At 66.9% G+C, this 57,117-nt stretch carries 54 protein-coding genes, 2 pseudogenes and 5 riboswitches (2 of these 61 cut by a window edge); of the genes and pseudogenes, 25 read left to right on the top strand and 31 right to left on the bottom strand.

Annotated features, from left to right (window positions below):
- The 4 genes from ABZ789_RS18320 to ABZ789_RS18305 form a co-directional block, all read right to left on the bottom strand.
- A protein-coding gene (locus tag ABZ789_RS18320; protein ID WP_358426544.1) for an ABC transporter substrate-binding protein crosses the window boundary here: on the bottom strand, positions 1 to 867 show its 5' portion. 33 nt of this gene lie to the left of the window's left edge; the window shows 867 of its 900 coding nt (coding positions 1-867); it begins with the start codon at positions 865 to 867; its stop codon lies beyond the left edge, outside the window.
- Positions 868 to 956: 89 nt separating this feature from the next.
- Positions 957 to 1,084: riboswitch (cobalamin riboswitch) on the bottom strand.
- Positions 1,085 to 1,108: 24 nt separating this feature from the next.
- Positions 1,109 to 2,332: an O-succinylhomoserine sulfhydrylase gene (locus ABZ789_RS18315; RefSeq protein WP_358426508.1), complete on the bottom strand. Its 1,224-nt coding sequence runs from the start codon at positions 2,330 to 2,332 to the stop codon at positions 1,109 to 1,111.
- Positions 2,329 to 2,739 carry a rhodanese-like domain-containing protein gene (locus ABZ789_RS18310; protein WP_358426505.1) on the bottom strand — a complete coding sequence of 137 codons (411 nt, stop codon included), beginning with the start codon at positions 2,737 to 2,739 and terminating at the stop codon, positions 2,329 to 2,331. Before ABZ789_RS18310 ends, ABZ789_RS18315 begins: the two co-directional genes overlap by 4 nt.
- Positions 2,740 to 2,786: 47 nt before the next feature.
- On the bottom strand, positions 2,787 to 3,233 hold the full coding sequence (locus ABZ789_RS18305; RefSeq protein WP_358426502.1) for a hypothetical protein: 447 nt from the start codon (positions 3,231 to 3,233) through the stop codon (positions 2,787 to 2,789).
- Positions 3,234 to 3,522: 289 nt separating this feature from the next.
- Between ABZ789_RS18305 and ABZ789_RS18300 the strand changes: the two genes are divergently transcribed.
- Positions 3,523 to 4,920: an FAD-dependent oxidoreductase gene (locus ABZ789_RS18300; RefSeq protein ID WP_358426499.1), complete on the top strand. Its 1,398-nt coding sequence runs from the start codon at positions 3,523 to 3,525 to the stop codon at positions 4,918 to 4,920.
- A 246-nt stretch (positions 4,921 to 5,166) separates the two neighbouring features.
- On the opposite strand, the gene ABZ789_RS18295 is transcribed toward ABZ789_RS18300, so the two are convergent.
- The 7 genes and pseudogenes from ABZ789_RS18295 to ABZ789_RS18265 all read right to left on the bottom strand — a co-directional run bounded on the left by ABZ789_RS18295 (position 5,167) and on the right by ABZ789_RS18265 (position 10,649).
- Positions 5,167 to 6,222 carry an ABC transporter substrate-binding protein gene (locus ABZ789_RS18295; protein WP_358426496.1) on the bottom strand — a complete coding sequence of 352 codons (1,056 nt, stop codon included), beginning with the start codon at positions 6,220 to 6,222 and terminating at the stop codon, positions 5,167 to 5,169.
- Between the two features lie 39 nt (positions 6,223 to 6,261).
- Positions 6,262 to 7,008, bottom strand: a complete 747-nt coding sequence (locus ABZ789_RS18290; protein ID WP_358426493.1) for an ABC transporter permease subunit — start codon at positions 7,006 to 7,008, stop codon at positions 6,262 to 6,264.
- Positions 7,005 to 7,775: an ABC transporter permease subunit gene (locus ABZ789_RS18285; RefSeq protein ID WP_358426490.1), complete on the bottom strand. Its 771-nt coding sequence runs from the start codon at positions 7,773 to 7,775 to the stop codon at positions 7,005 to 7,007. Before ABZ789_RS18285 ends, ABZ789_RS18290 begins: the two co-directional genes overlap by 4 nt.
- A complete protein-coding gene (locus ABZ789_RS18280) occupies positions 7,772 to 8,608 on the bottom strand; it encodes an ABC transporter ATP-binding protein (protein WP_358426487.1) in 837 nt (278 codons plus the stop codon). The genes ABZ789_RS18285 and ABZ789_RS18280 overlap by 4 nt, the downstream gene beginning before the upstream one ends.
- A gap of 8 nt (positions 8,609 to 8,616) precedes the next feature.
- Positions 8,617 to 9,429, bottom strand: a complete 813-nt coding sequence (locus ABZ789_RS18275; RefSeq protein WP_358426484.1) for a TauD/TfdA family dioxygenase — start codon at positions 9,427 to 9,429, stop codon at positions 8,617 to 8,619.
- A 185-nt stretch (positions 9,430 to 9,614) separates the two neighbouring features.
- Positions 9,615 to 9,875, bottom strand: a pseudogene (locus ABZ789_RS18270) (DUF456 domain-containing protein); the annotation flags it as partial.
- A gap of 12 nt (positions 9,876 to 9,887) precedes the next feature.
- Positions 9,888 to 10,649 carry an SDR family oxidoreductase gene (locus tag ABZ789_RS18265; RefSeq protein ID WP_358426482.1) on the bottom strand — a complete coding sequence of 254 codons (762 nt, stop codon included), beginning with the start codon at positions 10,647 to 10,649 and terminating at the stop codon, positions 9,888 to 9,890.
- 100 nt (positions 10,650 to 10,749) lie between these two features.
- Here ABZ789_RS18265 and ABZ789_RS18260 point away from each other — a divergent pair, with 100 nt between their 5' ends.
- Entirely contained in the window at positions 10,750 to 11,583 is an 834-nt protein-coding gene (locus ABZ789_RS18260) for a helix-turn-helix transcriptional regulator (RefSeq protein ID WP_358426480.1), read from the top strand.
- Between the two features lie 166 nt (positions 11,584 to 11,749).
- Here ABZ789_RS18260 and ABZ789_RS18255 read toward each other — a convergent pair whose 3' ends face one another.
- Positions 11,750 to 12,232 carry a DUF456 domain-containing protein gene (locus ABZ789_RS18255; protein WP_358426477.1) on the bottom strand — a complete coding sequence of 161 codons (483 nt, stop codon included), beginning with the start codon at positions 12,230 to 12,232 and terminating at the stop codon, positions 11,750 to 11,752.
- Complete coding sequence (gene purT, locus ABZ789_RS18250) at positions 12,229 to 13,434, bottom strand: formate-dependent phosphoribosylglycinamide formyltransferase (protein ID WP_358426474.1); 1,206 nt, start codon at positions 13,432 to 13,434, stop codon at positions 12,229 to 12,231. The genes ABZ789_RS18255 and purT overlap by 4 nt, the downstream gene beginning before the upstream one ends.
- A 45-nt stretch (positions 13,435 to 13,479) precedes the next feature.
- Here purT and ABZ789_RS18245 point away from each other — a divergent pair, with 45 nt between their 5' ends.
- Positions 13,480 to 16,248: a vitamin B12-dependent ribonucleotide reductase gene (locus ABZ789_RS18245; RefSeq protein ID WP_358426471.1), complete on the top strand. Its 2,769-nt coding sequence runs from the start codon at positions 13,480 to 13,482 to the stop codon at positions 16,246 to 16,248.
- A 13-nt stretch (positions 16,249 to 16,261) separates the two neighbouring features.
- On the opposite strand, the gene ABZ789_RS18240 is transcribed toward ABZ789_RS18245, so the two are convergent.
- Complete coding sequence (locus tag ABZ789_RS18240) at positions 16,262 to 16,642, bottom strand: VOC family protein (RefSeq protein ID WP_358426468.1); 381 nt, start codon at positions 16,640 to 16,642, stop codon at positions 16,262 to 16,264.
- 92 nt (positions 16,643 to 16,734) lie between these two features.
- Here ABZ789_RS18240 and ABZ789_RS18235 point away from each other — a divergent pair, with 92 nt between their 5' ends.
- From ABZ789_RS18235 to ABZ789_RS18225, 3 genes are all read left to right on the top strand, one after another.
- Positions 16,735 to 17,112, top strand: coding sequence for a nuclear transport factor 2 family protein (locus ABZ789_RS18235; RefSeq protein ID WP_358426465.1), 378 nt, complete (start codon positions 16,735 to 16,737; stop codon positions 17,110 to 17,112).
- Positions 17,113 to 17,202: 90 nt separating this feature from the next.
- Complete coding sequence (locus ABZ789_RS18230; protein WP_358426462.1) at positions 17,203 to 18,300, top strand: CaiB/BaiF CoA-transferase family protein; 1,098 nt, start codon at positions 17,203 to 17,205, stop codon at positions 18,298 to 18,300.
- A gap of 186 nt (positions 18,301 to 18,486) precedes the next feature.
- Positions 18,487 to 19,353: an alpha/beta hydrolase gene (locus tag ABZ789_RS18225; protein ID WP_358426459.1), complete on the top strand. Its 867-nt coding sequence runs from the start codon at positions 18,487 to 18,489 to the stop codon at positions 19,351 to 19,353.
- A gap of 10 nt (positions 19,354 to 19,363) precedes the next feature.
- Here ABZ789_RS18225 and ABZ789_RS18220 read toward each other — a convergent pair whose 3' ends face one another.
- Both ABZ789_RS18220 and ABZ789_RS18215 read right to left on the bottom strand, forming a co-directional pair.
- The gene (locus ABZ789_RS18220; RefSeq protein WP_358426456.1) at positions 19,364 to 20,845 is read right to left on the bottom strand and encodes a PLP-dependent aminotransferase family protein; all 1,482 of its coding nucleotides are present in this window, start codon (positions 20,843 to 20,845) and stop codon (positions 19,364 to 19,366) included.
- 41 nt (positions 20,846 to 20,886) lie between these two features.
- Positions 20,887 to 22,176, bottom strand: a complete 1,290-nt coding sequence (locus ABZ789_RS18215) for an adenylosuccinate synthase (RefSeq protein WP_358426453.1) — start codon at positions 22,174 to 22,176, stop codon at positions 20,887 to 20,889.
- 253 nt (positions 22,177 to 22,429) lie between these two features.
- On the opposite strand from ABZ789_RS18215, the gene ABZ789_RS18210 reads away from it, so the two are divergent.
- The gene (locus ABZ789_RS18210; RefSeq protein ID WP_358426541.1) at positions 22,430 to 23,086 is read left to right on the top strand and encodes a hypothetical protein; all 657 of its coding nucleotides are present in this window, start codon (positions 22,430 to 22,432) and stop codon (positions 23,084 to 23,086) included.
- 85 nt (positions 23,087 to 23,171) lie between these two features.
- Here ABZ789_RS18210 and ABZ789_RS18205 read toward each other — a convergent pair whose 3' ends face one another.
- On the bottom strand, positions 23,172 to 23,750 hold the full coding sequence (locus tag ABZ789_RS18205; protein WP_241384687.1) for a TerD family protein: 579 nt from the start codon (positions 23,748 to 23,750) through the stop codon (positions 23,172 to 23,174).
- Positions 23,751 to 23,936: 186 nt separating this feature from the next.
- On the opposite strand from ABZ789_RS18205, the gene ABZ789_RS18200 reads away from it, so the two are divergent.
- The 12 genes and pseudogenes from ABZ789_RS18200 to ABZ789_RS18145 all read left to right on the top strand — a co-directional run bounded on the left by ABZ789_RS18200 (position 23,937) and on the right by ABZ789_RS18145 (position 36,763).
- On the top strand, positions 23,937 to 25,007 hold the full coding sequence (locus ABZ789_RS18200; RefSeq protein WP_358426538.1) for a glycosyltransferase: 1,071 nt from the start codon (positions 23,937 to 23,939) through the stop codon (positions 25,005 to 25,007).
- Complete coding sequence (locus ABZ789_RS18195; protein WP_358426448.1) at positions 25,004 to 26,089, top strand: glycosyltransferase; 1,086 nt, start codon at positions 25,004 to 25,006, stop codon at positions 26,087 to 26,089. Before ABZ789_RS18200 ends, ABZ789_RS18195 begins: the two co-directional genes overlap by 4 nt.
- On the top strand, positions 26,086 to 27,084 hold the full coding sequence (locus tag ABZ789_RS18190; RefSeq protein WP_358426445.1) for a glycosyltransferase: 999 nt from the start codon (positions 26,086 to 26,088) through the stop codon (positions 27,082 to 27,084). The genes ABZ789_RS18195 and ABZ789_RS18190 overlap by 4 nt, the downstream gene beginning before the upstream one ends.
- Positions 27,081 to 27,908, top strand: a complete 828-nt coding sequence (locus ABZ789_RS18185) for a glycosyltransferase (protein ID WP_241384690.1) — start codon at positions 27,081 to 27,083, stop codon at positions 27,906 to 27,908. Before ABZ789_RS18190 ends, ABZ789_RS18185 begins: the two co-directional genes overlap by 4 nt.
- Before the next feature lie 16 nt (positions 27,909 to 27,924).
- Positions 27,925 to 28,052: riboswitch (cobalamin riboswitch) on the top strand.
- 35 nt (positions 28,053 to 28,087) lie between these two features.
- Positions 28,088 to 29,284, top strand: a complete 1,197-nt coding sequence (locus ABZ789_RS18180; protein WP_358426441.1) for an ABC transporter substrate-binding protein — start codon at positions 28,088 to 28,090, stop codon at positions 29,282 to 29,284.
- Positions 29,281 to 30,384 (top strand): iron ABC transporter permease, encoded by a 1,104-nt coding sequence (locus ABZ789_RS18175; RefSeq protein WP_358426438.1) that lies wholly within the window; start codon positions 29,281 to 29,283, stop codon positions 30,382 to 30,384. Before ABZ789_RS18180 ends, ABZ789_RS18175 begins: the two co-directional genes overlap by 4 nt.
- Positions 30,381 to 31,196, top strand: coding sequence for an ABC transporter ATP-binding protein (locus ABZ789_RS18170; RefSeq protein ID WP_358426435.1), 816 nt, complete (start codon positions 30,381 to 30,383; stop codon positions 31,194 to 31,196). Before ABZ789_RS18175 ends, ABZ789_RS18170 begins: the two co-directional genes overlap by 4 nt.
- Positions 31,189 to 31,836 carry a (2Fe-2S)-binding protein gene (locus ABZ789_RS18165; RefSeq protein ID WP_358426432.1) on the top strand — a complete coding sequence of 216 codons (648 nt, stop codon included), beginning with the start codon at positions 31,189 to 31,191 and terminating at the stop codon, positions 31,834 to 31,836. Before ABZ789_RS18170 ends, ABZ789_RS18165 begins: the two co-directional genes overlap by 8 nt.
- A complete protein-coding gene (locus tag ABZ789_RS18160) occupies positions 31,833 to 32,393 on the top strand; it encodes a hypothetical protein (protein ID WP_358426429.1) in 561 nt (186 codons plus the stop codon). Before ABZ789_RS18165 ends, ABZ789_RS18160 begins: the two co-directional genes overlap by 4 nt.
- Positions 32,394 to 32,442: 49 nt before the next feature.
- Positions 32,443 to 32,609, top strand: a pseudogene (locus tag ABZ789_RS18155) (iron transporter); the annotation flags it as partial.
- 279 nt (positions 32,610 to 32,888) lie between these two features.
- A riboswitch (cobalamin riboswitch) is annotated at positions 32,889 to 33,089 on the top strand.
- 144 nt (positions 33,090 to 33,233) lie between these two features.
- Complete coding sequence (gene metE, locus ABZ789_RS18150; protein WP_358426427.1) at positions 33,234 to 35,516, top strand: 5-methyltetrahydropteroyltriglutamate--homocysteine S-methyltransferase; 2,283 nt, start codon at positions 33,234 to 33,236, stop codon at positions 35,514 to 35,516.
- Between the two features lie 29 nt (positions 35,517 to 35,545).
- Entirely contained in the window at positions 35,546 to 36,763 is a 1,218-nt protein-coding gene (locus tag ABZ789_RS18145) for a cobalamin-independent methionine synthase II family protein (RefSeq protein ID WP_358426424.1), read from the top strand.
- Positions 36,764 to 36,875: 112 nt separating this feature from the next.
- Here ABZ789_RS18145 and ABZ789_RS18140 read toward each other — a convergent pair whose 3' ends face one another.
- From ABZ789_RS18140 to prpD, 3 genes are read right to left on the bottom strand one after another with little or no spacing between them, the layout of a single operon-like run.
- The gene (locus ABZ789_RS18140; protein WP_358426535.1) at positions 36,876 to 37,997 is read right to left on the bottom strand and encodes a bifunctional 2-methylcitrate synthase/citrate synthase; all 1,122 of its coding nucleotides are present in this window, start codon (positions 37,995 to 37,997) and stop codon (positions 36,876 to 36,878) included.
- 29 nt (positions 37,998 to 38,026) lie between these two features.
- Positions 38,027 to 38,941 carry a methylisocitrate lyase gene (gene prpB, locus ABZ789_RS18135; RefSeq protein ID WP_358426421.1) on the bottom strand — a complete coding sequence of 305 codons (915 nt, stop codon included), beginning with the start codon at positions 38,939 to 38,941 and terminating at the stop codon, positions 38,027 to 38,029.
- Position 38,942: 1 nt separating this feature from the next.
- The gene (gene prpD / locus ABZ789_RS18130) at positions 38,943 to 40,445 is read right to left on the bottom strand and encodes a 2-methylcitrate dehydratase PrpD (RefSeq protein WP_358426418.1); all 1,503 of its coding nucleotides are present in this window, start codon (positions 40,443 to 40,445) and stop codon (positions 38,943 to 38,945) included.
- Between the two features lie 149 nt (positions 40,446 to 40,594).
- Here prpD and ABZ789_RS18125 point away from each other — a divergent pair, with 149 nt between their 5' ends.
- The 3 genes from ABZ789_RS18125 to ABZ789_RS18115 are packed head-to-tail and all read left to right on the top strand — an operon-like array spanning position 40,595 to position 43,274.
- Entirely contained in the window at positions 40,595 to 42,025 is a 1,431-nt protein-coding gene (locus ABZ789_RS18125; RefSeq protein ID WP_358426415.1) for a short-chain fatty acyl-CoA regulator family protein, read from the top strand.
- Complete coding sequence (locus ABZ789_RS18120) at positions 42,022 to 42,474, top strand: WhiB family transcriptional regulator (RefSeq protein ID WP_358426412.1); 453 nt, start codon at positions 42,022 to 42,024, stop codon at positions 42,472 to 42,474. Before ABZ789_RS18125 ends, ABZ789_RS18120 begins: the two co-directional genes overlap by 4 nt.
- 53 nt (positions 42,475 to 42,527) lie before the next feature.
- Positions 42,528 to 43,274 (top strand): hypothetical protein, encoded by a 747-nt coding sequence (locus tag ABZ789_RS18115; protein ID WP_358426409.1) that lies wholly within the window; start codon positions 42,528 to 42,530, stop codon positions 43,272 to 43,274.
- Positions 43,275 to 43,428: 154 nt separating this feature from the next.
- Here ABZ789_RS18115 and ABZ789_RS18110 read toward each other — a convergent pair whose 3' ends face one another.
- The 8 genes from ABZ789_RS18110 to ABZ789_RS18075 form a co-directional block, all read right to left on the bottom strand.
- Positions 43,429 to 44,364: an LLM class flavin-dependent oxidoreductase gene (locus tag ABZ789_RS18110; RefSeq protein WP_358426406.1), complete on the bottom strand. Its 936-nt coding sequence runs from the start codon at positions 44,362 to 44,364 to the stop codon at positions 43,429 to 43,431.
- Positions 44,361 to 45,098, bottom strand: coding sequence for an ABC transporter ATP-binding protein (locus ABZ789_RS18105; protein WP_358426403.1), 738 nt, complete (start codon positions 45,096 to 45,098; stop codon positions 44,361 to 44,363). The genes ABZ789_RS18110 and ABZ789_RS18105 overlap by 4 nt, the downstream gene beginning before the upstream one ends.
- A gap of 25 nt (positions 45,099 to 45,123) precedes the next feature.
- Complete coding sequence (locus ABZ789_RS18100; RefSeq protein WP_358426400.1) at positions 45,124 to 46,161, bottom strand: iron ABC transporter permease; 1,038 nt, start codon at positions 46,159 to 46,161, stop codon at positions 45,124 to 45,126.
- Positions 46,158 to 47,183, bottom strand: coding sequence for an ABC transporter substrate-binding protein (locus ABZ789_RS18095; RefSeq protein ID WP_358426397.1), 1,026 nt, complete (start codon positions 47,181 to 47,183; stop codon positions 46,158 to 46,160). The genes ABZ789_RS18100 and ABZ789_RS18095 overlap by 4 nt, the downstream gene beginning before the upstream one ends.
- A 32-nt stretch (positions 47,184 to 47,215) precedes the next feature.
- Positions 47,216 to 47,361: riboswitch (cobalamin riboswitch) on the bottom strand.
- Positions 47,362 to 47,367: 6 nt separating this feature from the next.
- Positions 47,368 to 48,141: an ABC transporter ATP-binding protein gene (locus ABZ789_RS18090; RefSeq protein ID WP_358426394.1), complete on the bottom strand. Its 774-nt coding sequence runs from the start codon at positions 48,139 to 48,141 to the stop codon at positions 47,368 to 47,370.
- On the bottom strand, positions 48,138 to 49,190 hold the full coding sequence (locus ABZ789_RS18085) for an iron chelate uptake ABC transporter family permease subunit (protein ID WP_241384696.1): 1,053 nt from the start codon (positions 49,188 to 49,190) through the stop codon (positions 48,138 to 48,140). The genes ABZ789_RS18090 and ABZ789_RS18085 overlap by 4 nt, the downstream gene beginning before the upstream one ends.
- Entirely contained in the window at positions 49,190 to 50,263 is a 1,074-nt protein-coding gene (locus tag ABZ789_RS18080; protein WP_358426390.1) for an ABC transporter substrate-binding protein, read from the bottom strand. Before ABZ789_RS18080 ends, ABZ789_RS18085 begins: the two co-directional genes overlap by 1 nt.
- Before the next feature lie 11 nt (positions 50,264 to 50,274).
- Positions 50,275 to 50,462: riboswitch (cobalamin riboswitch) on the bottom strand.
- A gap of 10 nt (positions 50,463 to 50,472) precedes the next feature.
- Complete coding sequence (locus tag ABZ789_RS18075; RefSeq protein ID WP_241385108.1) at positions 50,473 to 51,348, bottom strand: SDR family oxidoreductase; 876 nt, start codon at positions 51,346 to 51,348, stop codon at positions 50,473 to 50,475.
- 213 nt (positions 51,349 to 51,561) lie between these two features.
- Here ABZ789_RS18075 and ABZ789_RS18070 point away from each other — a divergent pair, with 213 nt between their 5' ends.
- Positions 51,562 to 52,074 carry a hypothetical protein gene (locus tag ABZ789_RS18070; RefSeq protein WP_358426387.1) on the top strand — a complete coding sequence of 171 codons (513 nt, stop codon included), beginning with the start codon at positions 51,562 to 51,564 and terminating at the stop codon, positions 52,072 to 52,074.
- 18 nt (positions 52,075 to 52,092) lie between these two features.
- Here ABZ789_RS18070 and ABZ789_RS18065 read toward each other — a convergent pair whose 3' ends face one another.
- Positions 52,093 to 52,893 carry an SDR family NAD(P)-dependent oxidoreductase gene (locus ABZ789_RS18065; protein WP_241384699.1) on the bottom strand — a complete coding sequence of 267 codons (801 nt, stop codon included), beginning with the start codon at positions 52,891 to 52,893 and terminating at the stop codon, positions 52,093 to 52,095.
- 175 nt (positions 52,894 to 53,068) lie between these two features.
- Between ABZ789_RS18065 and ABZ789_RS18060 the strand changes: the two genes are divergently transcribed.
- The gene (locus ABZ789_RS18060) at positions 53,069 to 53,200 is read left to right on the top strand and encodes a hypothetical protein (protein ID WP_277609372.1); all 132 of its coding nucleotides are present in this window, start codon (positions 53,069 to 53,071) and stop codon (positions 53,198 to 53,200) included.
- A 38-nt stretch (positions 53,201 to 53,238) separates the two neighbouring features.
- Positions 53,239 to 54,126: a class II glutamine amidotransferase gene (locus tag ABZ789_RS18055; protein ID WP_358426382.1), complete on the top strand. Its 888-nt coding sequence runs from the start codon at positions 53,239 to 53,241 to the stop codon at positions 54,124 to 54,126.
- Positions 54,127 to 54,150: 24 nt separating this feature from the next.
- On the opposite strand, the gene cobF is transcribed toward ABZ789_RS18055, so the two are convergent.
- Positions 54,151 to 54,897: a precorrin-6A synthase (deacetylating) gene (cobF, locus tag ABZ789_RS18050; RefSeq protein ID WP_358426379.1), complete on the bottom strand. Its 747-nt coding sequence runs from the start codon at positions 54,895 to 54,897 to the stop codon at positions 54,151 to 54,153.
- Positions 54,894 to 57,117: the 3' portion of a cobaltochelatase subunit CobN gene (gene cobN, locus ABZ789_RS18045; protein ID WP_358426376.1), read on the bottom strand. It continues 1,388 nt past the right edge of the window; 2,224 of the gene's 3,612 nt are visible here — the last part of the coding sequence; the start codon falls outside the window, past its right edge; its stop codon occupies positions 54,894 to 54,896. The genes cobF and cobN overlap by 4 nt, the downstream gene beginning before the upstream one ends.

Below are 57,117 nucleotides of genomic sequence, written 5' to 3'. Positions count from 1 at the left end.
CACGATCCGGGCGGTCTCACGCATCAGATCCACCACTCGCGGGCCCCAGCGACTCGCGATGTCCTCGTCGACGACGTACACATGACCGTCGCGGACCGCGGTGAGCTCGTTCCATCCCGCACGCTCTGCGACGACCTCGGGCGTGACGCCGCAGCACTGTCCGTCGGCCAGGAAGATCACGTCGGGGTTCTTCTCGAGGATGTACTCGGCCGACAGCTGCGGGTAACCGTTGCCGCCGGTCGCGATCGAGGTCAGCCCCAGCATCGAGTAGATCTCGCCGATGTAGGTGTCGTCGGTGACGGTGTAGAAGCTGTCGTCGAGCTCGTGGTAGTAGGTCAGCGGGGTCTCCCGCTCGGGCAGACCGGCGAGAATCTCGTCGATGTCCGTCTTCATCTGCGCTACGAGCTCGGCCGCCTCGCCGACGTGTCCGGTGGCGGCTCCCAGTTGCTCGAGTTGCGCGTAGGTGTCGTCCAGGTTCTCGGCGGCCGGAAGGATCAATGTCTCGACTCCGGCCTGTTCGAGCCCGGCGACAAGGTCTGCGGTATCTGCGTTGACGACGACCAGGTCGGGTTCGTAGCCGAGAATCGCTTCGACGTTCGGGTTGTAGCCCGACAGCTCCGTGACCGGCACGCCCGCCGGATAGTCGGACTGGTCGTCGACTGCGATGACCTGGTCACCGGCACCGACGGCGAAGAGCATCTCGGTGTTGGTCGGGCTCAGCGAGATGATCGCCCGTGGGACGTCGGCGGACGTCTCGGAGGTCCCATCGCCGGTCGGCGTCGGGTTGTCGCTGCCACATGCTGCGGTCAGCAGCGCGAATATCGTGATGCCGGCGGCGAGCAGCCGACGGTTGTTGTCGAGGGGCACAGCCATCCTCCGTTACTCGGAGGACGAAAACAGTACGGCTGCAACGACGCGTTGCGGCACGTCACCGTCCTTCGTCCGAGGACCAGTACGTACGGACCCCCTGCGCCGGCTGACCTGGCTCACCCGATGACGGGCTCACAGTTGCGGGACAGCGCCGGATTCTCACCGGCTTCACCGAAAACGCAGCGGGTGTCCTACCGACTCGGCAGGACACCCGCAGCGTAGCTCACGGCTTCCCAGGTCAGGACAGCGCCTGCTGGAGATCTTCGAGCAGGTCCTCGGGATCCTCGAGACCGACGGACAACCGCACGACACCGTCGGACAGTCCGATCGCGGCCCGTCCCTCCGGTCCCATCGCGCGGTGCGTGGTGGTCGCAGGATGCGTGATCAACGACTTGGAGTCGCCGAGATTGTTCGAGATGTCGACGATGCGCAGCTTGTTCAGCAACTCGAAGGCACGCTTCTTGCCGACGCCCTCGGGGGCGTCGAGTTCGAAGGTGATGATCGTGCCACCGCCGCTCATCTGCGACTTCGCGAGTTCGTACTGCGGGTGCGATTCGAGATAGGGGTACTTGACCCAGCGCACGGCATCCTGCGATTCGAGGAACTGCGCGATTCGCAGCGCCGAATCGACCGAGGCACGCAACCGGACGGGCATGGTCTCGAGACCCTTGAGCAGCGTCCACGCGTTGAACGGGCTCAGCGACGGTCCGGTGTGGCGGATCAGTTGCTGCACGGGTCCGTCGATGTAGTCCTTGGGCCCGAGGATCGCGCCGCCGAGCACGCGGCCCTGGCCGTCGATGTGCTTGGTGCCCGAGTACACGACGATGTCGGCGCCGAGATCGAGGCTGCGCTGCAGCAGCGGAGTGGCGAAGACGTTGTCCAGCACCACCTTTGCACCGGCAGCATGCGCCATCTCGGAGACACGGCGGACGTCGACGAGGGTCTGCATGGGGTTCGACGGGGTCTCGAAGAAGACCGCGGTGGTAGGCACCGACAGCGCCTTCTCCCACTGGTCGAGGTCTTCACCGTCGACGAACACCGTCTCGACACCCCAGCGGGGCAGGATCTCGTTGCAGACGACGAAGCACGAACCGAACAGACTGCGCGCCGCGACCAGGCGGTCGCCCTTGCCGAGCAGCGCCGCGAGCGCGGTGAACACCGCGGACATGCCGGACGCGGTGGCGAACGCCCCCTCGGCGCCGTCGAGCAGGCGCAGACGTTCCTCGAACATCTTCACCGTCGGGTTGCCGTAGCGGGAGTAGACGAAATGGTCGACATCGCCGGTGAAGGCGGCCTCGGCGGCTTCGGCGGACTCGTAGACGAATCCGGAATTGAGGTAGAGGGCCTCGGAGGTCTCCTCGAAACCGGACCGGAGGGTACCGCCGCGCACGCCGAGCGTCGCGGGACGGACGGTGTCGGGAAGCGCACGCTGGAAGGCGCCTCCCTGGGGGATGGAACTCACGACTGCCTCCACGGCAGGCCTGCGGCCCGCCAACCGTCGGCGCCGCGATGGCCTTCGCCGTCGAGAGCGCCTTCGAATCCTTCGAGAACGTTGTAAGCGGGGCTCAGGCCCGCGGCGGTGGCGGCTACTGCCGCACCGATCGAGCGCTGACCCGAGCGACACAGGAAGATCACCGGCCCGTTGCCGATACCCGCAGCCCTCAGATCCTCGACGAAGGTCGGGTTCGGGGCGCCGTCGGGGTAGCGAACCCACTCGACGAACACGGTCCGGCGACCGAGTGACGAGGTCTCCGGGACCCCGACGTACTTCCACTCGGCTTCGGTACGCACATCGACGAGCACGGCATCCGGATCGCTGTGCAGCAGGTCCCATGCCTGCTGCGGCGTTATATCACCTGCGTAGCTCACCGGGACATGTTTTCACAGTTCGAGTCGGGACGTGCACGCGGCACCGCTCAGAACCGGCAGATCCGCCAGACGTCGTCGACGCGCACGACCTGCCACGTCGCGGTCTGCGTCTCCCCGTCGACGCCCGTCCTGACGTCCACGGTGGCCCTGTCCGCGTCGACGGAGACGTTCTGGGCGGCCTGCAACTCCACGGGCCCGTCGACGTCCGCGAGCGGCGCTTCGTCGGCCGGCAGATCGCCGCAGCGCAGACGGTCGAGGATCGGTTCGTCGTTCTCGTTGTGGGCGGCGACGTAGTCGTTGACGGCACGGCGCACCATCTCCTCCTCGGAGACACCGTCACCCGCGGGAGAGAAGATCTGTGCACCGAAGACGATGAGCAGGAGCGCCACGAGGACCGCGAGTGCCCCGAGGAACGGGCCGGCACTGCTCCTGGTGGGGCCGTCCGGGTCCGGACCGGGATCGGGTTCGGGTTCGGGTGCTCCGCGCTTGGCCATGTGGCCGATCCTAGTGCGAGCAGAATCGGGGCCTGTCACGAGCATTTGCCCTAAAAACCCTCTCGAGGTAGGAATTGTGCATGGCCACCACGCAGCTCGTTCGACGCCTCGCCGTCGACCTGTGTCGTTTGGGTGCCCACATGTGTTGTCGCTGAAGCGATTCGCTCGACGGCTCGATGATTCCTAATTCGCCGTCATCCCCGCGCGACCTGCGCCGAGCCCGCTGAGGGCAGCCTTAATTTAAGCTGGATATGTCCGTCCGCACACCGAAGAGGTAGTTGATCCCCTGATGACCGATCAGACTCGTCCCCTTCGCGTCGCGATCGTCGGTGCCGGTCCCGCCGGTATCTACGCCGCAGACGCACTCATGAAGTCCGACACTGCGCAGGATCCCGGGGTCAGCATCGACCTGTTCGAGCGCATGCCGGCCCCGTTCGGGCTGATCCGCTACGGTGTCGCGCCCGACCATCCGCGCATCAAGGGCATCATCACCGCCCTGCACAAGGTGCTCGACAAGCCACAGATCCGCCTGCTGGGCAATCTCGACTACGGCACCGACTTCAACCTCGACGACCTGCAGCGTTTCTACGATGCGGTGATCTTCTCCACCGGCGCGAACGCGGACCGCGCGCTGAACATCCCCGGCATCGACCTCGACGGCAGCTTCGGCGCCGCCGACTTCGTGTCGTGGTATGACGGACATCCCGATGTTCCCCGCACCTGGCCGCTCGACGCCGAAAAGGTTGCCGTCCTCGGTGTCGGCAACGTCGCCCTCGACGTGGCCCGTGTGCTCGCCAAGACCGGCGACGAACTGCTGCCCACGGAGATCCCGCCAAACGTCTACGAGGGCCTGAAGAACAACAAGGCCGTCGAGGTGCACGTCTTCGGTCGCCGCGGCCCCGCGCAGGCCAAGTTCACGCCGCTCGAACTTCGCGAACTCGACCATTCCCCCACGATCGAGGTCATCGTCGATCCCGAGGACATCGACTACGACGAGGCCTCCGAGCAGGCACGTCGTAACTCCAAGCAGGTCGACATGGTCGCCAACACCCTGCAGGACTGGGCCATCCGCGACGTGGGAGACCGCCCGCACAAGCTGTTCCTGCACTTCTTCGAGTCGCCGCACGAGATCCTCGGCGAGAACGGCAAGGTCGTCGGGCTGCGCACCGAGCGCACCGAACTCGACGGCACCGGCAACGTCCGCGGTACCGGAAAGTTCAAGGACTGGGATGTCCAGGCCGTTTACCGCGCAGTCGGCTACCTGTCGCAGAACATCGCCAAGCTGCCCTTCGACGAGCAGGCCGGCACCGTCCCCAACGAGGCCGGACGTGTTCTCGCCGACGAGAGCGCCGAGGGTCAGGGCCGGTTCATGCCGTACACCTACGTCACCGGCTGGATCAAGCGTGGCCCCGTGGGCTTGATCGGCCACACCAAGGGCGACGCGAACGAGACCGTGGCGAACCTGCTCGAGGATCGTGCCGCCGGTCGCCTGAACACCCCCGAGGATCCCTCCGAGGACGCGATCGTGAAGTTCCTCGAGGACAAGCAGCTGCCGTACACGACCTGGCAGGGCTGGTACCGCCTCGACGCCCACGAGCGCAGCCTCGGCGAAGCCGAAGGCCGTGAGCGGGTCAAGGTCGTCGAACGTGAGGACATGTTCCGCGCCTCGGAGCCGCACAAGTCCTGATCTTCCCGGCCCGAGCCACCGGGCCCGACCGACCTCCGCCCGGCGACGCCATATGCGTCGCCGGGCGGAGCTGTATGTGGCGGTGACCCTTCTCATAGCCGGCTCGGCATCGGCCGACGCGTCGTCGCACCGAGCGCGATCGCCATCGCCGGTGAGGTCCACACCACTCCGTTCCGTGGACGCCAGGTCGGCGGTGTCCTGACGATCCGACACGCGAGAAGCTCGTTTGCCGGCTGCGTTCGTTCCTCACTGGGGCGAACGTGCCTCTGCCACCACCGCGAGGTCGACGAAAGATGACGGCTCGGGCAGGTTCTCGTAACCGCCGAGCGTGAGCGCATTCCACATGGGCCCCTCCATCTGGGCCACATCCATCGAGAAGAGTCCGCTCGGGCTCTCGATGAGCGGCACCTGAAGCTCTGCCTGGCGAACCTGCTGCGCTTCCTCCAGCCCCAGGTCGACACCGTACTTCCCGACCGCGAGTTGTGCCGCGGACACAGGATCGGCGAGGTAGTCCTGCCAGCCACGCATGGTCGCGCGCATGAATCGCACGATCTTGTCGCGGTTCCCGTCGAGGGCGGCGCGCTCGACGAACACGACGTCGGCGTATTGCGTCGAACCGAGTTCGGCGAAGGTAACCACCTCGTACCCATCACCCTTCCGCAGGCCGTACTGCTGCTCGAGGGTGATCGGCTGGTTGGTGACGAAACACGTGTAGCAGTCGCCCTGGCCCTCGATCAGCGGACTCGGGTCGAATCCGACCGGAGTGAAGTCGTACACCGGGTCGAGTCCGGCTCCGATAAGCACCGCGTCGAGGGTGGTCTGAATGCCTTCCTGACCGAGGATGCGGGCAGTCGCGAGGTCTTGCGGAGTCCGAATCGGTTTGCCGGACAACGACAACAGTCCTGCGGGTGACACCTGGAACTGGGCGCCGAGCGCCACGAAGTCGTTGCCCTGACCGATCGCGGTGTACAGGTCGGGCGCACCGGCTGCGACACCGATGTCCGCGGACCCCGCAGCGACGGCCTGCATGGGAGTGGGCGAGTTCGGTCCGCCCCCTTGGAATTCGACGGTGAGCCCTTCTTCGGCGTAGTAGCCCTTGTCGTCCGCGATGTAATATCCGCCGAATTCGGTGTTGAGAATCCAGCCGAATGCGACTCGCACAGTGTCGGAATCGCTTGCGGCGTCACCCGATCCACATGCGGCGAGGGTGCCTGCGGTAGCGAATCCGAGAGCACCGACAGCGGTCCCGCGCAGGAAGGTGCGACGGCTCAGGCCTGCGCGGGTGAAAGGATGAGCGGACATGAAGGCTCCTGATGAGGGTCGAAGTGAGGAGGCGATCGGTCAGGTCAACCGGGCAACGGCCCGGTCGGCCACGGCACGTGCCGCGAAGAACAGAGTTGTGGAGACCACCGTGGCTACCACGGCGACGCCCCACGCCTGCTGGTTCTGGCTGTAGGTGATGGAACTGGAGAACATCTTCCCGAGACCGACTGCGCCCATGAGGTATTGGCCCAGCAGCACGGCCAGTACCGCGGTCGGTGCGCTCACCCGCAGGGCGACGAGGAGTCCCGGCAGTGCGTGTGGAAGCAGCAACCGCGTCAACCGCACCGCTTTGTTCGCCCCGAGGACCGTGTACACATCGCCGAGCGATGCCGGTGGAGTGGCCAGTCTGGCGCCGACGAACACGAAGGCGGGCAGAAAGCAGATGATGGCGGTGACGACGAAGACCGTGAGCTGTCCGTACCCGAGCACACGGGCGAGCACGGGGATCATCGCCACGACGGGCACCGAGTTGAGAAGCAATGCCATCGGCGTGAGCACTCCCGCGACGAGGCGGGACGACCACACCAGCACAGCGCAGGTTCCCCCTGCCAGAAGACCTGCGGCGAGCCCGCCCAGGGACAGGCCGAGCGTCGGTAGCAGCGCGGTGACATACGCGTCCCGATCCCGGACGATCGCGGCGAACACGTCCTGTGGGTAGGGCATCACGATCTGGTTGAAGTCGTTGACGGCGACCACGGCCCACCATACGAACAGCAGGACGGGCAGAATCCAGTACCGCACCACGGCGGCACGCACGGCGCTCACGAAAACCTCCGGTGCACCGGAATCGCCACTATCCGGACGGCGGTGTACGCCGCCAGTGACAACATCACACATCCGATGGCCGCCGCCCACAGCAGCGGAATCTGATAGTTGTTCATCGCGCTGACCAGCAGCACTCCGAGTCCTTTGGGCGCACCGAACCATTCACCGAGCACCGCCCCGAGGACGGCGGCCGTCACGGCCAGCCCGGCTCCGTCCGTCACCAGCGGCGCGGTGTGCGGGAGTTGCAGGAACCGCAGCCGCGACCACCGGGACGACCCCAGCGCGGCGTGTACATCGGATTGCGCTGCCGGTACCGACGCCAACCCCGCGGAGGTCGCGACGAAGATCGCGAATCCGGCACCCATGGCGGCGACGACCGTCGCGGTGTGGACGCGCCCGACCGTACTGACCAGAAGCGGCGCGATCGCGATGAGCGGTACCGCATGCACAATCGTGGCGAGTCGGTCGAGGCCCGGCGCGGTCCACCGCGCCACCACGGTGACGCATGCGAGCGCCCCGCCCACGATCGTCCCCAGTACGAAACCCGTCAGTGCCGACATGGCGGTGGCACCGAACGCCCGCAGGAGCGTCGCTTGCACGCTGTCGCTGCCTGCCACGTATGCGACGACCTCGGTGAGCGGTGGCCAGTTCTTCCCGAACAACTGCAGGCGGCCGATCATCTCGAACAGCACGAGCAGTGCAGCGCCGCCGGCGATGTTCGAGGCCACAGCCGGAAGACGGACTGCGCGGACGGAAACCGGGATCACGTCGCGGGTCCGTCGAGCAACGCGGTGAGCCGGTCGACGATCTCGTGGAACGTGGCGTCGCGAGTCACTTCCGCCGGGCGGGGCCGGGCAAGCTCGACGTGCTCGAGGTGCCGTACCCGCCCCGGCCGGCCGGTGAGCACCACGATCCGGTCGGCGAGCAGAACGGCTTCCGCGACGTCGTGGGTCACCAGTACCGTCGTGGAGCCCGCATCCGCCCAGATGCGCGCGAGTTCGAAGTTCATCCGCCGGCGCGTGACCGCATCGAGCGCCCCGAACGGTTCGTCCAGGAGCAGCACGTCGGGATCGAGGGCGAGCGCCCGGGCGATGGCCACACGCTGGCGCATCCCCCCGGACAACTGCTTCGGCAGCGCCTTCTCGAAACCGCTGAGCCCCACGAGTTCGATGAGTTCGGCAACGCGATCGGAGTCGACGGCGCGTCCGGCGATGCGGAACGGCAACGCGATGTTGTGCCACACATCCGACCACGGCATCAGCGCGTGTTCCTGGAATGCGACACCGAGCCTGCGCGAGGCCACGAGATCGGCGGGTCCCTTACCCTCGATCAGAACGGTTCCCCCAGTGGGTTCTTCGAGACCGGCGAGCAGGCGCAGCACTGTGGATTTGCCGCATCCGGACGGGCCGAGCAGCGCGACGAATTCACCTCGCTCAACGGTGAGATCGAACGCTTCGACGGCGGTGAGGTCGCCGCGACGCCGGCCGAGCGGGTACGCCTTGGAGACAGCCTTCAGCTCGATGGCGGCCGTGGGTTGCCTGTCGGCGACTTTCGTTGCGGCCTCCGCGTATGCCGTTCCGCGGTGCAGGGCGGCACCCATGGCGGGGCTCAGCCGGCCAGCGCCGCGAGATCGGGTACGACGATGTCGAGTTGTTTCGCCGGCACAGCCACCGCGTCGGTCGTCCAGCCCCAGATCGAGTAGAGCTCCCTCGCCGGATCGGTGTATCCGTCGCGTCCGTGCAGCAGCCGGTAGTTGTCGAGGCAGATCATGTCGCCGGCAGCCGCGCGGAACATCGGCCCGTTGTCGCGGACGTGCAGCACAGTGTCGCTCCAGCGTTCGATCATCGCCGCGTCCTCGGGCCGCGTCGAACCCGGCACGGGAACGAGATACGGGTGGTACCGGGCTTGCACACGGCCACTGGCCACGGTGCGCACGATGGGTGAGTACGTGCCCTGAGGAAAGTTCGGTTCCGAATGGTCGATGTCGACGCTCCGGCAGAATTCGGCGAGGTCGGCCGTCGCGGGGTCGGCCGCGAGCAGTTCGGACAGCTTCCACGCATCGATGAGGAAGGAGTCACCGCCCGACACTGCGGGGCGTTTGCACCACAGGAACAGATAATCGGGAGCGTAGTCGCCGAAAGCGAAACCGTCGTTGTGCGCGGTCATTCGTTCGCCCGGTTTTCCGAACGAGCGCTTCCGTCCGCGCCCGTCGACGGGCTGCGCATCGACGACAGCGGCTTCACGCTCGTGATTACGCATACTCGCCTCGAACTGCCGACCGAGACGTACCAGCTTGTCACCCAATACTTTCGACGCGAAATCGAGCGCTTGCTCCTCGGTGTGAATCCCTCCGACTACGGCAGCTCCGTCCGCCTCGATCACGGCGCGTGCCTGTATCGGCGTGTCGATCCGTTCGGGCACTACAGCGGCTTCTGTCGATCGTGACGAGAACATCCCACCTCCGATGGAAGCGACGTGACTGTCGGTGGGTTCGACATTGAACCGCTGATGGCAACGACGTTAGGCCCCGGCACATTTCAACGGCGTAACACCTCGGATCGGGCGCGTAAACATCGACGCTTCCGATCGGAGGACGAGGTGGTCTGCTACCAGAACAGCACCGCGGCGAGCCACGCTCCCGCCGCGATCAGCGCCCCGAACAGTTCCACGAGGATCGACAATCCCGCAGCCTTGGTCGCCGCCACGGTGGAACGCCACGCGCCGGCGTGGGTGAGGTGCCGCTGCACCTCCGAGACGTACACGCCCAGCAGGAAGCCGAGTACGAGGCCGATCACCGGGATCACGAAGAACCCCACGATGCCGACCAGGCCGCCGATCATCAGTGCCGCGAAGAGAACGCCGCTCCGCTCAGCCCGCCGTCACAGGCGCTGGCCGCCGGAGGCCTCGATCCGCTGACCGGTGACCCACGCCATCCGGGGATCGAGGATCGCGGCGACGGCCGCCCCGATGTCGTCGGGCTCGCCGATGCGGCCCATCGCGACCGTCGGCAGCAGCACGGCGCGATATCGCTCGTCGTCGCGCACTGCGCCCCCGCCGAAGTCAGTGGCGGTCGCTCCCGGCGCGATAACGTTCACGGCGATGCCGCGGGCGCCCAGATCTTGCGCGAGGTACACCGTGAAGGTCTCCACCGCGCTCTTGACCGCCGCGTACATCGCCATGCCGGGCGCGGCGAAGCGGGTCAGCCCCGTGGACACGTTGAGAATGCGGCCGCCGTCCGCCAGCGCGGGCAACAGCTGCTGGGTCAGCAGCACGACACCCGTGAAGTGCACGGAGACGAGGCGGTCGATGCCGTCTCGGTCGAAGGCCCCCACGGGTGCGGCACCGCCGTAACCGGCGTTGTTCACCAGAACGTCGAAGGTGCCGCGGGCCCACTGGGTGTCGAGGGTCTCGCGCAGCAGCTCCGCGAACTCGGCGAAGGTGTCGGGGGCGGTGGTGTCCAGCGCGAGAGCCACAGCCCGCCGTCCTCGCGCGCGGACTTCGGCGACCACGGCGGCTGCTGCATCCGCATCGCTGCGGTAGGTGAGCACGATGTCGTCGCCGCCGTCGGCGAGGGCGAGGGCGGCGGCGCGGCCCAGCCCACGCGAGCCGCCGGTGATGAGGATGATGCGTTCGTCGGTCATGCCCTCAGGCTCCGCCGCATCCGTCCTCACATCCAGGCCGCAGCGATCGAGGGATCGCGGATACCTGGCTCGGCGCCGCGCACACGAGGAGGATGAGAGCATGCATCAGCTGGCCGAGTTCCTGCGCAAGCGCCGCGAAGCGCTGCAGCCCGAAGACGTCGGACTGCCGCGCGGTCCCCGACGGCGCACGCCCGGGCTGCGGCGGGAAGAGGTCGCCGTGCTGGCGGGCATGTCGACGGACTACCTCAACCGGCTCGAGCAGTCGCGGGGACCGCAGCCGTCCGTGCAGATCCTCGCTGCCCTGGCCCGCGCTCTGCACCTCGACCGCGCCGAGCGCGACCATCTGTTCCGGTTGGGCGGGCACGCCGCTCCCGAGCGGGTCACGGCAGATCTGCACGTCTCACCCGGGATGCAGCGGATCCTCGAGCGTCTCACCGACACCCCCGCGCAGGTCGTGACCGAGCTGGGGGAAACCCTCGCCCAGACCGACCCCGCCCGTGCGCTCCTCGGCGACGCGGGGGAGCTGAGCGGACTGCGCCGCGCCACCGTGTACCGGTGGTTCACCGAGCCGGAATCGCGCGACGTGTACGCGCGCGCCGACCACGACCTGCGGGGGCGCACGTTCGTCGCCGAGCTGCGTGCCGTGTACGCGCGGACCGGCGACCGCTCGCGCGCGGGCGCGATCGTCGCCGAACTCCAGCGGGTGAGCCCGGAGTTCGCGGCCGTGTGGGCCGACCACGAGGTCGCCGAGAAGCATCCGATGACCAAGCGCTTCGCGCATCCCGACGTGGGCGAGCTGACGCTGCACTGCCAGACGTTGCTCGACACCGAGACCGGCCATCGCCTCCTCGTCTTCACCGCCACCCCGGGCACCGACGACGCCGCCAAACTCGACCTGCTGCGCGTCATCGGCACGCAGCTGTCCGCCCGCTGACGCGGTCGACGACGGCGCAGCGCAACCCTGCCTCCTCCCGGGCCGGCGGGTTCGACGCTGAACCGCTGATGGCAACGACGTTAGGTCGCGGCACATTTCAACGGCGAAACACCTCGGATCGAGCGCGCAAACATCACCGATCCCGGCCTGAGCAGGAGGTTGGGCTCTACCAGAACAACACCGCGGCGAGCCACGCTCCCGCCGCGATCAGCGCCCCGAACAGTTCCACGAGAATCGACAATCCCGCAGCCTTCGTCGCCGCCAGGGTGGACCGCCAGGCGTCGGCGTGGGTGCGGTGCCGCTGCACCTCCGAGACGTACACGCCCAGCAGGAAGCCGAGTACGAGGCCGATCACCGGGATCACGAAGAACCCCACGATGCCGACCAGTCCGCCGATCATCAGCGACCTGTTCGGCACACCGGCCTGCTGGAGGCGCCGTCCGGGCCAGGTGTACTTGACGACGGCGGTGACAACGAGCGCGAGCGCAGCGATCGTGAAGACCGTCCAGGCGACGGCACCAGCGGTGACGAACGACCACACCGCGATCGCCGCGAAGATGAGCAGCGTGCCCGGCAGAATCGGCAGGACGATACCGAGGAGCCCGACGAGGATGGCGAGGCCGACGAGGACCTCCGCGCCTGCGCTCATGAAGCAGTGGGCCGTACGCGTGACGCGGCGTCGGTCGCGCGTGCACGTGCGGTCTCGATGTCCGCCGCGGTCGACACCGCGACCCCCATCCGACGCCGGCGGAACGATTCGGGCTTGCCGAACAGTCGCAGGTCCGTCTCGGGCACCCGCAGCGCGTCGGCGACACCCTCGAACACGATGCCGGTGGCGTCGACTCCGCCGTAGATCACCGCGGACGCACCAGGCGTGAGCATCGTGGTGTCGACCGGCAACCCGAGGATCGCGCGCGCGTGGAGTTCGAATTCGGAGTAGCGCTGGGTGCGCAACGTGACCAGGCCGGTGTCGTGCGGCCGAGGGCTCACCTCGGAGAAGTAGACGTCGTCGCCCTTGACGAACAGCTCGACGCCGAACACACCGCGGCCACCGAGCGCGCCGGTCACCGTCTCGGCGACCTCCCGGGCGCGGGTGAGAGCGGCCGCGCTCATCGGTTGCGGCTGCCACGATTCGACGTAGTCGCCGTCGCGCTGCAGATGTCCGATGGGATCGCAGAAATATGTCTCGACCTCGCCCGATTCGCCGATCGCCCGCACGGTGAGCTGCGTGATCTCGTAGTCGAAATCGACGAATCCCTCGACGATCACGGTGCCGTGGTTGATGCGGCCCCCGGCGAGCGCGTACTCCCACGCACCGGCGAGGTCGTCGGCCGAGCGCACCGTCGACTGGCCCTTGCCCGACGAGGACATCACGGGCTTGATCACGCAGGGGAAGCCGACCTGCTCGGCGGCGGCCCGGACCTCGTCGAGGGACTGCGCGAACCGGTACGGCGACGTGGGCAGGCCGAGTTCTTCGGCTGCGAGCCGGCGGATGCCCTCTCGGTTCATGGTCAGCTGGGTCGCGCGGGCGGTCGGGATGACCTCGGCCAGGCCGCGTTCTTCCACCACGGCCAGCGCGTCGGTGGCGATGGCCTCGATCTCCGGCACGACCAGGTGCGGACGCTCGGCCTCGATGATGGCCAGGAGAGCCTCGGGATCACCCATGTCCACCGTGTGAGCGCGGTGTGCGACCTGCTGGCCGGGCGCGTTCGTGTAACGGTCGACGGCGATGACTTCGACGCCGAGTCGTTGCAGCGCGATTATCACCTCCTTGCCGAGTTCACCGGAACCGAGGAGCAGCACACGGGTGGCAGACGGAGAGAGCGGAGTGCCGAGACACGGTGGGACCATAGTGGGACTATATGTGGCATCGATCGCGGCCCTTGGAGGAAAGCGATGTGCAGTGCAGCCCCTCACAGCAGCACCCGGCAGTCCGGCGCCGTCTCGTCCGGCGATGCCCGCGCGGATGTCCGATTCTTCACGCGGGCGGGCGTCGATCCGGCCGACGAGGTGGACTGGCAGCGACGCGACGCCCGCATCGTCCACCACGGCACCGGTGAGGTGGTCTTCGAGCAGACGGGTGTCGAGTTCCCCGCATTCTGGTCCCAGAACGCCACCGACATCGTCACTCAGAAGTATTTCCGGGGCCAGCTGGGCAGCGACCAGCGCGAACAGTCGTTGCGCGAGGTCGTGGCACGGATCGTCGACACGATCACCACGTGGGGCCACACGGACGGGCACCTCGACGATCCGGAAGCGTTCGCCGCCGAATTGACCTTCCTGCTGCTCCACCAGCGTGCCTCGTTCAACAGCCCGGTCTGGTTCAACATCGGCGTGCCGAACACCCCACAGCAGGCCAGTGCCTGTTTCATACTCTCGGTCGACGACAGTATCGACTCGATTCTCGAGTGGTACCGACAGGAAGCGGTCATCTTCAAGGGCGGCTCCGGGGCCGGGGTGAACCTCTCGCGAATCCGCTCGTCGGCCGAACCACTGACCGGAGGTGGTAAGGCATCCGGACCGGTCAGTTTCATGCGTGGCGCCGACGCCTCCGCCGGCACGATCAAGTCCGGCGGCAAGACCCGGCGGGCCGCGAAGATGGTGATCCTCGATGCCGATCATCCCGATATCGAGGAGTTCGTCGACTGCAAGGCGATCGAGGAGCGCAAGGCACGGGCGCTCGCGGAGGCCGGCTTCGACATGGGCCTCGACGGCACCGACATCCATTCGGTGCAGTACCAGAACGCAAACAACTCGGTTCGCGTGACCGACGAGTTCATGCACGCCGTGGTGGCGGACGCACAGTGGCCACTGCGCGCCGTGACGACCGGCGAGACGATCCGGACGGTGCGGGCACGAGAGTTATTGCAGCGCATATCGTCTGCCACCTGGGAATGCGCCGATCCGGGGATGCAGTACGACACGACGATCAACAGTTGGCACACCGCATCTTCGACAGGCCGGATCAACGCGTCGAATCCGTGCTCGGAGTACATGCACCTCGACGACTCGGCCTGCAACCTCGCGAGCCTGAACCTGCTCACCTTCCTCCGCGAGGACGGCGCCTTCGACGTCGGCGGCTTCCGGCACGCCGTGGCGGTGATGCTCACTGCCCAGGAGATTCTCGTGGGGCGTGCCGACTATCCCACCGAAAGGATCGGGCAGACATCGCGGCGATTCCGGCAGCTCGGACTCGGGTACGCCAACCTCGGTGCACTGCTCATGGCTTCGGGCCTGCCCTACGACAGCGAGGCGGGTCGCGCGACCGCCGCGGCGATCACCGCACTGATGACCGGACACGCCTACGCCGTCTCCGCCGACCTGGCGAGGCGTCTCGGCCCGTTCGACGGGTTCGACGCGAACCGCGCACCGATGCTGGACGTGCTGGGCAAACATCGCGGTGCGCTCGACGATATCGACGCCGATCTCGCCCCCGCCGACGTGCTCACGGCGGCGAGGCGGGCGTGGGATCGCGCGGTGGCCGACGGCACCGAGCACGGTGTGCGCAACAGTCAGGTCAGCGTGCTGGCCCCCACCGGCACGATCGGGCTCGCGATGGACTGCGACACCACCGGTATCGAACCTGATCTCGGCCTGGTGAAGACCAAGAAGCTCGTCGGGGGCGGAACTCTGACCATCGTCAATCGCAGTGTGCCACGGGCGCTGTCGCGTCTCGGCTACAGCCCGTCGGAGGTCGCCGACGTCGTGGCCCATCTCGATCTGCACCACGGTCTCTCCGGTGCGCCGCACGTGCGCGTCGAGCACACGTCGGTGTTCGCGACTTCGATGGGAGAGAACGTCATTTCGCCGCGGGGCCACGTCACGATGATGGCCGCGGTGCAACCGTTCCTGTCGGGTGCGATCTCGAAGACCGTGAATCTTCCGGAGTCCGCGACGGTCGACGACATCGCCGATCTGTACGTCGACGCATGGCGTCTGGGCGTGAAAGCCCTTGCGATCTACCGCGACAACTGCAAACTCGGGCAGCCGCTGTCGACTTCGTCTCGTCCGGCCGCCACCGAGTCGGTGGCACCGCCGGCAGCGCCTCGCCGCGAGCGACTCCCGCGCAAGCGGCACTCTCGAACCTTCGAGTTCCGCGTGGCGGATTGCAAGGGATTCGTGACGATCGGCGAGTACGACGACGGGCGTCCCGGCGAAATGTTCCTGAGGGTCTCCAAACAGGGCTCGACTCTCGCCGGCATCATGGACGCCTTCTCGATGTCGGTCAGTTACGGGCTGCAGTACGGTGTTCCGCTGCGGACCTTCGTCCGCGCCTTCACGAGTACACGTTTCGAGCCGGCGGGTATCACCGACGATCCGGATCTGCGGATCGCCACGTCGATCCTCGACTACATCTTCCGTCGGCTGGCGGTCGATTATCTCGAGCCCGACGAACGCGCCGAACTCGGCATCCTCACCGTTGCCGAGCGTTCGACGCCCGATACTCCTCCGCTCACGCCGTATACGAGCACGCCGCCGGTGCTCGAACCCGACCCCTCACCGGACGCTTCACGCGACGCGAGCGCGTCGTCACCGGGTAGGCTCGCCGCGCCGTCGCCGTCCAATCCGGACGCGCCCTACTGCATGCAGTGCGGGGTGAAGATGCAGCGCGCAGGGTCGTGCCATGCGTGTCCGTCGTGTGGGAACACCAGTGGTTGCAGCTGAGGTCGCCGCCTGATCAGGTGGGTCCCGCGAACAGCGAGAGGACGTTGCCGTGGGGGTCGCGGAACCACACCACCCGCATGCCGTCCGGTGCCGTCCACGCGTCGTGGTCGTCCTGATCCATACCGCTGTAACGCACGAACTCCACACCGTGCTCGCGCAGCCGGTCGACGGTGTCGTTCAGATCCGCCACCCGCCAGCCCAGCACCGTGTATCCGGTCTCCTCGCGAGACTGCACGAGCGTCACCCGCACCGGTACGCCGTCGCCGCCGTCGAGAACGAGCGCGAACGGATCCCGGGAGATCTTCCGGAAGCGGAGAGTGTCGACGTAGAACATCTCCGAGACGTCGAGGTCGGTGCTCGGAACGAAACTCACGAGTTGCCCGCCGATCGTCATTGGTCCACTGTGCGCCGGAGCTCCGCGAGGCGGCAGTGGATTCGGCAGATTCACGCCGCCGTTCCCATAACCGGGCGACTAGGCTCTCGAGCATGAGCACCTCCGAGATCGCCACGGTTCTGGCCTGGCACGACGCTGTGAACAGCAACGACATCGACACGCTCCTGCAGTTGTCGAGCGACGACATCGTGCTCCCCACGCCCGACGACGATCCCGATCAGGGACTCGACGAACTGCGCGAGTGGGCCACGACCACCGGCGTCACCCTCGCGCCGGGCCGCATGTTCGTCCACCACGGCATCGTGGTGGTCGAGGAGACCGCCACCTGGGCATCGGGTCCCGGTCCTCGCGAAGAGGCGATCGCCTTCCGCGTGGTCGACGACCAGGTGGTCACAGTGGTCCGCCACGCCGACCTCGCGGAGGCGTTCGAGGCGACCGGCCTGAGCGAATCGGATCTGTACGAGCAGTAGTCCACGAGAGTGACCGGCACCATATTCTGAACGCTCGCTAAGGTACTCTCCGTTGCGACAGTCCCTACGTATCGGAGTGAGGTTGGTCGAGTGTCCGCTGAAGCTGTTGAGAAGAAGGGTCCGCTCGCGGGGGTCCGCGTCGTCGAGTTCAAGGGGCTCGGTCCTGGCCCGCACGCCGCGACCCTGCTCGCCGATCTCGGCGCCGACGTCGTCATCGTGCAGCGCCCCGGGGAGATCCCGCCTGCCGGACAGCGCGATCCCATTCAGCGCAATCGCCGCATCGTCGAGGCCAATCTCAAGGATCCCGCCGACATCGAGAAGGTCCTCGGCCTGCTCGAGCGCGCCGACGTTCTCATCGAAGGCTTCCGTCCCGGCGTCACCGAACGTCTCGGCCTCGGGCCGGATGTGGTGCTCGCGCGCAACCCGCGGCTCGTCTACGGCCGCATGACCGGCTGGGGCCAGGAGGGTCCGCTCGCGAGCGCCGCCGGTCACGACATCAACTACATCTCGCTCACGGGTGTCCTTCACGCGATCGGCCGCAAGGGTGAGCGGCCCGTGCCGCCGCTGAACATGGTCGGCGACTTCGGTGGCGGATCGATGTTCCTCGTGTTCGGCATTCTGTCCGCCCTCATCGAGCGGCAGACGTCCGGCAAGGGCCAGGTGGTCGACGCGGCGATGGTCGACGGCGCCCTCGCGCTCTCCCACATGATGTGGGCATTCCGCGGGCGCGGCGCATGGTCGGACGAGCGTGGCGTGAACATGCTCGACACCGGTGCCCCGTTCTACGAGGTGTACGAGACCGCGGACGGCAAGTACATGGCCGTCGGCGCCATCGAGCCGCAGTTCTACGCCCTGCTGCTGCAGGGACTCGAGCTCGACGGGGCAGATCTGCCGCACCAGCTCGACACCGCTCGCTGGCCGGAGATGAAGGAGATCTTCGCCGAGAAGTTCCGGTCGAAGAGCCGCGACGAGTGGACCGAGATCTTCCTCGGAACCGACGCCTGTGTATCCCCGGTCCTCACCTTCGCGGAAGCCGAGAAGAACGAGCATCTCGTCGCCCGTGGTTCGCTCATGGAGATCGACGGGATCGTTCAGCACGCTCCGGCGCCGCGCTTCTCCCGCACGCCTGCCGGCGAACCGGCGGCACCGGCAGCCGAAGCCACCGACATCGACAGTCTCTGGGCCTGATCCGTCCTGCGAGCCCGGAACCGTGCCGGCACGGTTCCGGGCCGATCCCACCGTCGGCCGAGACGCCGATATCCCCGAGACCGTTGTGTTATCAGTAGTCTCATGAGCGATGGGGTGGGGGCCGCGATCCACCGATCGGCGGCGGCACGAGCACGAACACGAACACGCACTGCGGTTCCGGGCTGCATGCCCGAGGTGCTCGACGTCCGCAGCAAGGACGGCACCCGCATCCACACCGAGGCATACGGCCCCGCCGGCGCGCCGACGATCATCCTGGCGCACGGCATCCTGTGCGAACTGGGATTCTGGCGCAATCAGATTCGAGATCTGAGCGAGGACTTCCGGGTTGTCGCCTTCGATCACCGAGGGCACGGACGTAGCCAGGCGGCGCCCGCCCGGGCCTACACGATGGAACACCTGGCGGACGACCTCCACGCCGTTCTGCGCGCGGCCGCACCGGACGGGCGCCCCGCCGTCGTCGCCGGGCACTCCATGGGCGGTATCGCCGTGATGGCCTGGGCCGAGCGCTATCCCCGCGACGTCGCAGCCCGGGTGTCGGCCGTGGGCCTCGTCAACACCACACCGGGCGAGATTCTCGACAATGTGCAGTTCCTCCGCGGGCCCCGGAGCCTGACCGCCGTACGGCGGCGCGTGGCGCAGACCGTGGTTCCCCTGGCGCGGATGCCGCTTCCGCAGCGGATGCCGCTGCGAAAGCAACTCCTCGCTCGCGTCGCTGTCGGCGCAGGCGCAGCAGCGACGATCACCGCCGACGTCGACCGCATGCTCGGGGGCACCTCGGCGCGTGGGCGCGGCGGTTACGGTGGGCTGCTGGTCAACATGGTCACGACCGTCGATCCCGCAGCGATCACCGCACCCACCCTGGTGATCGCGGGTCGGCACGACCGGATCTCACCGCCGGCCCGTTCGGAATGGATAGCCCACCGGCTGCCGAACCTGCTCGATCTGCGCACCTTCGACACCGGGCACTGCGGGCCGCTCGAACGGCCCGACGAGGTGTCGGCGGCATTGCGCGAGCTGGCCGAGATGTCGTGACGGTCGCGGATCAGACGACGAGTCTCGTCCCCTCCGCATTCCGTCCCGAAGCGACCTGGGCGTAGGCGGCGGCCATGGCCTCGACAGCGCCGTCGAGGACGTCGGCGTCCTGCGTGTACGGCAACCGCACGAAATGTTCGAAGGCGCCCTGCACCCCGAAACGCGGACCGGCGGCGAGAAGGACACCGTGAGACGGTGCGGCGGCAGCCAGCGCCGTCGACACCGGCTCGGGCATCCGCGCCCACAACGACATGCCGCCCCCACCCGGCGTGTATTCCCAGTCGGGCAGGTGCCGGTCGAGGGCATCGCACAACGCGCGACGGCGCTCCCTCAACTCTGCGCGCCGACGTTCGAGCAGCTCGTCGACGTCCGAGAGCAGGTGCGCGGCCGCGAGCTGCTCCATCACCGGTGTCCCCAGGTCCACCGCCGTGCGCGCTCCGGCCAACCGGACGATCGTGTCGCGGTCGGCGCGGATCCAGCCCACGCGAAGCCCGCCCCACAGCGACTTGGCCGTCGATCCCACCGTCACCACCGATGCACCGGCGGGCATCGAAGCGACCGGAGGCGGTGGCGGGGCATCGAGCCACAGATCGACCATCGACTCGTCGACGACGAGGGTCGTCCTCGTGTCGCGCATGATGCGGGCGAGTTCGGCGCGACCGGTCTCGTCGAGGCACAGTCCGGTGGGGTTGTGGAAGTCTGGTACGAGAAAGGCGGTGCGGGCTGCTGTCTGCCGGACGGCACTGTCGAGGCCCTCGAGATCCCATCCTCCGTGGGAGCCGTTCTCCGGGCGCACCGGAACCGGCACGGGCCGGGCACCGTACCGGCGGATTGCTTCGAGCGCATTGGGATAGGTGGGATGGTCGACGACGACCCGGTCGCCGGGATCGTCGAACACGCCGAGCAGCAGGCGCATCGCGTGCTGCGCGCCGGAGGTGACCATGATCTGGTCGGGCGTGGTGGGTAACCCACGTTCGCGATAGCGGCGAGCGATGACCTCACGCAGCACCGCCACCCCGATCGGCTCCATGCCGTGCGAGTCGAGATAGGTCGACATCGACCGCAGGGCCGCCGCATAGGCCGCTTCGATCTCCGCGGCCGGGGCGGGCAGCGAGGCGTTGCTCAGATCGATCGCCGGACCGCCGGGCATCCGGGAATGCCCGTCCCCCGTGCCCCGCCGTGCCGGCACGGCCACGGTGCTCCGCGCCCCCTGCCTGCTGCGCAGATAACCCTCGTCCCGCAGAGCCGCATACGCGGAGGCAACGGTGGTGCGGCTCAGCGACAAGGCCGCAGCGAGTTCTCGCTCGCTGGGCAGCGCGACACCGAGCGGCACGCGACCGTCGTGCACGAGCAGGCGGATACTGTCCGCGAGCGCCCGGTAGGCCGGCCGAGGGTCGGGCCGAGCGGAGCGACGGGATTGCGACTGCCCGGCGTCCTGCCAGTTCCCGAGGTCCCGGACGAGCGATGCCGCCCCTATCGAACGTGTGATCACAGGTCCAGTATCGACGGGCTTCGGCCCGGCGGCCGGTGGGGTCAGCGAATGACGTCGCGCCGGACGATCGTCTCGTCGCGGCCCGGCCCCACGCCGATGCACGAGATGAACGCGCCGGACAGCTCCTCGAGACGCAGCACGTAGTCCTGCGCGTTCTTCGGCAGCTCCTCGAAGGTGCGGGCGTGGGAGATGTCCTCCCACCAGCCGGGCATCTCTTCGTAGATCGGCTTGGCGTGGTGCACGTCGGTCTGTGTCATCGGCATCTCGTCGACACGCACGCCGTCCACCTCGTAACCGACGCAGATCGGCACGGTCTCGAGGCCCGACAGCACGTCGAGCTTGGTGAGGAAGTAGTCGGTGATGCCGTTCACGCGGGTCGCGTAACGCGCGATCACGGCGTCGAACCAACCCGTGCGGCGCGCACGACCGGTGGTGACACCGACCTCCCCGCCCTTCTTGGCGAGGTACGCGCCGTGGTCGTCGAACAGTTCGGTCGGGAACGGACCCGAGCCGACGCGGGTGGTGTAGGCCTTGAGGATGCCCAGCACCGTGGAGATCTTGGCCGGTCCGATGCCCGATCCGACCGCTGCACCGCCCGCGGTGGGATTGGACGACGTCACGTACGGGTAGGTGCCGTGGTCGACATCGAGCAGCGTGCCCTGCGAACCTTCGAGGAGGATCGTCTCGCCGCGCTCGAGCGCCCGGTTCAGTTCGAGGCGGGTGTCGGTGATGCGATGCTTGAAACCCTCGGCCTGGGTGAGCACCTCGTCGACGACCTGCTGCGGGTCGAGCGCCTTGCGGTTGTAGATCTTGACGAGCACCTGGTTCTTGAATTCCAGTGCGGCCTCGACCTTCTGGGTGAAGATCTTCTCGTCGAGGACATCGGCGACGCGCACACCCACGCGAGCGATCTTGTCCTGATAGCATGGCCCGATGCCGCGTCCGGTGGTGCCGATCTTCTTCTTGCCGAGGAAGCGTTCGGTGACCTTGTCGATGGCCACGTGGTACGGCATGATCAGGTGCGCGTCGGCCGACAGCAGCAGACGGGACGTGTCGACGTCGCGCTTCTCGAGACCGTCGAGTTCGGTGAGCAATACGCCCGGATCGACGACCACTCCGTTACCGATGACGTTGTTGACCCCTGGCGTCAGGATGCCCGACGGGATCAGGTGCAGGGCGAACTTGTCGCCGTTGGGCAGCACGACCGTGTGACCGGCGTTGTTGCCTCCCTGATAGCGCACGACCCACTGGAGACGTCCGCCGAGTAGATCAGTAGCTTTGCCCTTGCCCTCGTCGCCCCACTGGGCTCCGATCAGGACGATTGCCGGCATGTCGCGCTCTCCTCAGGCAGGTGTCTACGTGCGGGCGGTCTCGCCTGCAGGGTCCTGCCCAGCCGGGCAGCAGCCGGGACCACAGTGTAGTCCACTCTCGGGTGAGCGCGGATAGACGGTACGGCGAACGCACGCGAGCTGCGGCGCGCGGCGGTGGGTCGCAGCCACCCTCCCGCACAGCCTTCCCATTACAGTGGACGCAGCCGAGAGCCCGACGAACCCGACCCCTCGAGGAGATCCGTTGACCCCGGTAGTGCTCAGATGCGGTGACGTGCCATTGCCGTTGGCGCTGACCCCCGTGACCGCACTCTCTGCACCTGCCATCCCCGAGAAGGACGACTTCGAGGACGTCTTCGCCCATCTCGAGTCGGTGGAGAACCCCCGCCTGATCGTCGTCGGTGACGACGCCGCCTTCGCTGCCACCGTCACCCGCCTCATGCGCACCGAACGTCTCGATCTCGAGATCGCGTACGTCCCCGAGAAGCGGACTCCCGCAACCGAGGCGTACGGGCTGCGGACGGGTTCCAAGGCCGCAACCGTCGCGCTGCAGGGAGTCGCGAAACCGCTACCCCTCATCCGCGACGACGCCGGCATCGCACTCGTCGGCCGCGCGCTGCTCTGCGGCGAAGGTGAGGACTCCGCCCTCGTCGGCGAGGCCTACGTCGACGACACCCGCCTGTTCTCCGGCACGGTTCCCGGTATCCGCGTCGAGCCCACCCCGGCGATGCCCGGGTTGCGCGCCGCGATCGACCGGCCGCGCTGGTTCGGTGGCTACAAGTGGCTGACCGGCCGGGCGATGCAATTGGGTTCCCCGGCCGCGATCGTCACCCGCGACGGCGTGACCGGCCCGCGTGCCCTCAAGCGCTCGACCTTCTACCGGCACGAGAAGAAGTGGAAACTCGTCCGCTGAAGCTCGCAGACCGTATGTAAAGCTCGCAGCCCGGGTGACCGGTCACCGGGGCTGCGAGCTTTACGCCGACCTTGCGAACTTCGACTCAGCCGATGTTCACCCCGTAATCGCGAGCGATCCCGGCCAGACCCGAGGCGTAGCCCTGGCCGATGGCGCGGAACTTCCACTCACCGTTGTGCCGGTACAGCTCACCGAAGACCATCGCGGTCTCGGTGGACGCATCCTCGGTGAGGTCGTAGCGTGCGAGCTCGCGACCGTCGGCGCGATCGACGACGCGGATGAACGCGTTGCGCACCTGACCGAACGACTGGCCGCGCGCGTCGGCGTCGTGGATCGACACCGGGAAGACGATCGACTTCACCTCCGGCGGCACCGCCACCAGGTCGACGTTCACGGTCTCGTCGTCACCCTCACCTTCACCGGTGAGATTGTCGCCGGTGTGCTCGACGGACCCGTCCGGAGAACGCAGGTTGTTGTAGAAGACGAAGTGCTGGTCGGACAGAACCTTGCCGTTCTCGGCCGTCAACAGAGCACTGGCATCGAGGTCGAAATCCGCACCCGTGGTGGCTCGCACGTCCCAGCCGAGCCCCACGGTCACGGCTGTCAGGTTCGGCGCCTCCTTCGACAGCGAAACGTTGCCGCCCTTGGCCAAGCTGACACCCATACCGAATCCCTTCGTTCGATGGTCGTTACCTGCAGCCACCCTAGTGAAGATCAGGGGTGTCGGGCATCCACGTGTGAACAGCCCGTACCCCGGGTATGCGGATGCAGTCCGATGCCGGCCGGGGAGCACACCCCGGCCTTCCGGTGCGTATGCCGAGTGTCTCGAGTGAGAAGAGAGTCCGCTGTGGTGATTCGAGTCGCGTCGGTACCCGCGTCGCACGTCTACGTCCGGCACCTCGCGTGCCCGGAAGGCGACGACGTGATCCGGTTGACCGACCCGGTCCCCGCCGACGGTCGCACGGTGCCCGGGGGCTGGTGGCCGCCGTTGATGCTCGAGAGCGGGTGGGTGAGCCACCACCACAAGGAATTCGACGTCTTCCACATCCATTTCGGCTTCGACGCGATCGGTGCGGAACAACTGCAGGATGTCGTCGCCGAACTCGGCGAGCACGACAAGCCGCTCGTGTACACGGTGCACGATCTGCGTAATCCGCACCACCGCACGCCCGGCGAGCATCACAAGCAACTCGACGTGGTGATTCCCGCGGCGGACGAACTGATCACGCTCACACCGGGCGCCGCCGAGCAGATCCGCCGGCGCTGGGGACGGGAGACGACGGTCCTGCCGCATCCGCACGTCGTCGAGCGGCACTGGCTCGAGCGACCGCGACGCGACGAGGGGCCGTTCGTCGTCGGGGTCCATGCGAAGAGCCTGCGGGCGAATATGGATCTGTTCCCCGTGCTGGACACGCTCGCCGAGACGGTGCAGTCCCTCCCCGACGCGATCCTGCAGATCGACGTGCACGACGAGATCTTCGATCCCGACGATGCGTACTGGTACAACCCGGATGCGGGATCCCGCATCCTGCAGTACGGCGAGCAGCCACAGGTGGACGTGCGCGTCCATCCCTATTTCTCCGACGACGAACTGTGGCAGTACCTCTCGGATCTGTCGGTGTCGGTGCTGCCCTACCGGTTCGGCACCCATTCGGGCTGGCTCGAGGCGTGCTTCGACCTCGGCACCGCGGTCGTCGCGCCGAGTTGCGGCTTCTACGGTGAACAGCGCCCGTGCGGGGTGTACACCTTCGACGAGAACACCTTCGACGCCGGCTCTCTCGCACGCCGCATACGGGAGTTGCACGAGAGCAGGAACTTTCCACGAGCCGGCTGGTCGCAGCGCATGGACGAGCGTCGCGCGCTCGCCCGCGCCCACCGCGACATCTATCTACGCGCAATGGGGGGCCGGAACGGATCATGAAACCGAAAGCTCTGCGAGTAGCACTCATCGCCTCCAATCGGTATCCGATCCGCCAGCCCTTCGCCGGCGGGCTCGAAGCACACGTGTGGCATCTCGCGCACGCACTCGGCAAGGACGGGCACGAGGTGACGCTCTTCGCCGCCCCGGGCTCCGACCCTGCACTTCCCGCCGAATTCCTCGAAGTTCCCTCCTTCGAGGTCAGCGAACTCGCCCGGCACGACGTGTCGATGCCGCCTGCAGACGGTTTCGTCGGCGACCACCACGCCTACCTGTCGCTGATGCTCGACCTCGCGGGACGGTCCGCAGACGCCTTCGACGTGGTGCACAACCACAGCCTGCACTATCTGCCGATCGCGATGGCCCGCACGCTGCGTACCCCGCTGTTGTGCACGCTGCACACCCCGCCGACACCCTGGCTCGAGTCGGCGATGGCCGCGCCGGGCGGGTGCCCCGGAACGTTCGTCGCGGTCAGCCGGCACACCGCTGCGGCGTGGGAGCATGCGACACCAGGCCCGGTGGCGGTGGTGCCCAACGGTGTCGACCTCGGCGCATGGCCGGTCGGTCCGGGGGGCGACGACCTGATCTGGTTCGGCCGGATCGTGCCGGAGAAGGGCGCACACTTCGCGATCGAGGCGGCCCGGCGTGCCGGCTACCGGTTGCGCATCGCGGGTCCGATCAGCGATCCCGAGTACTTCTCCTCGCAGGTCGAACCGTTCCTCGGTCCCGACGTCACCTATCTCGGCCATCTTTCCCAGCCCGATCTTGCTGCTGCGGTGGGCACTTCGGCAGCAGCACTGATCACCCCCCAGTGGGACGAGCCGTACGGGCTCGTCGTGGCCGAGTCCCTCGCGTGCGGCACACCCGTGGTCGCCTTCGCCCGCGGCGGGATTCCGGAGGTGGTCGACGAGACGAGCGGATGCCTCGTCCCTCCCGACGACATCGACGGTCTCGCGGCAGCCGTGTCGCGTGCCGCAGAGCTGTCACGGGCGGCCGCTCGCGCCCGCGCCGAGGAGCGCTGCTCGGAGCGCACGATGGTCGACGCATACGTCTCCCTGTACCGAGAGCTCGCCGGGGCGGCATGATCGGCTACTACATCCATCACCACGGGCACGGGCACCGCACCCGGGCGAGCAGCATCTGCGCACATCTGCGAACCCCGGTGACGGCACTGTCGTCGGCAGCGCTCGGTGATGCGGCCGACGACTTCGACGACGTCGTGCGGCTCCCGCGCGACGATCTGGCCGTCGACACCGCGCACGATCCGACCGCCCACGAGGTGCTGCACTGGGCGCCCACACACGACGACGGCCTCCGCGAACGCATGCACGCCCTCGGCTCATGGATCGCCGAGGCCCGGCCGAGCCTGCTGGTGGTGGACGTCTCGGTCGAGGTGACCCTGCTCGCTCGGCTGTACGGGATCCCGGTCGTGGTGTCGGCGATGCCGGGCGAACGCACCGACACCGCGCACACGCTCGCCTACAGCGTCGCCGACCATCTGATCGCGCCGTGGTCGCAGGAGGTCTACGACCCGCACTGGATGCGCGCCTATGCCGGCAAGACCTCGTACGTGGGCGGAATCAGCCGTTTCGACGGCCGACCGGCACCCGGCCCGGCGTCCTCGGGGAAACCGAGGGTACTCGTGATGAGCGGCAGCGGTGGGTCGTCGATCACCGTCGACGACCTGCGACGGCTCTCGGCTCGCTTCCCCGAGTACATATGGGACGGTGTGGGCGTCGCCGGTGGTTCGTGGCTCGACGATCCGTGGCCCGCCCTCACCGCAGCCGACGTCGTGATCGGGCATGCGGGACAGAACACCGTCGCAGACATCGCGGCCGCCGCACGACCCGCTGTGGTGATCGCCGAAGCCCGCCCGTTCGACGAACAACATGCCACCGCACATGCTCTCGACCGATCCGGCCTGGCAGTCGGTCTCGATGGGTGGCCGGACCCGGACCGCTGGCCGGAACTGATCGAGCGGGCGCGCGGTCTCGACCCGATCGAATGGAAACGATGGCGGGTCGACGGTGCTGCGGCCCGCGCCGCTGCCGTTCTGGACGACCTCGCGAGGTCGCGGTGACGGTCGCGGTGATCACCGTCGCTGCCGGGCGGAGCACCCATCTCCGGCGGCAACTCGACGGGCTCGCTCACAGCACCCGCACCCCCGACGAACACATCGTCGTCGCGATGGGTGATCCGGAGGTCGCCGATGTGGTCGCTGCTGCGAAGTCGCCGGCGCGGGTGGTGCCGATGGATGTCGACTCCGGGCGCCTGCCGGTCGCGGCGGCGCGGAATCTCGGAGCCCGTGCGGCGTCGTCCGACCTGTTGGTCTTCCTCGACGTCGACTGCATCCCGTCCTCCGACCTGCTCGAGCGGTACATCGACGCGGCCGTGCGCCATCCCGCCGCGCTTCACTGCGGTCCCGTCACCTACCTGCCCGAGCCAGGACCCGGCGGCTACGACCTCGCCCGGCTCGGCGACTCCGTCGATCCGCACCCGGCCCGCCCGTTCCCACCCGACGACGAGATCGTGCTGAACGACGCACACGAACTGTTCTGGTCGCTCTCGTTCGCAGCCCGGTCACTCGTATGGGACCGCATCGGCGGCTTCTGCACCGCGTATCGGGGGTACGGCGGGGAGGACACCGATTTCGGGCAGAAGGCCGCGCGCGCCGGAGTCCCCATGGCATGGGTCGGGGGCGCCCACGCCTTCCACCAGCACCACCCGGTGTCGAAGCCGCCCGTCGAGCATCTCGACGACATTCTCGTCAATGCCACACTGTTCCAGCAGCGTTGGGGCTGGTGGCCGATGCGGGGATGGCTCGACGAATTCGAGCGGATGGGACTCGTCTCCTTCGACCCCGACACGCAGCGGTGGACGAAGGTGAGGACGACCGGCCCGTGAAGACTTCTCGTGCCGTGTGCTAATTTCAGCCCGTCATTGCGACGACGCACGAGGAAGCCGGTGTGATTCCGGCGCGGTCCCGCCACTGTGACCGGTAGAGCGATCTCCGGGAGCCAGATACTCACGTCGCCGTACCTCCTTGCCCGGGGCGGACTTCCCCGAGAGAGGGCGTAATCGCCATGCGTGTACGCGCAGCCTTTCCGAAGCTTCTTGTCGCGCTGACCTCCGCAAGTCTTCTGCTCGCCGGATGTTCGACGGCACCATCCGACACCGAGAACGCTGCCTCGGACGGGTGTATCACCGACTTCGACCCCTCGGTCGACTATTTTCCCGACAAGTCCGAGATCGTCGACGCCGAGAACTTCTCGATCACCTACGAGAAGAGCTATCAGGTGCTCACCGTGACCGAACCGTTCACGGGCGCACAGCCGGAGTCGTACGTACTCGTCAAGTGCGGTGCACCTGCCCCGGAACTGTCGGGCGAGCTGACCACGGCCCAGCAGATCCACGTGCCGATCACGAACCTGTACTCCGGCTCGACCACCCACCTGCCACTGGTGACCGCGCTCGACGAACTCGATGTGCTCACCGGCGTCTCGAACGGTTCGCATGTCTCCGACACCACCGTGATCGAACGCATCGAGTCCGGTGACATCGCCGAATACGCAGCGGGCGGCACGATCGACACCGAGACCGTCGTGCTGGCCGCGCCCGATGTGGTGATGACCGGCGGCACCGACGACCCCGCCTACACGCAGCTGCGCGAGGCCGGGATCGGCGTGGTCGCCAACGCCGAATGGCTCGAGACATCGCCGTTGGGCCGAGCCGAGTGGATCAAGGTCGTGGCTGCGCTCACCGGCAAGGAGGCCCGGGCCGCCGAGGTATACGACGGTATCCGCGACCGGTATCTCGACGTCGCAGCGAAGGCCGCGGGCGCCGAGACCGTGCCCGTGTTGCTCGGCGGGATGTCGCAGGGCACCTGGTACATGTCCTCCGGCGGCAGTTACATGGGCCGGTTGTTCAGCGATGCCGGTGCCCGCTGGCCATGGCAGGACGTGACGACCACCGGCTCGCTTCCCCTCGACTTCGAAGCCGTGGTCGCGCAGGCCGCCGACGCTCCGACCTGGCTGGTGGTCAACAGTTGGACCTCCATCGGTGATGCTCTCGCCGATGACGAACGCTACGGATCGCTCGCCGCAGTCGACACCGGCCGGGTCTGGAACGCGAACAAGGCACTCGGACCGAACGGCGGCAACGACTACTACGAGCGCGGCGTACTGCGTCCCGACCTGATCCTGGCGGATCTCGTCGCGATCCTGCATCCCGATCTTCTACCCGACCACGAGTTCACGTTCTATCGGCAACTGCCGGCATGACCGCAATGCTGAGGACACCCGAGCCCACGGTCGATCGACGGCTGGAAGTACCACCTCGGGCGGGTCGTGTCACCGTCGTCTTCGCGACTCTCGCGGTCGCAGTCGCCGTCGCGACGGTGCTGTCGGTGACCCTGGGGTCGGTGACAGTCCCGCTCGACGAGACCGTGCGGGTGCTGTTCGGCGGTTCCGCGAGGGATACCCGCTGGGACATGGTGGTTCGCGACCTGCGTCTACCGCGCACCGTCACCGCGCTCGCGGTCGGCGCCGCTCTCGGTATCGCGGGTCTGCAGATGCAGACGTTGTTCCGCAACGCTCTTGCCGACCCGTTCATTCTCGGTGCGAGTTCCGGCGCCAGTCTCGGTGTCGCCGTCGTGGTGGTGGCCGGGGGCGGCGGCGCCGGCGGGTTCACCGCCGGGCTGGCCGGCCTCGGCCGTGCCGGTGTGGTGGTCGCCGCGGCGCTCGGGGCTGCCGCTGTGCTCCTTCTGATCGTGGTGCTGGCGCGGTGGGTGAAATCCGCGGTGACGCTGCTGCTGATCGGTGTGATGCTGGGGTCGGCGACCACCGCGGTGGTATCCGTTCTCCTGGTCTACGCGGATCCGCAACGGAGCCAGCAGTTCCTGGTGTGGGGGCTGGGCAGTTTCACGGCGACGACCTGGTCGGACCTGAAGCTCCTCGTCCCCGTGGTACTCGGCGGGATCGCTGTCGCCCTGCTGACGGTGCGTGCCTTGAACGCTCTGCTCCTCGGCGAGGGCTATGCCCGTTCGATGGGCATCGACATCCGCACCGTCCGTTTGACGACGGTGATCTCCGCTGCTCTGCTGGCCGGGGCCACCACGGCCTTCTGTGGTCCCATCGGGTTTCTCGGCCTCATCGTTCCTCACCTGACGCGCATGGCGTTCGGCACGTCGGACCACCGCGTACTCCTACCGGGCGTGGCGCTACTCGGCGGCGTCCTGGCACTGATCTGCGGGATCGCGAGCCAGATGCCGGGAGCCGACACCGTCTTCCCCCTCAACGCCGTCACGGCGATCGTGGGGGCACCCGTGGTCATCGCCGTCCTGCTCCGCTCGCGCCGCGGAGCACTGGGAGCGGCGCTGTGACCCCCGCCGGCGTGGAACTGCGCGATCTGACCATCGGCTACGCCCGTCGTCGTGCCTTCCGTGGGAGGACGGTCACGGAGATCGCGGCGAAGGTGAACGCCGTCGCTCGACGGGGTGAACTGACCGCGCTGGTCGGGCCGAACGGCGCGGGTAAATCGACTCTGTTGCGCACGCTGTGCGGGTTGCAACCGCCGTTGAACGGTCAGGTACTCGTCGACGGTGAGGACCTCGCAACGGTACGTCCCGCCGATCTCGCGACCCGCATCTCCGTGGTCCTCACCGACCGCATCGACCCGGGGTTGCTGACCGTGCGCGAACTCGTCGCCCTGGGCCGGACTCCCCACCTGCCGGCCGGCGCCCGGTTGTCCTCCGAGGACAGGGCTGTGGTGGACTGGGCGCTCGACGCTGTGGGAGCTGCGTCGCTGGCGTCCCGGCAGTTCGGCGAATTATCCGACGGCCAGCGCCAGCGCAGTCTCACCGCCCGGGCGCTCGCCCAGGATCCCTCGTTGCTGGTGCTCGACGAGCCCACCTCGTTCCTCGACGTTCCGTCCCGGGTCGAACTCGTCGACGTGCTGGGACGCCTGGCGCGCGAGCAGAAACTGGCAGTCGTGATGTCCACCCACGAACTCGAACTCGCGCTACGGGTGTCCGACCGGATGTGGCTGCTCGACGCAGATCGGACACTGACATGCGGCACCCCCGCTGCCCTCGCCGAATCCGGCCGTATCGGAGCGGCGTTCGATCGCGGACGCATGCGGTTCGATCCTCGTAGGATGGTGTTCGACCTGGAAGCGGAGGGCAACCGTGTCTGATGCGATCGGGGTTCTCGAGCGAATCGCCTTGTGGAGCCCGTACTTCCGCGTGAGTACGGGCCCTGCCGACGACAGATGGCGTCCCACCGCAGATCTGGCCGACCCCGCGACCCGCGACGTTCTGGTGGCCGATACTGCCGCGCGGATGGGCACCGACGAACCGCGCGTGGCGGCATCGACCCTCTTCTTCGGTTACGTCGCACGCGTGTGGTCGGTGGCGATCGGTTCCGTCGTCGACTCCGGACGATGCATTCGGCTCGATCCCGGGCAACTCCTGTGGCACAACGACGCCGGACTGCACCTGCACATCACCGAACCCGGATTCGGCGACGACATCGTGGCGGAAGTCCTCGACCGTCAGATCGAACCCCTCGTCAGCGCGTGGCGCGACGTGGTGGCAGGCGGCCTGCTGTGGGGCAACGCGGCATCCGCTCTGATCGGCGCCGGCCGGGTGATCGGTTCGGATGCACAGCCTCTCGTCGACGCTACGCTGTCCGATCCGCGGCTCGCCGAGAGCACGGACCCCGCGACAGGACGACGCCGTAGTTGCTGCCTCTTCTACCGCACCCCCACCGGCGGAGTGTGCGGTGACTGCGTATTCCCCAGCCCGCCGAAAATTCGTTCCGAGGAGATGCCGTGACAGTCGTATTCGATCCCGAGATCCTCGACACCGAGGACGGCGGCCGCGAACAACGCTGGCCCCTGCCGACCGACGAGGACAGCCTGCTGCGACTGGTCCGGCTGCTGTTCGAGGACTACTGGAACGACATGTGGTTCGGCCTGCTCATCGAAGGCTCGGCGCTGGAGGTCGCAGCTCCGAACGCGCCGAAGAAGATCGGGATGTACGACGGGTACGTCACCGTCGATTTCGGCCGGTGGCATTTCCATCTGTGCATCGGCGAACACACCGCGAGTGGGCCGGAACTCGGCCGGATCCGCCGCTGCAGTCGTGCCGAGCTGTACCGCAGGATCGGCAGGGACGACACCGTCACCTCGTGGGGTCTGCGCATGTTCAACGGCCGGGGCGAGCAGATGCTCACGGTCATGCTGCCCACCCCGTTCCTCACCAACACCCAACAGCCGACGGCCGAACCGGTCTGGGAACACCTCGAGGCGTGGGACCGCATCCGCACGGAATTTCTGGGATTGGAACCCGATCCACGCGATCGCACAGGCAGGGGCTTCCGGCACACGTGAGCGCGAAGCCGGGCGACGATCGAGGTCCGGCGCGAGGCAGCTTCGGTTCAGGATGTTCCTGTTCGACGGTGCAAACCCGGACCACTCCGCCTCCGGACGCACAGCGGCACCCTCGCAGATCATCCGCGAGGCCGGGGCAGCGACATCTTCGACGACCTGAACGACTCGTGGACCACTTCGTCCTGCGAGGCAGCGGCACAACGTGATCCTCAGGTGTAGTCGTCGGCTGATTCGTCCCGTGGCTCGCACCTGGGCTGCTCGCATTCCTCGTCGTCGATGTCGCTGTCGGTCTCTGCAACACCGACAATTCCGTATTCGTCTACGGAAGAGTGCATTCCGATTTCGGAACATACCGTCGGGACCATGCGTCCCGAGGAGGGGACGACCCCTTGTACCATGCGTCCCGAGGAGGGGACGACCCCTTGTATAGTCGGCATTGCGATCGGTTCGCCGCATGTCGTCGTGAGGAGCCCCGAAGACCTCGTGTGCGCGCCGAAGCACCTGATGCCGAGCGGTATCGGGTGTGAGAGGGAACCCGGTGAGAATCCGGGACTGTCCCGCAGCGGTATGCAGGAACGACCGCCGTCACAAGCACTGGAACACCGAGTCCGGGAAGCGACGGCCACTAGGTCCATCTCGACGGAACGGGATGGTTGCCTGCAAGTCCGAAGACCTGCCGATCGTGTCGGGCACGCCGTGCCCGGCGGTATGCCGCCTCGTGGAATGGGCGCGCGCACCGATCGGCAACCTCTCGGCGTGGGTCGAGATCACGGGGCTCGTGTCGGGATGTGCGTTCGTCGGGCGGTAGACCACCCAGCGACGAACACCGGAGAAAATCTGATGTCTGCTCCGACAGCATCCCCGTTCACCGCCACTGTGCTCGGCTCCGCACGCATCGGACCGAACCGCGAACTGAAGAAGGCGACCGAAGCCTACTGGGCCGGGCGCCTCGACCGCAGCGACCTGGAATCGGTTGCCGCGCAACTCCGAGCCGACACGTGGTCACGTCAGCACACCGCCGGCCTGGACTCGCTCCCGGTCGGGACGTTCTCGTTCTACGACCACGTCCTCGACACAGCAGTCATGCTCGGGGCGTTGCCTGCCCGGGTCGCGGGTATCGCCGACGACCTCGACCGCTATTTCGCCGCCGCCCGCGGGACCGACGATATTACCCCGCTCGAGATGACCAAGTGGTTCGACACCAACTACCACTACCTCGTCCCCGAGATCGGACCCGACACCGTCTTCGAACTCGATGCCACAAAGATTTTGGGTGAGATCGTGGAGGCACGCGAGCTCGGTGTGCCCGCTCGCCCCGTTGTCCTGGGTCCACTGACGTTCCTGCTGCTGTCGAAGCCCGTCGACGGGCAAGGACCGCTGCTCGACCGCGTCGACGAGCTCGTTCCCCTCTATCGGGACCTGTTGGCGCAGCTCGCCGACACCGGGGTCGACTGGGTACAGCTCGACGAACCGGCGTTGGTCCGCGACCTCGACACACCTACTCTCGATGCGATCGGACGGGTGTACAACGCGCTGTCTCAGGCACAGAACCGGCCCGCGATCCTCGTCGCGTCGTACTTCGGCAGCCTCGGGCCGGCGCTGGAGCAGCTCGCACACACCGGAGTCGAAGGCCTCGCCGTCGACCTGGTAGCCGGTAGCACCACCGGAATCGCAGGTCTGCCCGAGCTCGCCGGCAAGCTCATCGTCGCCGGTGTCGTCGACGGACGGAACGTATGGCGCACCGATCTCGAACGGGCCTTGTCGACGCTGGCCACGCTGCTCGGTTCCGCAGCCGCCGTGGCGGTGGCGTCATCGTGCTCACTACTGCACGTGCCGTACACGATCGATTCAGAACCGGGTCTCGACGAGTCGCTGCGCACCTGGTTGGCCTTCGGCAACGAGAAGGTCTCGGAGATCGTCACTCTCGCCGCCGCTCTGCGTACGGGACGCGACGCCGTCACCGACGAACTCGACGCTGCCCGTACCGCCGCGCAGGTACGAGCGTCGGATCCGCGTCTACGCAACGATCGGGTGCGAGGTGTCCTCGCCTCGATCTCCACCCACCGCACCCGCACCCCTGCCGATCGACGGCGCGAGATCCAGCGTCGCCATCTCGATCTGCCACTGCTGCCGACGACCACGATCGGCTCGTACCCGCAGACGACCCGCATCCGGGTGGCCCGTGCAGCGCTGCGCAAGGGCGAGATCGACCACGACGAGTATGTGCGACAGATGCGCGACGAGATCGCCGAAGTGGTCGCGCTTCAGGAGGACCTGGGACTCGACGTCCTGGTGCACGGCGAGCCCGAACGCAACGACATGGTGCAGTACTTCGCCGAACAGCTCGACGGATTCTTCGCCACCGCCAACGGCTGGGTGCAGTCCTACGGCACGCGGTGTGTGCGGCCGCCGATCCTCTACGGTGACGTCGCACGCCGAGCACCGATGACCGTCGATTGGATCGTCTACGCCCAGTCCCTCACCGACAAGCCGGTCAAAGGCATGCTCACGGGCCCCGTCACGATCCTGGCGTGGTCGTTCGTCCGCGACGATCAGCCCCTCGCCGAGACCGCCGACCAGATCGCGCTCGCGATCCGCGACGAGACCGTGGACCTGCAGGCCGCCGGGGTGCGCATCATCCAGGTCGACGAACCTGCACTTCGTGAACTCCTGCCGCTGCGCGCGTCGGAACAGCCCGACTACCTGAAGTGGGCGGTCGGTGCGTTCCGGTTGGCGACGTCCGGTGTCGCCGACTCCACGCAGATCCACACCCACCTGTGCTATTCGGAATTCGGAGAGGTGATCGAGGCGATCACCGAACTCGACGCCGATGTCACGTCCATCGAAGCGGCCCGCTCGCACATGGAGGTCCTCGACGATCTCGACGCCGTGGGCTTCGACCTCGGCGTGGGCCCCGGCGTATACGACATCCATTCGCCGCGGGTGCCGAGCGAGGACGAGATCGCAGTATCGCTGCGCAAAGCACTACAGGCAGTACCCGCCGAGCGACTGTGGGTCAACCCGGACTGTGGGCTCAAGACCCGCGGTACGACGGAGGTCACTGCCTCGCTGGCGAATCTTGTCGCCGCTGCCGCCACCGTGCGTGCCGATCTGAATCGATAACTACCGCACTACGAAGAAGGTCGTCGACAATGTCCACCCATCGCATTCGCACCACCCATGCGGGAAGTCTCCCGCGCACCACGGCCCTCGTCGAAGCCAACCGAGCACGACGACAAGCGGCAGACGGCTTCCGCCTCGATACCTCCGAGGAGTTCGCACGGTTGCTCGGCGACGAGGTGACCGCGCTGGTTCGCCGCCAGGTCGACCTCGGCATCTCCACTCCCGGCGACGGCGAGTACGGCAAGGCAATGTCCTCGACCGTCGACTACGGGGCCTGGTGGTCGTATTCGTTCCAGCGATTGTCCGGGCTCGAGTTGACGGACGGCGGCCCGTTCGGCAGCGCTCCAGTCCGGTCGACGCCCGGCAACGTTCGGCTGACCACCTTCCCCGATCGGCGCGACTGGACGCTGTTCGCGGAGGCCTACGGCGATCCCGACAGCGGCGTGTCGATCGGTAAGGAGGCACCGCTCTTCCCGACAGCGACCGGCCCGGTCACGTATATCGGGCACGACGCCATCGCGTCGGACATCTCGAATCTGAAGTCCGCGCTGGCGGAAGCAGGGGTCGAGAACGGTTTCATGACTTCCCTGTCACCGGGCAGCGCCTCGCGAATCGGAAACCAGCACTATGCAACCGAAGAAGAATTCATCTGGGCATGCGCGGATGCCATGCGCGAGGAGTACAAGGCGATCATCGACGCCGGCCTGATTCTGCAGATCGACGACCCGTCCATCGCCGAGAACTGGGACCAGATCAACCCCGAGCCGACGGTCGAAGACTATCTGGCTTTCACTCGCATCCGGGTGGAAGCGTTGAACCATGCCCTGCGGGGTCTGCCCCAGGATCGGATCCGCTTCCACCTGTGCTGGGGTAGTTGGCACGGCCCGCACACCACCGACCTCGAATTCGAGTACCTCGTCGAGACGATGCTGGAAATCGACGCCGGGTCGTACTCGTTCGAGGCCGCCAACGTCCGTCACGAACACGAGTGGCGGGTGTGGGAGGAGGTGACGCTTCCCGACGGTAAGCAGATCGTGCCCGGCGTCATCGGTCACGCCACCAACGTCGTCGAACACCCCGAACTCGTCGCCGACCGCATCGAACGTTTCGCGAATCTCGTCGGTGCCGAGAATGTGATCGCCTCCACCGATTGCGGACTCGGCGGACGCATTCATCCTCAGATCGCGTGGGCCAAGCTCGAATCCCTGGTCCGAGGCGCGGAGTTGGCGACGAAGCGCATCGCATGACATGACCGCACACGATTGGGCCCGCAGCGTTCAACGCTGCGGGCCCAATCGGGAGCATCCCGGGGTCAGGAGACGGTGACGGAAATACCCCGGGATGCCGTTCGAGCGGGTGTCAGGCCACGATCGATCTCTGCGGCACCCCCGAGTATTCGCTCAGCGGACGGATGAGTGCGTTCGACTCACCTTGCTCGATGATGTGCGCGGTCCACCCGGTGATACGGCTCATGACGAAGATCGGGGTGAACACCTCGATGTCGAAGCCCATCAGGTGGTAGGCCGGGCCGGTGGGGAAGTCCAGATTCGGCTCGATGCCGGTGGCCTCGGCCATGGTCTTCTCGAGAATCTCGTACATCTGCACCCACTTCTCCCCGCCCGTGAGCGCGGCAACCTCGAGGAACGCCGTCTTCATGGTCGGCACTCGGGAGTCACCGTTCTTGTACACCCGGTGTCCGAATCCCATCACCTTCTCCTTGCGGGCGAGCTTGTCCCGCAACCATTCCTCGGCCCGTTCAGGTTCACCGATCTCGAGCATGTCGCGCATCACAGCCTCGTTGGCGCCACCGTGCAGCGGCCCCTTGAGAGTGCCGATCGCGGCGGTGACGGCACTGTAGATATCCGACAGCGTCGAGGTGACCACCCGCGCAGCGAACGTGGAGGCGTTGAAACTGTGCTCCGCGTACAGGATCAGCGAAACCTCGAAGGCCTTGACGATCCGCGGGTCCGGAATCTCCCCGAAGCACATGTTCAGGAAGTTCTCGGCGAATCCGAGTGAGTGGTGCGGCGGGATCGGATTCAGGCCGCGTCGCCGACGGTGGTCGGCTGCCACGATCGTCGGCAGTAACGCCATCATACGAAGAGCCTTCTCACGCTTGGATTTCGGATCGTGGTCCCATTCCTGGGGATCCTCGGCGCCGAGATAGCTGATCGCGGTGCGCACCACGTCCATCGGATGGCAGTTCTCGGGCATCTTCGCCACCAGGGACAGCAGCGACCGGTCGGCGCGCCGATTCGCCCGCTCACGCTGGCAGAACAGCTCGAGCTGCCGATCATCGGGAAGCTCCCCGTTCCACAGCAGATAGGCGACCTGCTCGAAGCTGCAGCGTGCTGCCAGCTCCTGGACCGCATAGCCGCGGTAGGTGAGCGAATTGGTCTCGGGCACCACTTTGGAAATGGCGGTGGTGTCGACAACGACACCTGCCAGGCCCTTGCAGATGGTGGGAACAGCAGAATCGATCGTCCCCGGATCGTGGTGGGCAGCTGTCATCACTGACTCCTCGAAAGAGTGAAGTTGAAGACTCCGGAATCGAACTCGTTGTAACGCCCGTATTCGAGCAATTCGTACAGCCTCGACCGCGTCTGCATCTCGTCGAGCAGGGTTTCCTGAGTGCCCTCCTCGGCGATGACGCGGAGTCCACGTTCGATCGCGCCCATCGCCAACCGCAGAGTGGTGACCGGGTAGATCACCGCGTTGTAACCGATGGACTCGAGCGCCTGCGCCGGGATGAGTTGGGACTTGCCGAACTCGGTCATGTTCGCCAGCAGCGGAGTGTCCACCGCGCCGCGGAACTTCTCGAAGTCGGCACGAGTGTGCAGTGCCTCGGTGAAGATCAGGTCCGCTCCGGCGTCCACGTAGGCCTTCGCACGCTCGATCGCGGCATCGATACCGTCGATGCCGGCGGCGTCCGTGCGAGCACAGATCACGAAGTTCGGATCCCGCCGCGCGGAGACGGCGGCACGCAACCTGCGAACCATCTCGTCGGTCGGCACGATGGCCTTCCCGTCGAGGTGCCCGCAACGCTTCGGGTTGACCTGGTCCTCGAGGTGCAGGCCGGCAACCCCGGCATCTTCGAGGACGGTCACAGTGCGAGCTGCCGACATCGGCTCACCGAATCCGGTGTCCGCGTCGACCAGCACCGGCAGGTCGGTGGTGCGCGCGATCTGGGCGCTGTGTGCGGCGACCTCGGTGAGGGTGGTCAGGCCGATGTCCGGCAGACCGAGCGCGGCCGAGAACGCCCCTCCCGAGACGTAGACCCCTTCGAAGCCGATCTCCTGGACCAGCTTGGCGGTCAGCGGATTGATCGCACCCGGGAGCCTGGTGATCGACTCGGAAGCCAGCGATGTGCGGAGGGCGAGACGTTTGTCGGCTGCGGAAGTGACAGCGGCGATGAGACCCGTCATGTCAGAACAGTCCCTTCGGCGACTTCGGAGCACGGGCGAGAACCTCGTCCGAGACGGTGAAGGTCAGCTGGTTCAGCTCACCGGCGGCCAGTTCGGGGGTGCGCTGCGCGACGTCGAGGAAGCGGTCCTGCTCGGCCGGGTCCACGACACCCTCAGCGAGGGTGCGGAACTTGGCGATGTACTGCTCGCGGGAGAACGGACGCGCGCCCAGCGGATGCGCATCGGCAACGGCCAGTTCGTCGACGATCACCTCGCCGCTCTTCAAGGTGATCTCCGCGCGCGCGCCGAATGCCTTCTCGTCGGGATCGGTCGAGTGGTAGCGGCGGGTCCACTCGGGATCCTCTGCGGTGGAAATCTTGCGCCACAGATCGATGGTGTCCGGCCGCTGCGCACGCTCGGGGGCGTAGGACCGCTCGTGATGCCAGGTGCCGTCCTGCAGCGCGACAGCGAAGATGTACATCACCGAGTGATCGAGCGTCTCCCGGCTGGCCTGCGGATCGAACTTCTGCGGATCGTTCGAGCCGGTGCCGATCACCACGTGGGTGTGGTGACTGGTGTGCAGCACGATCGACGCGATCTGCTCGAGATCGCCGATGCGCTCACGCATGCGCCGGGCCAGATCGATCGGTGCCTGGCTCTGGTACTCGGCCGAGTGCTCCTTGGTGTAGGTGTCGAGGACGGCGCGTTTGGGCTCTCCCGGGGCGGGCAGCGGCACGTGGTACTCCGCATCGGGTCCGCCGAGCAGCCAGGCGATGACGCCGTCCTCGCCCTCCCAGATGGGTGACGGTGCGCCCTCGCCGCGCAGCGCCCGGTCGACGGCCTCGACGGCCATCTTCCCCGCGAAAGCCGGTGCGTAGGCCTTCCAGCTCGAGATCTCGCCCTTGCGGGACTGACGGGTCGCGGTCGTGGTGTGCAGTGCCTGCCCGATCGCCTGGTAGACGGTCTCGGTGTCGAGGCCCAGCAGCGTCCCGATGCCGGCCGCGGCCGACGGACCGAGGTGGGCGACGTGGTCGATCTTGTGCTCGTGCAGACAGACGCCCCGCACGAGATCGACCTGGATCTCGTAGCCAGTGGCCAGGCCACGGATCAGGTCGGCACCGCTGCGGCCGGTGTGCTGCGCGACGGCCAGGATCGACGGGATGTTGTCGCCCGGATGCGAGTACTCCGCCGCGAGGAAGGTGTCGTGGAAATCGAGTTCACGTACAGCGACTCCGTTGGCCCAGGCCGCCCATTCCGGTGAAAACGTGCCATCCACGCCGAACACCGTCGAACCCGGCGTGTAGGGATGGGCCAGCGCCTGCGCGCGGGCGTTTGCGACCGGACGTCGTGTCAACGACGCCGCCGCGACCGCGGCATTGTCGATGATCCGGTTGACGATCATCTCCTCGGTGTCGTTCGGCACCTCGACAGCGTCGGCAGCGACCTCGGCGATCTTCCAGGCGAGGTGCTCATGCTTCGGAAACTCTTCTGCGGAGCGACGGGTACGAACGAGATAGGTTTTCACTACACAACCTTCCGGAAGGAATTCGGGTGTCCATTCGCACGCTATGCACGCCGCACCGGAGGGGAAATACCTTGCACGGGAGTATTTCTGTGGAAGCCGAGCACCGAAACTGCGTAAGTTGTGAAAACCGCTCCTGTTAGGTTCTGCCTATGCAGAAGCTGTATGCGGGCGCTCGGTTGCGCCGGTTGCGCGAGGAACGAGGACTGACCCAGACTGCCCTGGCCCGGATGCTGCAGCTGTCCACCAGCTACGTCAATCAACTCGAGAACGACCAGCGACCGCTGACCGTACCGGTTCTGCTCCGTCTGAACTCGACCTTCGATCTGGAGATGGGCTTCTTCGCCGTCGACAGTGACGCCCGTTTGGTCGCCGATCTGCAGGACGTCTTCGCCGACCATGCCACCACCGCCGAGACCACCGCCGCGGAGATCGACGACCTGGTCACCCGCCATCCTGCTGCAGCGCAGGCCCTGGTCACCATGCACCGGCGGCTGCGCGGCGCCACCGAACAGGTCGAACGTCTGTCACCGCCTCGCGACGGCGGCGTTTCCGCAGAGCCGCCGTTGTCGATGCCCTACGAGGACGTGCGGGACTTCTTCTACGATCGTCGCAATCACATCGCCGAGCTCGACGACGCAGCAGAACAGATGTTCGTCTCCCGGGATCTGTCCCTCGGTGGCCTGGATCTGCAGCTGGCGCGATTGCTGCGCGACGAGCACGCGATCACCGTGCGGATCCGCACCGATGCACCCGGTGTGCCTGGTCCGAAACGCAGTTATGACGCGACCACGAGGACCCTTGCTCTCGCCCGTCGGCTCAGTCACGGCCAGCGCGCCTTCCATCTGGCCACCCAACTCGCTTTTCTCACCCAGAAACAGACGATCGATGCGCTCGTCGCCGCGGCCTCCGATCTGTCGGCGGAGTCGAAGGCGCTCGCGCGAATCGGCCTGGCCAACTATTTCGCCGGAGCACTCATCCTGCCCTACACCCAATTCCTGCGCACCGCCGAAAGTCTGCACTACGACATCGATCTGATCGGAAATTCCTTCGAGGTCGGATTCGAAACCGTCTGCCACCGCCTGTCCACCCTCCAGCGTCCCGGGCAACGCGGAGTGCCGTTCTTCTTCGTCCGCACCGACAAAGCCGGGAATATCTCGAAACGTCAGTCCGCCACCGCCTTCCACTTCTCCCGCGTGGGCGGGAGCTGCCCACTGTGGGTGGTGCACGACACCTTTTCCACGCCAGGACGAATCCGCACCCAGGTCGCCCGGATGCCCGACGGCCGAAAGTATCTCTGGATCGCACGCACCACCGACGAGCAGTCCACCGGAGGACATCTTTCCCAGCTGAGGAGTTTCGCCATCGGACTCGGTTGCGATCTCGCCCACGCTCACAAACTCGTCTACGCACGCGGATTGAACCTCGACGATTCCGCCACGACCGTTCCGATCGGCGCCGGCTGCAAGGTATGCGACCGCAGCGACTGCGCCCAGCGCGCGTTCCCGCAAGCCGGCCGGGCCCTGCACATCGACGAGAACCGCGCCACCACCGTCCCCTACACGCCCGAAACACCGCAGTGACGAACCGGATCTCGACCATGCCCCTGCTACACCACCGCATCGATGCCGCGCGGTCGGCGGACACAACATCGGAGCACTGGTGGGACGCCGCCGCATGTAAATTCTTCGGGCCTGCTCCGTTCTTCGCTCCCGATGACGAAACCCACGGGCAACGCGCACGACGTGAACACACCGCCAAGCTCATCTGCCGACCATGCCCGGTGCGCCACGAATGCCTGCACTACGCACTGGCCACCGGCGAGCACCATGGCGTATGGGGCGGAGCGACCGAACGGGAACGTGAAAACCTGAAAGACCTCGGCCGAATTCGGGTGCAGTGTCACGAGCCGGCCACCGAGGCACTCACCACCGAACTCGTAGACAACCTGTACGGCCGCCTGGCTGATGTGGTCGACCTCGACGAAACCCCGTACTTGATGCCGGCGCGAAGGACGAGGCGTGACAGGTGACCGCACTTCACACGATATTGAGAACGATAGATGCGCTCGGCCCTCCATTTCGGGTGAGCACAGAGCCACCGGCGAACATCACCTCGGAGGACACGGAGGTCGACTGGTTCCACAGCGGACAGCTCTGCGATCCGGACACCGGCGAGGTCCGACGGCTTGTCGAACTGCATGCCAGGTTCCGGGATATGCCGGTGGGACGTCACGCCGGATCGCTGGTCTTCCAACGCTATTGCCACCGGGTCTGCGGCGTGTCGGTCGCGGCATGGGTGCTCCACGGTGTCGCTCTCGACCTCCGCGCCACAAGCGTGCGCGTGCGCCTTGCCGACGGCACTCCGGACCTTCTGGTATTGGGCCGCCCGACGGTGCAACCCGGTGCGACTGCCGAAGATGTCCTCGATACCACCTTCGACGGGCACCTGCTCCCCGTCGCTCGAGCATTACGGTCGGTAACAGGTCCCGGACTGGGCAACCTACTGGGAAACATCGCCGCAGGGTTCGCCGGCGGGTTCCGAACGCTCACCCACCGTTCCCCGGCATGCCTGGACGTACACGAGGTACGCGAGCGCGCTGAAGAGCTGCTTTCGGCTCGGCCCGAGCTTCGCCGTGGTGGCGACCTGCGGGTCCTGATCGGCCCCCTCGGCCCCCGTCTCCAGTACGACCGCACATCGTGCTGCCACTGGTATGCAGCCCCCGACGGCCGTAACTGCTCTTGGTGTTCTCGGCTCACCCGAGAAGAAAGAACCCAGCGGTTCCAGGAAGCAATGGCCGAAGAGTTCGGCGGCCGACCAGAAGTCCTGTGAAGTGATCCGACAAGTGCGTGTTCCGGTCGTACAGGGCCCGGACCACACCGATGTCTGCCGGTACCGAAACAGTAGCCGATCGATCCCCGACCGCTCGCACGATGGGCAGCATCGCGGCGGAGCCGGCGCGAGCTCTTCCGGCAAAGTCCCGGTGTCAGGACAACCGAGGACGCACCGTGGTCGCGATGCGCTCGAGGTTGTCGACCTGATGCGAGTAGGACAAGGCCAACGGGCGCGTATGAACAAGGAGGTGGTCGGCAAGTACGACCCCGGGATCTTCGGCAAGAGCGGCGACGAAATTCTCGGAACTGCCGACGACAGAGATCTGAGGAGTGTAGGCCCGGCCTGTAGCCGCTCGCAGCGAATGTTCCCGCCTACGTAGCCCTTCGGCCATGTCGGCGTCGTCGGCCACAACCACCGGTCGCGACAGAGCGACACGCGCGAGGGAACCGAGCGCGGCCCGATATCGGACGATGAGGCCGGCGACGCGCTCGTCCTCCTGCCGGGGTCCGTGCTCACCGACATTGCGACGTCCTGCGATCAGGCCGAGGCCACGGCGCGCAGTGTGTCCGACACCGTCGTCACTTCCACTGGTCACCCAGATCCGCTCCGCCAGAGGCTCCGTCTGCGGAACGACGCGCCGGCGGAAAGTACCGGATCCGACACCGAAGAGAGCCCCCTCGAGCAGCTCGTCGACCACGTTCCACTGACGAGCGTGACGGTCGTCGTGGTCGAAACCCCAGGTGTGGGAGGCGCTAGGTGATGAACCGCTGCCCAGGCCCAATTGGAGGCGTCCTCCTGAGAGGGCGTCGACGACGGCAGCGTCTTCGATCAGCCTGCGGGGATCCTCGAACGCGACAGCGATCGAAGCGGTACCCAGGACGAGGGTGGTGGTTTCCCTCGCGAGGGCCGCCAGCAGAACCAGAGGACTGGGCATCACCCCGCCTTGGTCACCGAAGCGGTGCTGGGCTACCCAGAACGATTCGAAACCGAATTCCTCTGCAGCGCGGGCTAATCGGATTGCATCGTCGATGCTTTCGGCAGGCGACGAACCGGTATCGACGTGGGTGAGCACGCCCCAACTCGTCATACCGGTACCACCATCGGACTGTTGTCGCGGGGATGGCGCAAGATGTCGGCCTCGATGCCGTAGATCTCCGAGAGCAACTCTGGGGTGATGATGTCCTCGGGAGTACCGACACCCCAGAGTCGACCGTCGTTCATCACACCGATGCGGTCACAGAATCGTGCCGCCAGATCGAGATCGTGCAGTGCAACCACCGCAGTGCCTCGACGGGCCCGGATCAGTCGCATGAGGCCGAGGCGGTGACGCAGATCCAGGTGGTTGGTCGGTTCGTCGAACAGCAGGACCGACGGTTCACCGGCGAGCGCCTGGGCGACGAGCACGCGTTGACGTTCTCCGCCCGACAGTCGCGCGAAGTCCCGGTCGGCGTACTCGGTCATCCCCACGGAGTCGAGGGAGGCCACGACCAACGCGGTGTCGATGTCGGTGTCGGATTCGAACATGCCCTTGTGAGCAGCGCGGCCGAGAAGGACGACATCGGCGACGGTGAGGGGAAAGTCCGCGGGTGTGTGCTGGGCGACGACTCCTGCAGTGCGGCCGATGAACCGCACCGGACTTCGCCATACGTCCCGGCCGTCGAGAGTGACGGTGCCGGAGGCGGGCCGTATCGCACGGTAGGCGGTACGCAGGAGTGACGACTTACCGCTGCCATTGGGACCGACGAGAGCGACGATCTCGCCGGCGGGGACGTCGAGAGTGACATCGTGGACGAGCGTTGCGTCCCCGAGTCGGACGCTCACGCGATCGAAAGTCAGCATCGACACCTCACCGGGCAGTGGTGCGGCGTAGCAGCCACACGAAGTACGGACCACCCACGAGCGCGGTGACGATCCCGACGGGGATCTCCTGGGGGATCATCACGGTCCGGGCCACCAGATCCGCGCCGATCGCGAAAGCAGCACCGACGACGAGCGCCACAGGCAACATCCGGCGATGGTCGGAACCGACAAGCATGCGCGCTACGTGCGGGATCATGAGGCCGACGAAGCCGACCACACCGCTGACGGCGACGAATATTCCTGTCAGCACCGTCGACAGCACGATCAGACCGAATCGGAGACGTCCGACATCCACTCCCAAAGCGGTGGCACTCTCATCGCCGGTGAGAAGTACATTGAGACTGCGGCACAACGGCATCAGCACCGCGCATGCCAGGAGCAACGCAACCGCAGGAACGATCAGTGTGTCCCATCGCGCAGCGCCGAATCCGCCGAGCGTCCACTGCAGAACCTGACCCGCCAGACTCTGGTCCGGGGACGTCAGCACCATCAGCGAGGTCAGCGCACTCAACACCGAGGACACCGCGACGCCGGCCAGGACCAGCCGGATCGGGTCGAGCGGACCGTTACCCCGCGCCACGAGCAGCACGACCACCATGGCGGTGAGTGCACCGAGGAAAGCGACGCTGGGTAACAACACCACCTGCATTCCCAATCCGAACCGCAGCACCGACACCGCTCCCGCTGCCGCGCCGGCGGAGACGCCGAGAATACCTGGCCCGGCCAAGGGGTTGCGCACCACTGCCTGGATGATGGTGCCCACCAGCGCCAAACCCGCTCCGACACATCCGGCCAACAGCACCCGGGGCAGGCGGGTGTCCGCGATGATCAGGTCCTGGGATCGGCTCCAATCAGGAGTGATCACTGACGGGCCCAAGAGCCGATGTCCGAGAATGCGCCATGCCGTGGACGCATCCACGCCTACAGACCCGGCGAGGATTCCGCCGGTGGTCACGGCGAGCAGAGCGCATGCCGCAGCAATGAGGACGATGCGGAAACGAGTGCGCTGAGCTTGCCCGATCACTCGAATGCGGAGGGATGGAACTGACGTGCCAGGTGTTCGACCCCGTCTATCGAGTAGGGTCCCGGCTGCAGTTGCGACAGTGTGATCGTCGGGAACGCCTCGTTACGGATGGCGGGGGTATCCGCGATGACCGATATCGATTTCAGGTCGGCGATCTTCGCTGCCACCGAGGGAGATCGGTACTGCGGGGTGGTGCCTTCCTCCCGGACCAGGATTACATCGGGAGCGCGTTCGGCGACCTGCTCCCACGACACGCTCATCCACCGCTGCGGTTCGTCGGCGAAGATGTTCACACCGCCGGCGGCTTCGATGAGCGCTGTGGCCATGCTGTTGCCGCCTGTGGTCGATGCCGCGTCGGTGCCGGACGCATAGAGGAACACCTTGACAGGTTCGGCCCCGTCGATCTGCGAACGGACGTCGTCGAGTCGGCTACGCAGTTCCGCGACCGACGACGCAGCCCGGTCCGGAACACGGAAGATGTCACCGACCGTGGTGATCTCGGTGAAAATGTCCTCGATTTCGACAGGTCCTGTGGCGCAGCCTTCGGGGTTCAGTCGGGTGTCGACACCGACCTCGTCCAGTTGTTCGCGGGTATGTCCGGTCTTCTCGCTGAATCCGTCGGGGTAGCCGGAGTACACGAAATCGGGATCGACGTCGATGAGCTGTTCCATGGTGGGTTGCTCGGAGGAGAGGATCGGCACCCGGGTATAGGCGCCGGTGTAGTCCGGAGCGATCTCGCGGCCGCGCATGTAGGCGGTACCGACCATGTGGTCTTCGAGCCCGAGTTCGAGCATGGTCTCGGTTGCATTGGACGTCAGGGTCACTGCCCGTTCCGGCGCGGTGGTGTACTCGGTGGTGATACCGCAGTTGTCCGCATCGACGTAAAGTCCGTCCGCCTGACGCTCACCGCTCTCGGCTTCGACGGCCTGACCACACGAGGTCGAGATCAAGGCGGTACCTACGGCCAGGATGGATATCACCAGACGGCGGGTGCGGCCGGGCGGGGGAACAGAGCGGTACACGGTGATTCCTTTCCGAGGTCGCACGCCTCGAAAGCAGGAACGGACAGCAGGGCTATCTGGCTCGCGGCAGCGGAGAACTCTGCCGACCACAGTGGCGGGACCGCGCCGGATTCATACCGGACTTCCACCCGTTGTCGCTGTCCGTTTCGGTAGGGACGCCCGAATCCTAACGCACACAAAGCTCCTACACGCAAAACGACGTGTGCAGACGGTGGTAGTGGATGACCGGCGTGCCGTCACGATCGGCCACCGTGGCACGCACACCGTACACCTGTTCGATCATCTCTTCCGTCAGCGCCTCGACCGGGCCGCCGTGAGCGACGACCCGTCCCTTCTCGAGAACGACCACGCGGTCGCAGAACATCGCCGCGAGATTGAGATCGTGCAGCGCGAGATAGGTCGTCACCGGAAGCGCCGCGACCCGTTCGAGGATGTCGAGCTGGTGCTGGATGTCGAGATGGTTGGTCGGCTCGTCCAGCAGCAGTTCTTCGGGCTCCTGCGCGAGGGCCCGAGCGATGTGTGCGCGCTGACGTTCACCTCCCGACATCGATCGCCACATCCGGTCGGCGTGTTCCGTCATCCCGGTCACCTCGAGCGCATGTGCGATCGCTGCATTCCCGCCGTCGTCGCGCCCGAGAACGTCGGCGTGCGGAATCCTTCCCAGCCGCACGACATCCCGTACCCGGATGTCGACCTCGGTGTGTGCGTGCTGCCCGACCATTGCGACCCGGCGCGCCAGGACGCGACGTCCGAGGCTGTGAATATCGGTGCCGTCCAGGGTCACCGCACCCGACTCGGGCCGGTCGACTCCGGACAGCAGACGGAGCAACGACGACTTGCCCGATCCGTTCGGTCCGAGTAGCCCGATCGTCTCCCCGGGCGCGGGATCGATCGTCACGTCGTCGACGACGAGATGTCCGCCGCGGCTCCACCGCAGCGACTTTGCGGACAGTGTCACGGAGTACTCCTCGTACGGAAGAGGATCAGCGCGAAGGCGGGCACGCCGATCAGTGCGGTCACCACACCCACGGGAACCTCTTGCGGCGCGAAGACGGTGCGGGCGACCGCATCGACCCACACCATGAAGACCGCCCCGACGACCGCAGTGACCGGCACCAGACGGCTGTGCCGCGGACCCACCAGGAACCGCGCCGCGTGGGGCAGTACCAGCCCCACGAAGCCGATCGCCCCTGCTGCACTGACCAGGACGGCGGTGATCAACGCTGTCACCAGGAGGAACATCAGACGGGTGCGTCCGACCGCGATCCCGAGGGTCGCGGCGGTCGACGACCCGAATGTGAAGGCGTCCAGCGACGACGCCTTCACCAGGCACACCACGATTCCGGCGGCGCAGACCGCTCCGCAGAGCACGACGTCGGTCCAGGTGGCTCCGCTCAGGGAACCGAGTAACCAGAACAGCACCCCCCGAGTACGTTCCGCGTCGGCGGACGAGATGACGATGAACGATGTCAGCGCCGAGAACAGTTGTGTTCCTGCCACTCCGGCCAGCACCACACGGGAGGTCCCGCCCCCTGTCCCGGTCGCCAACAGCAACACGAGTGCGAAGGAGACGAGTGCCCCGAGGAACGCTCCGCCCGACAACGACACGGCGCCCCCGCCGATACCCAGCACCGCAATCATCACCGCGCCGGTCGAGGCACCCGAGGAGATACCGAGCACGAACGGATCCGCCAGCGGGTTACGTAACAACGACTGCATGATCACGCCGCACACCGCGAGACCGGCACCGCACACCGCCGCGAGCAAGGTGCGAGGGAGACGCAGTTCCCACACGATTCCCTCCCGAATCGCGGTGACGGAACTGTCGGCCAGGCCGAGACGATCGAAGATCACCGCGTACACGTCGGTGACGGACAGATCGGCAGGACCGATGGTGACGGTTACCGCGATCGATACCGCGAGCGCGAGCAGACCTGCGGCGATGATGACGCCGGCCACCGGTGCCCGGCGACGCTCGAGAGGCCGCCGGGCAGTGGATGTCGCCATCAGCTGTGGAGGTTCCACTCGCGCAGCCCGGCAGCGACCTTCTCGATTCCATCGATCGTGCGGATGGACGGATTCATGTCTGCGCCGTTGACCACGATGTATCGCCGGTTCTGCACCGCGGTCAGGCGCTGCGTGACCGGATTCGATTCCAGGAACTGGATCTTGCTGTCGAGCGCGTCGCCGGTGATGCTGCGCCGGCTCAGATCGGCCAGCACGAGTGCGGTCGGATCTCGATCGAGAATCGATTCCCAGCTCACCTGGGGCCACTCGTTGGTGGTGTCGTCGAAGACGTTCTTCGCCCCGACGGCATCGGTGATGATGCCCGACGACCCGCAGCAACCCGCGACGTACGGCGTGTCGATGTCGGCGAACCAGTAGGCGAGCGACACGCCGTTCGCGTTCACCTGTCCCGACGCGACCTCGTAGCGCCGTTCGAGTTCGGCGACGAACTCCTCCCCTCGTTCACGGACATCGAAGATCGTTGCGAGCTCGCGGATCTCCTTGTACACCGACTCCATCGTCAGGGGTTCGGTGCGATTGCCGTCGGCATTGACGCTGTTGTCGTCCTTGCCGTCACAGTCGGTCGGCGACAGATAGGCGGGTACGCCGAGTTGTTCGAACTGCGCGGGCTCGGCGACTCCACCGGGGCCGAGCGTGCCACCGAAAGACGCGGAGACGAAGTCGGGCTCGGTATCGAGCACGACCTCGAAGGAGGGCTTGTTGTCGGCCAGACGCGGAACCTTCGCGTTCTCGTCGGCGAGATTCTCCCGCACCGGATCGGTCCATGTCGCGGTGCCCACCATGCGATCGGCGAGACCGAGCGACAGCAGGATCTCGGTGGATCCCTGGTTGAGTGAGACGGCTCGCTGCGGCGGTGCGTCGATCGTGATCGTCCTGCCGCAATTCTCGATGGTGAGCGGATAGGCCGATGCGGCGGTGTTCTTTTCGGCCGTCCCGGAGGGGTCGTCGCTCGACGAGCAGCCGGAGAGAGCCAGCGCTGCCGCGACCAGTGCTACGCCTGCGCGCAACACAGAATGCCGCCCCGTACGGGCGGTGAGTATCGAATTGTTCATGTCCATCCTCGTGGTCCTGCTTCGGTCGACGCAGGTGTCCTGGCTCCCGGATCGACGCTCACCCCCGGCCTTCCAACCCGTGTGGGCCGTGACCATGAATCGGGGGATCACTCCTCGGTGACAGTTGCGGGACAGCCACGGATTCGCACCGTTGTTCCCTACGTCGCCTACGAACAGTACAAGACCGGAACGGAATCCGGCCGATCACATCAGGTGAACGGAACGCCGCCCGTGACGGCGATGGTCTCTCCGGTGATGTAGCTCGACTCCTGTGACGCGAGGAAGACGTAGGCGGGCGCGAGCTCGGCGGGTTGCCCGGGGCGCCCGAGCGGAACGTCCTTGCCGAACTGTGCGTACGCGTCCTTCGGCATGGTCGCGGGGATGAGCGGAGTCCAGATCGGCCCGGGTGCCACCGCGTTGACCCGGATACCGCGATCGGCCACGTCCGATGCGAGCCCCTTGGTGAAATCGACGATGCCGGCCTTCGTCGTGGCGTAGTCGAGCAGACCGGGCGATGGGTTCGCAGCCTGGATCGAGGTGGTGTTCACGATCGTCGAGCCGGGCCTCATCTCGGCCACGGCGAATTTCGACAACCAGAACAGTGCGTACAGGTTCGTCTTCATGACACGGTCGAACTGTTCGGTGCTGATGTCGGCGATACCGCCGGGTTCGAGATGCTGATAGGCGGCGTTGTTGACCAGGATGTCGATGCCTCCGAGTTCGGAGACCGTCGTGTCCACGAGCTGTCGGCAGAAGGCCTCCTCCCGGACGTCGCCCGGAACGCACACCGCTCGCCGTCCCGCCTCCTCGACGAGTTCGGCGGTCTGCCGCGCGTCCTCGTCCTCGTCGAGATAGGCGAGGACGACGTCTGCGCCTTCCCTCGCGAAGGCGATGGCGATTGCCCGTCCGATGCCGGAATCACCGCCCGTGACGAGTGCGCGGCGATCCTGGAGCCGACCACTCCCCCGGTACGTCCGCTCCCCGTGGTCGGGGGCGGAGACGAGTTCGGCGGTCGTGCCCGGGTGGGCGATTTCCTGTTGTTCCTCGAGCGGCGGAACGGGATATTGCTCGCCGGGATGCTGCATGCGGTACTGGTCCTGGTCCGACACGGTTCCCTCCCTCGATCGGGTCGGTAGGTGCGATACCCGGCGACCGCGGCCCTCACACCGCAGAGGTCGTGACGAGGTGCCCTCCGGGGAGTGCGACGGAGCATAATGGCAGGTGACCGACATGAGCAGGGTCACATCCGCCCCGAGCGCATAATGGCCACTCATGTGTCGGAACGGAAGGGCTGAGGCATGAGCGCGGATCTGTCGGCCTATCGGAACGACTTCGCACGAATCGAGAAGAAGATCGCCGGGGAATTCGATCCGGGTCGACGTGGACGGGTGCTCGCTGTCTGCGTCGTCGTGCTGACGGTGTGCCTGCTGTTGCCGCAGTCGTCGGCGGCGTGGTCGTGGACGGTTCTCGGAAGCTGGTTCGGTACCGCTGCCCCGGTGGCCGTGCCGCTGCGGATCTTCGTGGGGCTGGCGTTGGTGTTCGGTGTGGTCGTCTCCACGCTGGCGTTGTGGTTGCGGCGGTGGAAACTGGCATCGCTGGCGATGCTCGGTTCGGGTCTGTCGTCCTTCTTCGGGTTGCTGGCCTACTGGTCGCAGTCGGGGATGGTCACCGACGCCCCGCACCGGCCGACAGCGGCGATGATCGTCGAGTGGCTGGTGATGATCGTGATGACCTCGCAGTGGCTCCCCATCGTGCTGAGCCGCTCTCCCACGGACCTGTCGCCCCGGCCGCACCCGATGCGCGCGCTCTGACGGATCGGGGGTGTCCGCTCAGCGGTCGACGAGCGAGCCCATCTTCTTCGCCAGGAAGTCGATGCTGCGGCGCGGCATGAGCCGTGCCAGCAGGTCGAGCATGGTGGCGTCCCTGCCGATGCACACGCGGAAGGTGCCTTTCTCGATCGCGTCGGCGATGCGGCCCGCCGCCTGGGCGGACGAGGTGATCCTGGCGGTCCCGTCGGTGTCGCGTCCCGGAATCGCGGCACCGGAATTCTCGGCGATGCCCGTGCGGATCGCCCCCGGGAACACGAGCGTCACGGCGACCTTCGTGGTGCGAAGTTCGGCGTAGAGACCTTCGGTGAGCAGTTTGACCGCGGCCTTGCTCGCACCGTAGACGGATTGACCGGGTACCGGCACGAACGCACCCATGCTGGAGACGTTGAGCAGGCTCGCCTCCGGACGCGACAGCAGAGCGGGCAGGAACGCCTTGCACAGGTGTACGGTGCCCCAGTAGTTGACGTCGAGAACCTTCGTCATCTCCTCGTAGGAGAGCTCGGCGAACGGGACGAACTTCTGGATGATGCCGGCGACGTTGGCGATGCCGTCGACATGCCCGTGCGCGGCGGTCACCTCGCCGACCAGTGCTTCGACAGCGCTGCGATCGGACACGTCGACGGTGTGCGTGGTCAGTCGATCGGTATAGGCGACCGCGAGCGCCCGGGTGCCGTCGAGCGCTTCGGAGCGCAGGTCGACGGCAGCGACCCGCGCTCCGCGGACGAGCAGTTCGAGGACGACGTCACGTCCGATCCCGTTGCCCCCACCGGTGACGACGAATACCTTGCCGCGTATCTCCATGTGCCCTTCCCTCCCTGTAGGCCCGTACGGACAGTCAACGCTCTCCTGCGCCGCTCCGCCACGGGGAAGCGTCGACGATCCCGCGACCGTCCGCCTGAATTGCCCCCTGACGTGTGCGGAAGCGGTTACCGGGGTACATACCCGGTCACAGGGCATCTCATCTACGGAGGCACCAATGGGAACATCGAAGAACGAGGACGACGAGGTCCGCAGGGATCCGCCGGGCCCGGTCGACCACGGTCGCGACGGTGGTATGGCCACCCGCGAGAACGCTCCGGACGTGGTGGAACGCTCCGACGACGACTAGGCCGGCACGCCCGGCCTCGAAACGGGCAGGTGACGGCCATGTGCCGACTCTTCGGGATGTCCGCGGCACCTCACCGCGTACACGCCACCTTCTGGCTCCTCGACGCCGAGGACAGCCTCGCGCAGCAGAGCCACCGCATGCCCGACGGCACGGGTCTGGGGAGTTTCACCGCCGACGGCCGTCCGCTCGTCGAGAAACAACCGATCGCGGCCTACAAGGACAGGGCGTTCGCACTCGAGGCCCGGGAACACGAGTCCCGGACGTTCATCGCACACATCCGCTACGCCACGACGGGCGATCTCGTGCCGGCCGACACTCATCCGTTCGAGCAGAACGGCCGGTTGTTCGCCCACAACGGCGTGATCGAGGACCTGCCCGCATTGGAGGCGGAACTCGGCGACCGGCGGGAGCTCGTGCACGGCGACACCGATTCGGAGCGGTTCTTCGCATTGATCACCGAACGGGTCGACGAGCACGGCGGTGACGTCACCGCCGGAATCAGGTCGGCTGTCGAATGGGTCGCGGACAACCTGCGCATGCTGTCGTTGAATTTCGTGCTCGTCACCGCCGACGAGATGTGGGCCTTCCGCTATCCCGCCGTCCACGATCTGATGTTCCTGTCTCGTCGGCCGGGTGGTGCGAGCGGGAGCCGGCATCTCGAGCACGCCGGTGCCTCCGGGACCGTGCGTACCCGGTCGGGTGCGCTGGCCACGAAGTCCTCCGTGGTCGTGGCCACCGAACAGATGGACGAGGACCCGGGGTGGACGTCGCTGGAAGCGGGCGAACTCCTCCACGTCGGACCGCAGCAGCAGCTGAGCCGGACGATGCTCCTCGAGCGTCCACCACGCCACGCACTGGCCCTCTCGGACCTGAGCGGCCGCGCCGCCGCCGCTCAGGCACCCAGCGCCCCACCCGGCAGACCGTAGTCGCCGGCGTCCGGCCGGGGCGGGTCAGCAGCGTCGCAGCAGGTAGGTGTCCATCACCCAGCCGCGTGCGTTTTTCGCGCGGATGCGGGCCGCACGGATCGAGGGAAGCACGTCCGTCAGAGGACCGGCGACGAGTTCCTCGTCATCGGTCCCGAGATTCGCACCCCACCAGATGTTCCACTGCCCGCGCAGTTCCGAGCACGCGAGACCGCCGTCGAGCACGACGACGATGTTGTCGGCTCCGGCCTCGATCCCGGTGCCGAGCCGCCGGCCGGTGGTCACCAGAATGGAGCTTCCGACAGTGTTGAGCACCAATCGATGTCGCGCAGCGAGCATCTGCACACTGCTGACACCCGGAAGGACGTCGTAGTCGAGCCGCACTCTGCCTCGCTCGAGGATGTGGTCGACGATGCGAATCGTGCTGTCGTACAGGCCCGGATCACCCCAGACCAGGAAGCCGGCCGTCTCGTCGTCCCGAACCTGTTCGAGCAGAACGGATTCGTAGGCCGCGGCGCGGGCGGCATGCCAGTCGCGCACCTCGTCGCCGTAGCGCTCCGGATTCCGGTCCCGAGGTGGGTCGGGCACCACGATCACCCGATGCGCACCGGAGGTGTGGCGGCGAAGAATGTCCTCGCGCACGTCGACGAGATCGTCCACGCCCCGGTTCTTGTCGGCCACGAGGAAGACATCGACGCTCTCGAGGGCACGCACCGCCGCCACTGTGAGATCGTCGGGTCCTCCGGGGCCGATACCGATGAGCCGAACTCTCACGCGCGGTCCTCGAGATCGCCCTCGACCTCCAGATAGACCTGCTGCAACCGGCTCACCGTCTCGGGATCCGGCTCGGCCCACAGGCCACGATCTGCCGCCTCGGTGAGACGTTCGATGATCCCGCGCAGCGCCCACGGATTCGCCTCGCGGAGGAAGTCCTGGTTCTCCCGGTCGAGCGCGTAGTTCTGCGCGAGCGACTCGTACATCCAGTCCTCGACCACTCCGGCGGTGGCGTCGTAGCCGAACAGATAGTCCACGGTCGCAGCGAGTTCGAAGGCTCCCTTGTACCCGTGCCGGCGCATCGCGCCGATCCAGCGCGGGTTGACGACACGCGCGCGGAACACCCGCGCGGTCTCCTCCGCCAGCGAGCGGGTGCGGACCGCATCGGGCGTGGTGGAATCGCCGATGTACGCCTTCGGGTCGGTACCCGTGAGCGCACGCACCGTCGCGACCATGCCGCCGTGGTACTGGAAATAGTCGTCCGAGTCCGCGATGTCGTGCTCACGGGTGTCGGTATTCTTCGCGGCCACCGCGATCCGGCGGTAGTTCGAACGCATGTCCTCGTCGGCCGGGACCCCGTGGACGCCGCGGCCGTAGGCGAATCCACCCCAGGCGGTGTAAACCTCGGCAAGATCGGCGTCGGTGCGCCAGTTGCCGGAGTCGATGAGCTGCAGGATGCCTGCACCGTACGAACCGGGCTTCGACCCGAAGATCCGGCGCACCGCGCGATCGGCGTCGCCGTGCGCGGCTTCGTCACGCTTGGCGTGAGCCTTCACGTAGTTCCGGTCGTCGGGCTCGTCGAGTGCGGCGACCATGCGGATCGCATCGTCGAGCATGCCGATGACATGGGGGAAGGCATCACGGAAGAAACCGGAGATCCGGACTGTGACATCGATGCGCGGCCGGCCGAGTTCGTCGAGCGGAATCACGGTCAGTTCGCGGACCCGGCGCGACTCGGCGTCCCATACGGGTCGCACGCCGACGAGTGCGAGCACCTCGGCGATGTCGTCACCGGCGGTGCGCATCGCGGACGTCCCCCACACCGACAGACCCACCGACCGCGGGTACTCCCCCGTGTCGGTGATGTACCGTTCGATCAGGTTGTTCGCGAGGGCGACACCGGTGTCGTAGGCGAGGCGGCTCGGCACGGCCTTGGGGTCGACGGTGTAGAAGTTCCGGCCTGTCGGCAGCACGTTGACCAGGCCGCGCAGTGGTGATCCGGACGGACCGGCGGGGACGTAACCGCCGTCGAGTGCGTGAAGCACGGCGTCGAGCTCGGCCGTCGTGCCCGCGAGGCGGGGAACCACCTCGTCGGCAGCGAAGGTGAGTACCCGCGCGACTTCGGAATCGGGATGACCGAGAACGGATTCGACAACGCGCTCGGACGACCCCGCGTTCCAGTCGTCGTCCTCCATGGCCTGTACGAGCGACCGCGCGAGGGCTTCCACCCTGTCGACCTCGGCCACCGGGGCGTCGGGCTTCAACCCGAGCGCGGTACGCAGACCGGGCACGGCGTTGCTCTTGCCTCCCCACACCTGCGCGGCACGCAGGATCGACAGCACCAGATTCACCCGCGCCCCACCGGTCGGTGCGGCACCGAGGACGTGCAGACCGTCCCGGATCTGGGCGTCCTTGACCTCGCACAGCCAGCCGTCGACGTGGAGCAGGAAGTCGTCGAATTCGGCGTCGTGCGGGCGGTCGTCGAGCCCGAGATCGTGGTCGAGTTTCGCGGCCTGGATCAGCGTCCAGATCTGCGCGCGGATCGCGGGTAGCTTGGCCGGATCCATCGCGGCGATGTTCGAATACTCGTCGAGCAACTGCTCGAGACGTGCGATGTCACCGTACGATTCGGCACGTGCCATGGGCGGGATGAGGTGATCGACGATCGTCGCATGGGCGCGGCGCTTGGCCTGCGCTCCCTCACCCGGGTCGTTGACGAGGAACGGGTAGATCAGCGGCAGGTTTCCGATCGCGGCGTCGGTTGCACACGCCGCGGACAGGCCCGCGTTCTTTCCGGGCAGCCACTCCATCGACCCGTGCTTGCCCAGGTGCACCACGGCGTCGGCACCGAAGCCGTGCTCGACCCACTTGTAGGCGGCGAGATAGTGATGCGACGGTGCCATGTCGGGATCGTGGTAGATCGCGACCGGGTTCTCACCGAATCCGCGGGGCGGCTGGATCATCAGCACCACGTTGCCGGCCTGCAGGGTCGCCAGCACG

Origin of the sequence: Rhodococcus sp. NPDC047139 (assembly GCF_040643435.1) — a bacterium.
GTDB lineage: Bacteria > Actinomycetota > Actinomycetes > Mycobacteriales > Mycobacteriaceae > Rhodococcus.
The sequence above is the reverse complement of the archived record's forward strand: the minus strand, read 5'-3'. Positions and strand labels throughout refer to the sequence as shown.

Coding starts and splice junctions, on each gene's coding strand:
- ABZ789_RS18215 (WP_358426453.1), bottom strand. CDS start 22,176: ATGCCGGCAATCGTCCTGATCGGAGCCCAGTGGGGCGACGAGGGCAAG.
- ABZ789_RS18295 (WP_358426496.1), bottom strand. CDS start 6,222: ATGTCCGCTCATCCTTTCACCCGCGCAGGCCTGAGCCGTCGCACCTTC.
- ABZ789_RS18235 (WP_358426465.1), top strand. CDS start 16,735: ATGAGCACCTCCGAGATCGCCACGGTTCTGGCCTGGCACGACGCTGTG.
- purT (WP_358426474.1), bottom strand. CDS start 13,434: ATGGTCCCACCGTGTCTCGGCACTCCGCTCTCTCCGTCTGCCACCCGT.
- ABZ789_RS18195 (WP_358426448.1), top strand. CDS start 25,004: ATGAAACCGAAAGCTCTGCGAGTAGCACTCATCGCCTCCAATCGGTAT.
- ABZ789_RS18260 (WP_358426480.1), top strand. CDS start 10,750: ATGCATCAGCTGGCCGAGTTCCTGCGCAAGCGCCGCGAAGCGCTGCAG.
- ABZ789_RS18125 (WP_358426415.1), top strand. CDS start 40,595: ATGCAGAAGCTGTATGCGGGCGCTCGGTTGCGCCGGTTGCGCGAGGAA.
- ABZ789_RS18055 (WP_358426382.1), top strand. CDS start 53,239: ATGTGCCGACTCTTCGGGATGTCCGCGGCACCTCACCGCGTACACGCC.
- ABZ789_RS18300 (WP_358426499.1), top strand. CDS start 3,523: ATGACCGATCAGACTCGTCCCCTTCGCGTCGCGATCGTCGGTGCCGGT.
- ABZ789_RS18265 (WP_358426482.1), bottom strand. CDS start 10,649: ATGACCGACGAACGCATCATCCTCATCACCGGCGGCTCGCGTGGGCTG.
- ABZ789_RS18065 (WP_241384699.1), bottom strand. CDS start 52,893: ATGGAGATACGCGGCAAGGTATTCGTCGTCACCGGTGGGGGCAACGGG.
- ABZ789_RS18175 (WP_358426438.1), top strand. CDS start 29,281: ATGACCGCAATGCTGAGGACACCCGAGCCCACGGTCGATCGACGGCTG.
- ABZ789_RS18145 (WP_358426424.1), top strand. CDS start 35,546: ATGTCCACCCATCGCATTCGCACCACCCATGCGGGAAGTCTCCCGCGC.
- prpB (WP_358426421.1), bottom strand. CDS start 38,941: ATGACGGGTCTCATCGCCGCTGTCACTTCCGCAGCCGACAAACGTCTC.
- ABZ789_RS18060 (WP_277609372.1), top strand. CDS start 53,069: ATGGGAACATCGAAGAACGAGGACGACGAGGTCCGCAGGGATCCGCCG.
- ABZ789_RS18205 (WP_241384687.1), bottom strand. CDS start 23,750: ATGGGTGTCAGCTTGGCCAAGGGCGGCAACGTTTCGCTGTCGAAGGAG.
- ABZ789_RS18305 (WP_358426502.1), bottom strand. CDS start 3,233: ATGGCCAAGCGCGGAGCACCCGAACCCGAACCCGATCCCGGTCCGGAC.
- ABZ789_RS18280 (WP_358426487.1), bottom strand. CDS start 8,608: ATGGGTGCCGCCCTGCACCGCGGAACGGCATACGCGGAGGCCGCAACG.
- ABZ789_RS18085 (WP_241384696.1), bottom strand. CDS start 49,190: ATGGCGACATCCACTGCCCGGCGGCCTCTCGAGCGTCGCCGGGCACCG.
- ABZ789_RS18190 (WP_358426445.1), top strand. CDS start 26,086: ATGATCGGCTACTACATCCATCACCACGGGCACGGGCACCGCACCCGG.
- ABZ789_RS18070 (WP_358426387.1), top strand. CDS start 51,562: ATGAGCGCGGATCTGTCGGCCTATCGGAACGACTTCGCACGAATCGAG.
- metE (WP_358426427.1), top strand. CDS start 33,234: ATGTCTGCTCCGACAGCATCCCCGTTCACCGCCACTGTGCTCGGCTCC.
- ABZ789_RS18080 (WP_358426390.1), bottom strand. CDS start 50,263: ATGAACAATTCGATACTCACCGCCCGTACGGGGCGGCATTCTGTGTTG.
- ABZ789_RS18245 (WP_358426471.1), top strand. CDS start 13,480: ATGTGCAGTGCAGCCCCTCACAGCAGCACCCGGCAGTCCGGCGCCGTC.
- ABZ789_RS18075 (WP_241385108.1), bottom strand. CDS start 51,348: ATGCAGCATCCCGGCGAGCAATATCCCGTTCCGCCGCTCGAGGAACAA.
- ABZ789_RS18225 (WP_358426459.1), top strand. CDS start 18,487: ATGCCCGAGGTGCTCGACGTCCGCAGCAAGGACGGCACCCGCATCCAC.
- ABZ789_RS18110 (WP_358426406.1), bottom strand. CDS start 44,364: ATGACGAGTTGGGGCGTGCTCACCCACGTCGATACCGGTTCGTCGCCT.
- ABZ789_RS18240 (WP_358426468.1), bottom strand. CDS start 16,642: ATGACGATCGGCGGGCAACTCGTGAGTTTCGTTCCGAGCACCGACCTC.
- ABZ789_RS18255 (WP_358426477.1), bottom strand. CDS start 12,232: ATGAGCGCAGGCGCGGAGGTCCTCGTCGGCCTCGCCATCCTCGTCGGG.
- ABZ789_RS18180 (WP_358426441.1), top strand. CDS start 28,088: ATGCGTGTACGCGCAGCCTTTCCGAAGCTTCTTGTCGCGCTGACCTCC.